Raw genomic sequence first — 57,671 nt, 5'->3', positions numbered from 1 at the left:
GGCCAAAGAGGTGCGCCAAATGCTTTGCGGTGTTGTTACCTCAGGCACCGGCCAACCTGCCGCCATTCCGGGCTACATCGTGGCCGGCAAGACCGGTACCGCTACCAAATATCGCCCCGGCGCCTACATCGGCTCTTTTATCGGCATGGTTCCCGCCGACCCAAATACCGTGCCTCGCGCCGTGATCCTGGTCATGGTGAACCAACCGACCACCGGCCGCTACTATGGAGCCGAGGTGGCCGCTCCGGCCTTTCACAACATCGCTGCGCGGCTGATGGCCCTCTGGCGTGTTCCACAAGATGACCCTCAAAATACACAAGCCATCGCTGCCGGACAGCTTCCAAAAGTCGCCCTACTGCCGTCGGCACTGCCGGTTAAAACGAGAAATTAGGCCCTACTCCACCCTATTGGCACGCGATGCGGCGAGCCGTATACCGAATAGAGACCGCGCGAAGAGGGGATAGCAGGAAACCGGTTCGGCGTTCTATACTAAATAAAGAAATACCTAGCAATTTGGGAAACAAGCCGATGTCTAAACCGTTGCACGATTTGATAGCAAGACTGCCGAAAGTCAATGTCTCTTCAACAAACAACCCACTCATTGCCGGACTTACCCATGATTCGCGATCGGTTGGCCCGGGATGGCTTTTCGTATGCCTCGTTGGTCAAAACTTCGACGGTCATCAGTTCGCTCCCCAAGCCGTTGAACAGGGGGCGGCCGCGGTGGTGGTACAGCAGAACGCTCTTGAAACGCTTGGCATTACGTTGCCCCCGCACATTCCCGTTGTTGAGGTGCCGGATACGCGCAAGGCGTTTCCTCTTCTCGCCTGCGCCTTTTACGACGATCCTTCGCATGCGTTGAAGGTGATCGGGGTTACGGGAACAAACGGCAAGACCACAACAACCCGCATGATCGCCAACATTTTACGTGCCGCCGGAGAACGCGTGGGCAACATTGGCACGCTCGGCGCCGAACTCGATGGCGCCGCCCTGCCCAGTGAGCATACCACTCCCGAAGCCGACCAACTGCAGGAACTTCTGGCCACCATGCGCGATCAAGGCGCCGATTCGGTGGTGATGGAGGTCTCCTCCCATGCATTGGCCCTCTATCGCACCGATGGCATCGCTTTTCGGGCGGGAGTGTTCACCAACTTAACCCAAGATCACCTCGACTTTCACAAAACCATGGAGGCCTACTTCAACGCGAAGGCACGCCTCTTTACAGAATATCCGGTTCTCTATCCACGTCCCGACAAAGCCGAGTTCATCTCCGTCATCAACGTCTCGCAATGGGAAGGCAGAGAGTTGGTGACTTTGGCACGGGGCGACATCATCACCTACTCGGTAGACGCGGCCGACCCTGCCGTACTTCGTCCCGAATCGATCACGCTCTCGGCAACCTCCACGCAGTTTGTCGCCTGCTACGATTCCGGCACCGAGCGGTTCGAGATGCCCATCACCGTGCCGCTCGGAGGCGCCTTCCAAGTAGGAAACGCTCTCGCCGCCATCGCCACTTGCCTTCGGCTCGGCGTAGATAGGCAAACCATTGTGCAGGGTTTAGCCTCATTGCCACCTGTGCCCGGACGCTTCGAGCCGGTGCCAACCGCCGATAGGGGCTTCAGCGTCATTGTAGACTATGCCCATACGCCAGACGGACTGCAGAACCTGCTGCAGTCCGCCCTTCGGCTTCAGCCTAAACGGCTTATCTGTGTCTTTGGATGTGGAGGCAATCGTGATAGAGGCAAACGGCCTATCATGGGCCATCTGGCCGCCACCATGAGCGATATCGCCATCATTACCTCAGATAACCCGCGCCATGAAGACCCCGACGCCATTATTCAAGAGATTCTGGCCGACATAAACCCAGAACAGGACCCCCATATCAAGGCACAGATCATCGTAGAGCCGGATAGACGCGCCGCCATCTATAAAGCCGTGGCGCTGGCGCAACCCGGCGATATGGTGCTTATTGCTGGCAAAGGTCATGAAGATTACCAGATCATAGGCGATACCAAGTTTCCCTTTGACGATCGCCAAGTAGCCAGAGAGGCGTTACAAGGAGGAACGCCCTAAATGCCGCTCTTTTCCGTTAAATGGGCATGCGAAGTGCTCGGTGCGCAACTTATCGGTAGCCCCGATACCGTCGTCGAGAGCGTGAGCATAGATACACGCACACTTCAGCCGGGTGCCCTCTTTTTTGCCCTTACCGGCGAGCATACGGATGGACATCGTTTTCTGCAACAGGCCGCCGACCGCGGTGCTGCGGCCGCCGTCGTCAAAACCCCTTCAGACGATCTCCCCATCCCACAGATCGTGGTGCCTGAGACGCTTCGTGCTCTGGGCGATCTGGCTGCCCACTATCGTCGCCGCTTTCCCATCCCTTTGGTCGGCATCACCGGCAGCGTGGGAAAAACATCTACCAAAGAGCTGACGGCAGCCTTACTTCGTGCGCGATACGCAACTCTCTCCAACCCTAAAAACCTCAACACGGAGATCGGTGTGCCGCTTACCCTCTTCCAACTTACCCCTCACCATGAGGTAGCCGTCTTAGAGATGGGAATGCGTGGGCTAGGCCAAATTGATCGACTCGCCGAGATCGCCTCTCCCACCGTCGGCGTCATCACCAGAATCGGCTACGCGCACATCGAACTACTAGGCTCTAGAGAAAAGATCGCCGAGGCAAAATCGGAACTGCTCACGCGGCTGCCCGCAAATGGCATTGCCGTTTTGCCGGCGGAATGCGATTTTCTCCCCTACCTTCGTAGCCGCGTTCCTTCCACCTGCCGCATTATCACCTTCTCCGGCACAGGCGCACCGGCCGATGTCTCGGTAAAACCGCTTGAAGTCGGTGAAAGTGGATGTCCACGCTTAGCCTTAGACGTGAATGGTCATCGCCACACGGTGCAGATGACGGCCTTGGGGGCCCACCAGGCACACAATGCCGCGGCGGCTTTGGCGGTGGCCTTCGCCTTGGAAGTTTCTCTCGAAGAGGCGCTAACGGCTCTATCGCGCTGGTCAGGAGCGGAGGGCCGCATGACCTCACGCCGCGCACAAAACGGGGCATGTATTCTCGACGACTGCTATAATGCCGGCGTGGAAAGTATGCTGGCCGCCCTGCAAACGCTCTCGACCCTCACAGGCTCGGAAAACCGCGTGGCCGTGTTAGGTGATATGAAGGAGTTGGGCGACTTTGCGCCGGAAGCCCATCGCATGGTGGGACAAGCCGTTGCAAAAATAGGCGTACGTCTTCTTATTACCGTTGGCGACCTCGCCCAACAGATCGCTGAAGAGGCAAGGAGGCATCTTCAAGCAGGCGCCACGCTCACCCACCAGCACTTCGCAACTTCCGAAGAGGCGGCGAAAGACATTTGCATGTATGTTCAGCCATCCGACACGGTGCTGATTAAAGGCTCCCGTGCCATGCAGATGGAGCAGATCGTGGGCGCCCTAACAGGAACGCCAATAGGAGAAACGCATGGCTAAGCTCATCTTTGGATTCATTGCAGCTTTTCTTCTCTCCGCTCTGCCTGGGCGAAGACTGATCGCACACCTGCGAGCTTTACAAATCGGGCAAAACATCAGCGAGGATGCCCCGTATACCCACACCAAAAAGCAGGGCACGCCCACCATGGGAGGCCTTCTCATCCATTTTGGGCTTACGCTTGTTATGTTGGCCTATATCGGCTTTTTCCAGTGGGACATGCACCGACACCTCATCGGCGATCTCAAGCTCCTTCCCCTTTTGCTCCTCACCCTGGCGTTTGGCGCCATTGGCTTTCTAGACGACTACCTTAGCCTCAAAAGGGGAAAGAACCTCGGCCTACGTGCACGCGAAAAATTCCTGGCGCAGTGCCTTGTCGCCGCTCTCTTCGTCCTTTGGTTGGCGCTCTCTTCGCCCCCCGGCATCACTCTGGTCAACATCGCTCCGGTGCAACTCGGTTCCTACAGCCCCATCGCCCTCTACGGTTTCTACTATCTGTTCTGCCTCCTGCTGATCGTGGGGTTTTCCAACGCAACCAATTTCGCAGATGGTCTCGATGGCCTCTCCGCAGGGCTAAACCTCATAACAGCGCTGGCGCTGGCCGTGCTGGTCTTCTCCACCGAGCCAAACGTCGCTTTCTTCTGCATTGCGCTGGCGGGTTCTCTGGCCGGTTTTCTCTGGTGGAATGCCCACCCTGCGCGCGTTTTTATGGGCGACACGGCCTCTTTAGCCATTGGGGCTGGCCTGGCCGGCGCGGCGATTATGGGGAAACAAGAGGTGGGGTTTTTAGTGGCCTCTCTAGTCTGCTGGGCCGAACTGGTCTCCGTTGTCATCCAGGTGCTCGTTTTCAAATATCGCCGCAGGCGCCGTGGGCTATACTACGCGAAAACCCATCGCGTGTTTCTTCGCACGCCGCTCCATCATCACTTTGAGGAGCTAGGTTGGCCCGAGACCCAGGTGGTGCTTCGCTTTTGGCTGGCAGGCCTCGTATGCGCAGCGCTCGCGCTGCTTTGGAGATACTAGGGATGCAACCTATTGGCGACTGGAAAGGGAAACAGATTACCGTGGTGGGTGCCGGCAGAAGCGGCCTTGCCGTCGCAGAGGTCCTGCACCAACTCGGCGCAGAGGTGCTGGTGGCCGACCAAAAGCAGCCCGAACAGCTGCCGGCAACAACGATAGCGAAATTAAGAGAGATGGGCGTTTCCCTACGCGCGCCGGCCACCCCAGAGAACGCTTTCCATCCGAATACGCAACTCGTCGTTACCAGCCCCGGCGTACCGAAGCAGAATTCCCTTCTTCAGTGCGCCCTCCAAAAGGGTATTCCCATCTGGTCGGAGATAGAGCTGGCCTATCGCCTTACCGACCTACCCATTGTGGCCATAACCGGCACGAACGGCAAAACCACCACCACCCTGCTCGTTGCCGCCATGCTAAAACAGAGCGATATCCCCGCCATCCCCTGCGGCAACATCAGCGCCGATGAGATCAAAAAAACGTTGGTGGAGGCGGCGAGGCAACAAGATGCCGCCACCCCGACAGTGCTCGTAGCGGAAGTATCGAGTTTTCAGCTTGAATGGACGCAGAGTTTTCGACCGAAAATAGGCGTGCTTACCAACATCACCGCCGACCACCTGGACAGGTACGCAAACCTAGAGGAGTACGCCCAGACAAAAGCGCGGCTCTTCGCCTATCAAACAGCCGAGGATTTCGCCGTTCTTAATGCCGATGACCCCGTCACGCAAACGCTGAATATCAGCGACTTTCCGGCAACACTCTGTTGGTTTAGCGCTTACAGAGAGCCGGAAGGCCCCATCGCCGCATGGCGCAAAGGGGATTGGCTTTTCTACCGCTCCCCTTCGACTGCAACCATCCGTCTCTTGGCTTTAGCTGATTTTCCAAAATCTCTGCCCGGCATTCACAGCATGGAGAACGTGCTGGCCGCCGCGATAACAGCTCTGCTTCTTGGGGCCAACCCGGAAGCCGTCGTGGAGGCCGTCCGTCGTTTCAAAGGGGTACCTCATCGTATGGAGCTTGTTGCCGAGAGCGAGGGAATCATCTATATCAACAACAGCATGTGCACCAACATCGCCGCCGCCGTACGCTCGTTGGAAGCGCTATCGCAGCCGGCCATCGTGATTGCCGGCGGAGCGGAGAAAAACTTGGACTTTGCGCCGCTCACGCCAGCGCTTTTGCGCCATGCGAAAGCCCTTGTGCTCATCGGTGAGGCGGCCGAACGTATGGAGCAGACCTTTAGAAAAGGAGGGTTTCAGGCCATCTATCGTGCGGCTTCGTTGGATGAAGCGGTCCACACGGCACACTCACTTGCGTCGCCCGGAGATATAGTCATGCTATCGCCTGCATGTGCAAGTTTCGACATGTTTGCCAATTTTGAAGCGCGTGGTGCCGCTTTCCGCTCCGCCGTTAAAACCCTTCTTGAGGGGCATGAACGATGAACACATCGCGCCAACCGGAGCTTGGGCTTTTCGTTACCGCCGTTGTTCTTACGGTGATTGGGCTTTGGATGGTTCTAGATACCAGTTATGCCCAAACCCTCTATAACGTGCACCTAGCTCACGATCCGTTCTTTTTTGTAAAACGGCAAGCGCTCGGCGCTTTCATCGGCTTCTGTGTGCTTGGCCTGCTTCTCTACACCGACTATCGTCGGTTGCGCGTCGCCGCCATCCCCGCGCTGCTTGTAGGGATTGGGCTGCTCATAGCGGTTCACCTTCCCCACATAGGCATTCGAATGAACGGTGCAGCTCGCTGGATACACCTTGGCCCACTCAGCTTTCAACCCTCCGAAGTTGCCAAGCTTTGCCTTATCCTCTATGTAGCTGCCCGCCTCTCGGTGCCCCGTATCGAAGGTTCAAAAGAGTTGCCACGTTCTCGCCGCACCAAAACGGTTGTTTCCATCGAGCATTTAGCACCTGTTTTGCTGGTGAGCCTCCTTTATCTCATGCTCATTGAGAGACAGCCCGACCTCGGCACCGCCTTTGTGTTGTTCCTTACCTTGCTTACCCAACTCTTTCTGGCCGGTGTGCGCAAACGACACCTTCTGCTTTTCGCCGGCATGATCGCCTTTTTGGTGCTTATCACAAGCCTTTTTGGGAGGGCCGGCGGAAACCGACAAGAGCGAATTCTCGCCTTTCTGCATCCCCAAAAAGACCTTCAGGGCATCGGCTATCAAATCTATCATGCACGTTTGGCCGTAGGCTCCGGGGAATGGACGGGGCTTGGGCTGGGCAACGGACGGGAGAAATACTACCTTCCACAAGCCGATTCGGATTTCGTTTTTGCAACCTATGCCGAAGAAACGGGACTGGTAGGGGTTTGCGTCTTATTGGTGCTTTTTGGCATTATCAGCTGGCGCGGCTTCGCCATCGCACGCTACACGCCCGACCGTTTTGGGGCGCTTCTTGCTGCCGGCTTAACGGCTCTCATCACCTGGCAGGCCATCGTGAATGTTGCCGTGGCTTCCGACTCGATTCCGGCAACGGGCGTTCCTCTACCCTTCATCAGCTATGGTTCGACATCTCTTGTTCTCATGCTGGCCGCTATCGGACTGCTTATGAACATCGCACACCAGGCCGTTCTTTCCAAACGGCCGGCCACAGAGAAGATCCCTTCATCTCCAACATGGGAGGGTTCGCCATGAGAATCGTGGTGACCGGAGGAGGAACCGGTGGTCATATCTTTCCCGCTCTGGCCGTAGCCGAAAGCCTTACCAAACTTCGTCCCGAAGCGGAGGTGCTTTATATCGGCAGCGCGAACGGCATGGAAGCCCAACTCGTTCCAGAATACGGCTGGCCTTTTCAGCCTATTACCGCACGCAAACTTCGCAAACTGCTTTCTCCTTCAACCTTGTTGGTTCTCTGGTCGCTTTGGAACGGCTACAAGGAGGCACGCACCTATCTTCGAAGGTTTCGGGCCGAAGTGGTGCTCGGCACAGGTGGCTATGTGGCCGCAGCGGCTGTGTTGGCGGCCGCTCGTGAGGGCATTCCATCCGTTATCTGTGCTCCCGATGTTGTGCCGGGGCGCACCAATCGGTTTCTTGCCAGATGGGCACAGCGCATCTGTATCGCTTTTCCCGCTTCTGCCGCCTACTTTCCGCCGGATCGCGTGGTACTTACGGGTTTGCCGCTGCGAAAAGGCATCATCGCTCCGAAACAGATCACGCCTCGAGAGGCAAGACAGCACTTTCCCGGTCTGTTCCCCAATCGCTTCACCCTACTGGTACTTGGTGGCAGTCAAGGTGCGCGTGCCATTAATCGGGTGGTTCTGGAAACGACGCCCGTTTTGCTGGAGGCCGGAGTGCAGGTGCTTCATCAGATAGGAAAGCGCGACTTCTCCGAGTTCTCAGCCCAGTTAGAAGGGTGTGGCCTGGCAAATAGAGAGGGCTACCATCCTTTTGCATTCCTAGAAACGGAACAGATGGCCTACGCCTATCGCGCTGCCGATCTCGTGCTGTGCCGTGGCGGTGTCTCTAGCCTTTCAGAGATTTTAGCCAATGGCCTCCCCTCCATTGTTGTACCCTTGCCGACAGCTTATGCCGACCACCAAACCCATAATGCCCGCGCTTTGGAGCAGGCCGGAGCCGCCCTGTTGCTCCCCCAAGCTTCGTTAACCCCTGAGCGGCTGGCACAACTTGTTTTGGGGCTGCAGGACGAAGAGACCCGCCGTGAACAGATGCATTATGCTGCCTTGGCTTTGGGCCGCCCCGACGCGGCCGAATCGGTCGCCAACGAAATTCTCTCCCTCGTCGAGGCCCAACAGGGTAAAATAGCTTCTTTAAAATAGGAATCAGGAATCTTCGCGCTATGCTCAAAGAGCTGCCAAAACATATTCATTTCATCGGCATTGCCGGTGTAGGGATGAGCGCCCTCGCCCAGTCGGCCTTGCGTAGAGGGGTAAAGGTAAGCGGTTCCGACCCTCATGCGCAGGCCGATTCCAACCCGGCCGTGGCCAGGCTTTTAAAGGAGGGTGCCGAGATATTCGATTTTCATGCGCGTGAAAACCTCGCGCCATCCGTTGAAATGGTGGTTGCCTCGGCTGCCGTTCCAGAAGACAATCCAGAGTTGCAAGAGGCCTATCGCAGAGGGCTGCCTGTCCTCTCGCGAGCGGCCTTTCTCGGTGCCCTCATGGACGAACACCCCGGCCCCACCCTGGCCGTAGCCGGCACACACGGCAAAACCACCACCACGGCGATGATCGGCGTTATGTTGCAACAGGCCGGCAAAAACCCTACCGTTTTCGTCGGCGCCGAAGTGCCTCAGCTCGGTGGGAACGCTCGTATCGGCGCGCCATCGGCTCCCTTCGTTACCGAAGCATGCGAAGCCTACGGCTCTTTTCTGCATCTTCATCCTCACTATGCCGTGATCACCAACATCGAGGCCGATCATTTGGACTACTATCAAACCCCAGAAAATGTGGTGAACGGCTTTCGCAATTTCGCTGCTCAAATCCGCTCTGCCGATGGGGCGCTGATCGTTTGCCGCGACGATCCGGGGGTGCAGCAGCTTCTCAAGACCTTCCACCCGCCCTGCGCCCTCTACACCTACAGCCTCAACGATGTTAAAATTCTAGAGGAGGGTCAACACACTCGCTTCCTTTGGAACTTTGGGGGGCGTGAGCTAACAATAACCCTTCCTCTTCCAGGCCGACATAATCTGCTCAACGCCCTTGCAGCCGCTATAACCGGACAGCTCTTCGGTCTTACCGAGACACAGATCGTGCAAGGACTGGCCGCATTTACCGGTGTGGAACGCCGACAGGAGCCGATCGGTACAGTGAGCCTGCCGAAGGGCACCATCCAGATTATAGATGACTATGCCCACCACCCAACGGAAATACATGCCACCTTTGCGGCCCAGCGTCAAGCCCACCCCTATTCTCGCCTTCTCGTGGTATTTCAACCCCATCTCTACAGTCGAACCCGAGACTTTCTCAACGAGTTCGCTGCAGCCCTCTCTGAAGCCGATGCGGTTATCGTTACCGATATCTACCCGGCACGTGAGCGCCCCATTCCCGGCGTGCGTGCAGCCGATATCGTGCATGGCGTCGTGCGTTTAAAACCCTCTATCCCGGCCATTTTCCTCCCCGATAAAACCGATGCTCCCAAAATGCTGCGCGCTTTAGCCCAGCCCGGCGATATCGTGCTGTTTCTTGGGGCCGGCGATATTCGGGAGGAAGCCATCACCTTCTTCCATCTTGTCCAGCAGGCAGGGCTTGCCGAATGAACCCGACCGATAGAAAATGCAAAGTACTCGTTTTAATGGGAGGCAACTCCTCCGAGCGAGCCGTCTCCCTGTCGAGCGGCAAAATGATTCTCGAAGCGCTCGATCCATCGCGCTACGAGGCCACCGGAGCCGACATGGACGCTCTGTTTCGCTTGGCCGTAGAGCATTTAGTGAGCCTGTCGGGAGCAGGAAAACCGCTGCCGGGCGCCGAATGGCTAGAAAAACAACTTCAGCGCTTTTTGCCTGCCCAAACCGTCGAGCGTCCCGATGTCGTTTTCATCGCCTTGCATGGGCGAAACGGGGAAGATGGCAGAGTTCAAGGCCTCCTCGATCTACTCGGCATACCCTACACGGGTTCAGGCGTTTTGGCCAGCGCTTTGGCAATGAACAAGCATATCTCCAAACAACTCTTTCGCGCTAACGGTCTACCGACCGTTCCCGACATCGCCGTGGCACGTGGAAAAATCCCACCGCTAACTTCGCTATTGGACAACATCGCGTCGCAATGGGGCGGCCTTCCTGTGTTCGTAAAGCCCAACGAAGAAGGCTCCAGCGTGGGGTGTACCCTTGTGGAACGTCCGGAACAGCTTGAGACCGCGATAGAAACCGCCCTCTACTACGATGCTTTGGCACTTATTGAACCGTATGTATCTGGCACCGAGATAACAGTAGGCGTTCTGGAACACCCGGAGTCCGGCGACTTGGAAGCGTTGCCGGTTGTGGAGATAGTTCCGAAATCGGTTTATTATGATTATAATAGCAAATACACTATTGGTGGTAGTGAGCATATCCTCCCGGCACGGCTTCCTTCGGAGGTGCTTGCAAAAGCCCAGCAGGTTGCACTACGCTGCCATGAGCTATTGGGATGCCGTGGAATGTCCCGAACCGACATGATCGTCAAGAACCAGGAACCGTTGGTTTTAGAAGTGAACACGATTCCGGGCATGACGCCTACAAGTCTCTTACCCGATGCGGCTGCCTTTGCCGGAATTTCGTTTACCGATCTGGTTGAGCGGCTCATCCGCTGTGCCCTCCGCCATGCGGCTATCCCAAAACAGGAGACGACCACGGCTTATGATGGCTGATCTCCCCCCAAAGAGTTATCGTCCGACAGCACAAAAACGTCGGCGCGTGGTGGGCACGCTGTCGCTCCTCTTTTTCATCGAGGTGACCTGTGCCCTCTTCACCTCGCCCTATTTGCGTGTACGCAACGTGACCCTCAAGGGGCTTTCCGGCCTATCGCCCCAAGAGATCGCACAAACCCAACAAACAGCCGCAAAGCTGTTGAGGCATAACTGGTTTTTAGCGCCCACAAGTTCGGTTCGCCGAGCACTGCACCATTTGCCATGGGTGCGTTCGGTGCATCTTGTTCGCCATTTCCCGCACACCTTGCAGCTGGTCATCGGCACACGTCAGCCCTTTTGCCGCCTCGTTGTCGGCTCCACAACCTACGAAATGGATGACGAAGGAGTGCCCATTCGATTAGCGCGCAGCTCTCTGCCTACCCTACCCACTATCCGTTTGCCGCAAGAGACCGTGGTTTGCGGCAAACCGCTCGATGACATAGAGATCGGCGCTTTACTTATCATTCTCAAACAGAGTCGAATAGAAAATCATCCTGCCATTGCAGGCGTGGAGGTTGATTCTGAGCGAAATATATGCTTAAATATGTCAGATGGTATGCGAGTGCTCTTCGGCCAGGCGGAGGAAATAGAACAGAAAATCGCTCTCTTGAATCGGATTTATGAACTACAACCTAACGTTGCACAACTACTTTCTGTTGTCAATCTTACGTGTCCATCGCATCCGGCGGGCATTCCGCGGCTCGCTTATCTGAAAGCGACCTCCCAACCGGAGGCGTCGAGCACAGCCCATTCCATGCCACTATCGCCAAGGAACGAACGGAGCAAAACGCAAGGATGAACATTTTTACCTCTAACATAAGTCACCGATCCTTTATTTGGCAGCTCACGGCGCTCTGCTTCATCTTAGGGCTTATTCTTTCGGCTACTTGGCGAGTTGTTACCCAGTTCTCTCGTGCCGGCACAGGCCCCCAACGCGAAGGGTTCGTCTACGGTAGCAGCATGGATACGGCCAAAAAACTTGAGGACTACCAAAGCGAAATTAAGCACCTTCGAGATGAAAACCAAAAACTCAACGACGAGCTTGCCCGTCGAAGGGGTGGCGCCGACACCATCAACCAAGAGCTAAAGGACGCCCGCAAATTCGCAGGGCTAACCGATCTTGTCGGCCCCGGTGTCGAGGTGATCCTCAACGACAACACAAAACAGTCGGTCTCCGCAAATGAACCTTACACCATGCAAAACCTCATTCATGACACGGATATTGAAGAGGTCGTTAACGAACTGCGCGCCTCCGGTGCCGAAGCCATTGCCGTGAACGGTCAGCGCATTGTAGCCACAAGCGCCATTCGCTGCGTGGGGCCTGTCATCCAGGTAAACGGTGTGCCTACCACACCTCCCTATGTCATCCAGGCCATTGGGGACCCCAATGCTCTTTGGGGTGGCTTAAATCTGCCGGGCGGTCTTTTGCAACAACTTCGCGAAGTTAGCCCCACCATGGTTAAGGTAGAACGAATTCAGAAACTCCATATTCCTGCCTACGCGGGCAGTACCCAAATGCGTTATGGTCGTGTGCCAGCATCTTCCGATGTAAACGAGACACCAAAATGAAATCTTGGCAAGTTCTTTTACCGGTAACCGGTCTCATTGCCGGTGCAGCGATGGGAACGGAGGCCTTCTCACTGTTCAAATGGCAAGTTCCGCCTCAATTGGCCCCCTATCTGTCGCTGGCCGCCCTCGCCGGTCTAGATACTGTGTTCGGAGGCATACGTGCCGGCATCGAAGGCCGTTTTCAAAACGATATCTTTACGAGCGGGTTCATCCTTAATACCTTGCTGGCCGCTCTGCTCGCCTGGATCGGCGATCATCTCGGCATTAACTTGGCCTTTGTGGCCGTTCTCGTCCTCGGAGCGCGGGTGTTCAACAACCTCTCTCTCATCCGGCGCTACTATCTGAACAACCTTGCGCTGGCCAGAAAACGCCAGCAGGAAGAAGCCGCCGCTCAGCAAGCCGGCTATAATCCCGCTCCGATCACCCCAAAATCGGAGATCGGTGAAGGAATCTAAATCTTATGACACGGAACGGATAGCGTGCCCAAAAAGCCAACAATTGCCGCACTCGATATAGGAACCACCAAAATATGTGCGCTTATCGCTGAGCTGCACGGTCCCCAAGAGATCGTGGTGACCGGTATAGGGTTGGAGCCGTCTCAGGGGATCAAGCGAGGGGTCGTTGTGGATTTAGAGGCCACCGCTCGCTCGGTAGAACAGGCGCTCTCGAAAGCTGTGCAACAGGCCGGTTACGATATTGAGGCTGCCTATGTAGGGGTCACAGGGGAACATATCGCCTCTTTAAACAGTGAGGGCAGCATTACCATCTCCCAACCCAATCATGAGATCACACCGGCGGATGTCGCCCATGCCGTTCAGGTGGCCCGCAACATCACGCTGCCGCCAGACAGACGCATCCTTCATACCATTCCGCGCGGCTTTACCGTAGATGGGCAATGCGGCATTCGCGACCCTATAGGCTTAAGTGGAAAGCAGCTCGAGGTAAGCCTGCATATCGTACATGGGGCCACAACTTTTCTGGAAAACGTCGAGAAGTGCGTGAGGCGGGCGGGAGTTGCCGTTATCGAGTCGGTTCTCGAACCGATCGCCACCGCAGAAGCCGTGCTGCTGGAAGCGGAGAAGGAACTTGGCGTCTGTTTGGTGGATATTGGAGGCGGTACATCGGATGTGGCGGTGTTTCAAAATGGAGCCATCTGTCACTCCTCTGTTGTTCCCATCGGGGGCAACCATGTGACAAACGATCTTGCCTACGGCTTAACCGTCGCCCCGGAAGAGGCTGAAAGGCTCAAAACCGAAAGCGGCAGCGCTTCGCCCAAACTCGTCATCGAGGATGAACTTGTGCAAGTCCACCAGTTGGGACGGGAAAAATCGAGACGACTTCCTCGTATGGAGCTGGTGCATATTATTGAGCCTCGCATGCAAGAGCTTTTCGAGATGGTGCGAGACGATCTAAAATCGGAGGGCCTGTTAGGCCAGGTGCCCGCAGGCCTCGTGCTAAGCGGTGGCGGAAGCCTTTTGGCCGGGTGTGAAGAGGTGGCTCACGATGTGCTGGCCTTGCCGGTGCGGCTGGGCACCCCGGCGCGACTTGGTGGACTGGGTGAGACTTTGACCCACCCCATGTATGCCACAGCCGTAGGGCTTCTGCGCTATGGCGCCGAACGCCAGTTGAAAGCACCGATGCAGGCTTCTTACCGCCGAGCGACAGGACTACTGCCAGGCCTGCTTAAATGGTTTCGTAGGCTTTTCGATGTATAGCTTATCTAACGGATAGGGGCGCAAACTAACACACGAAATATTAAAGGGGGATATACCTGCCGATGATAAATAATAACCTGATTGGAAGCAATCTGCCCGACCTCGGTTCCGCACGTATCAAAGTCGTTGGTGTTGGCGGTGGTGGCACCAACGCGGTGAACCGCATGATTGAGGCCGGCCTTACGGGCGTCGAGTTCATTGCAATGAATACCGACGTCCAGGTGCTTAACATCTCCAAAGCGAACCGCAAACTTCAGCTCGGGGAAAACTCCACGCGCGGCTTGGGAGCCGGCGGTGACCCGAACTTGGGGCGCACGGCCGCCGAAGAGAGCAAAAGCGAGATCAAAAAAGTGCTCGACGGGGCAGATATGGTCTTTATTACTGCCGGCATGGGCGGTGGAACCGGCACGGGCGCGGCGCCTATCATCGCCGAAATTGCACGGGAGATCGGCGCCCTTACCGTGGCCGTTGTCACAAAGCCTTTTAAGTTTGAAGGCCCTCTACGCGAACGCCTCGCCGAAGAGGGCATCGAGACCCTGAAAGCACGTGTGGATACCATCATCGTGGTGCCAAACCAACGCCTTCTCTCGATAAGCGATCGCCATATGACGCTGGTAGACGCCTTCAAAACCGCCGATGATGTTCTCCGCCAAGGCGTTCAAGGCATCTCCGACATCATCACCATCCCCGGTATGATCAACGTGGACTTCGCCGATGTGAAAGCCATCATGACCGGCGCCGGCCCGGCACTTATGGGCATCGGAATGGCCGAAGGCGACCACCGTGCCGTCGAAGCGGCCCAAATGGCCGTCTCCTCCCAACTGCTAGAAACCAGCATCAACGGGGCTACCCGCGTGCTTGTGAATGTGACATCGGGCAACGACCTTACCCTCTCCGAGTTCAATGAGGCTGCCGACCAGATCGCACAACTGTGCGACCAGCGCGATGCGAATATCATCTACGGATGGGTTCCAGACCCCAGCATGGAGGGCGCTGTGCGCATCACCGTGCTCGCCACCGGTTTTGGCAGTGTGGACAGTCGGCCGCAGCAGCCGACGGGGCAACAGCCTTCCTCCACTCAGAAACCGGCCCCGCCCCAGCCAACCAAACCGCAGGAGCCAGAACGGGTTACGCCCGAAGATATTGATATTCCCGCCTTTCTCCGACGGCGCTAGCGCCTGCATGGGAACAACTCTCTCCTCCGATGAGTAGAGTTATACCGGTATACCCGAAAGAGAGATTGAGGGCGTTATCGTTTAAGCGTCGCCGGAAAACCTGCTGTGGCAACGAACAAGATAATCTATCTGGATCATGCGGCTACCACCCCCGTCGAGCCGGAGGTGTTAGAGGCGATGTTGCCTTGGCTTCAAGAGAGCTTTGGCAACCCCTCTAGCATCCATCGGCTTGGACGTGAGGCGCGGGCCGCTCTCGATTCGGCGCGCGATTCGGTAGCTGCTCTTATCGGGGCCGACTACAGCGAAATCTACTTCACCTCAAGCGGCACCGAGGCCGACAACCTGGCCATTATCGGCACCATGTTAGCAGCCCCACCCTTCAAAAACCATCTTGTGGTCTCCGCTATAGAACACCATGCTGTGCTCCATTCCGCTCACTTTTTGGAGACGCTCGGCTATCGGGTGACGGTGGTTCCGGTAAATCCCGATGGGGTGGTAGAGCCTCAGGCCGTTGCCGAAGCCATTACCGACTCTACGACACTTGTCTCCATCATGCACGCCAACAACGAGATCGGAACGATACAGCCCATTGCCGAGATAGCCGCCATCGCACATGAGCGGGGAGCGCTTTTTCATACAGATGCCGTGCAAACAGCGGGTCTTCTCCCCATCCATGTACGCGAACTGAATTGCGACCTTCTTTCCCTTAGCGCTCATAAGCTCTACGGCCCTAAAGGGGCCGGTGCCCTCTATATTCGTCAGGGGCTGAAAGTATCCCCCATCCTCTATGGTGGGTCGCAGGAAAGGGAAAAACGAGCCGGTACCGAGAATGTGGCGGCCCTTGTTGGCTTTGGTAAAGCGGCAGAACTTGCGATGGCGCAGCGCCAAAACGATGCCGTAACCATCGCAGCACTTCGCGATAGGCTCCAACAGAAACTTCTAGAGGGATGCCCAGACCTCCGCATAAATGGCCATCGGCACAACCACCTTCCGGGCCTTCTTAACGTTTCCGTGGAAGGCATTGAGGGCGCGACCCTGCTGATGAATCTCGACCGTCTCGGCATTGCCGTCTCCAGCGGGGCCGCCTGCTCCTCCGGCTCCATCGAGCCTTCTCATGTTCTTTTAGCCCTCGGACTTCCGCGTTCTCTTGCAGCAAGCGGCATTCGCTTTAGCATTGGCCGTCACAACACCGTAGACGAGATAGATCACGCCGCCGAGGCCTATCTCTCCGTCGTTCATCGGCTTAGGCGGAATTGAACAACTATCCAACCATTTCTTTTTTGCGTTTATTATTAGTAGAAGTAATTTGTCAATAAAAAGCAGTTTTTTTCTTCACTTCGCCCGTGGATGCTTCTGCTTGTAGACCTCTTTCAGCCGAAGATTGCTGACGTGGGTGTAGATTTCGGTGGTGGTGATTTGGCGATGCCCCAAAAGCTCTTGAATGGTGCGCAGATCGGCCCCCTGCGACAATAGATGCGTGGCAAAAGAGTGGCGGATGACGTGAGGAGAAACCGGCTCATGAATCTCCGCTTTGGTAGCTCGCTCGCGCAATATCAGCCGCACCTGCACACGGGTTAACATTCCGCCGCGTTGGTTCGGAAATAGATAGGGGCTTGCCGCTTCCTTCAGCCCGATTCCGGTGGCGCGTGGTCGGCCCCGTTTACGCTCACGAGGAACAGGCTCTTGGCCGGTCTGCAATACCTGTCGTCTTTTTTCCAAGTAAAGCGCCAAATAATCGGCCGCTGTTTTCCCCATGGGCACCAGTCGCTCCTTGCGCCCCTTTCCGTAACAGCGGATCATCCCCGACTCCCAATCCACATCGTCAACGGTAAGTGCGCAAAGCTCGGATACCCTTAGGCCGGTAGCGTAAAGCAGTTCACAAAGCGCCTGATCGCGCAGGGAACGCGGGTCTTGAGGGTCTGGAATATGCAACAGCCGTTCCACACTGTCCATCGAAAGCGCACGTGGCAACCGTGCCGGGCGTTTTCGGCTAGGGATGTTGGCCATGAAATCGTCTTTGCGCGCACCGGCTACCACCAAATAGCGTGCGAAAGAGTGTAAAGCCCCAAGTTTTCGCGCAATGCTGTTTTCAGAAAACTTCTGTTCCTGCATCTGCGCAATCCAGGCCAGCACGTGCGTCTCGGTGAGGTCCACCACGGTGCGGGCACCGCGTTGCAGGGCTAAGAGGAGAAACTGCCCCAGGTCTGTACGATAGCCTGCCACCGTGTTTTGCGAAAAACCACGTTCTCGCGCAATATAGCTCAGAAAATCCTCCACATAGCTATGCAACTCACTTGGCATGGCTCTATCTCTCCAAACCGCTTGGTTTTTCTTCCTGCGTCTTATCGTTCACCACTGCCTGCTCATCATCCACCTCCTCGTTCTCCGCCTGAGGTGGTATTGGCAGCTCCATTTTCACTTTGGTAATGCGTCGCCCATCGGTAGCTTCCACACAGAAGCGAATCCCCTCGTAAACCACCTCTTCGCCTGCCTGGGCCTGCCGTCCCAAAAGAGCAAACACAAACCCGCCGATGGTATCGGCCTCCTCCTCAGGGAGATGAAGCTCGAACCGTTCGTTAATGTCTTCTAGGCTCATACGCCCGTCGAGAAGATAGGTGTGGCTATCAATCTCACTAACCATCGGCTCTTCCGTATCGTATTCATCCTGAATATCGCCCACAATCTCCTCAAGCAGGTCTTCGATGGTGACCAAGCCCGATGTGACCCCATATTCATCGCGCACGATGGCGATCTGCTGGCGGCTTCTGCGGAACTCCGATAGCAGCTCGCCGATCTTCTTGGTCTCTGGAATAAAGTAGGCCGGACGCATGATGCGCCGTATATCCCCCTCGCCTGCCTCCGTGCTTACGGTGAGACCGAGCAAATCCTTCGCATGCACAATGCCGATAATGTTATCCATATCGCCTTCATAGATCGGAATACGTGAATGCCCCGACTCCCCGATGAGGCGAACAAGTTCCGATAACGAACCTCCTATCTCAAAGGCCGTAATGTCAATGCGTGGGGTCATCACTTTACGCACAGGCGTATCGCCGAAATCGAGAATCGACTCGATCATCTCGGTCTCTTCAGCTTCCAGAACCCCCTGCTTTTCGCTGGCCTCCACCAACAGCTTGATCTCCTCTTCGTTGATCGCCGGCGGAGAGAAGCTGGCCGTCCCGCCAAAGGGCTTTAGCACAAGGTTAGACAGGGCGGTAAGTAACGAGACGGCAGGAACTAGCAAGGTTTGCAACCAACTGAGCGGATAGACCGCCACCAACGCAATGCGCTCCGCATACTGCAAGCCTAAACTTTTCGGCGCAACCTCCCCGACAACAAGCGTTAGCACCGCTACAGGTAAGGTAACAACCAGCAGGGCGATGGTGCCGGCATACAAGGCAAACACCGTAGGCAGGTGCGCTCGCAACCAGTCGGCTAAGGGTTCCACCGTGCTACTCGCGGCCAAGCCGGAGGAGAGTGTGGCGACCACAGTAACCCCGATCTGTATGGTGGCCATCAGCCGAGTGAGCTGTTCACCCGATGTCATCTTCAGCGCCAACTGGGCGCTGCGCAGCCCTTCGTCTGCAAGTTGATGTAACCGGGTTTTGCGCACCATAATAAGAGCGTATTCCGCCATGGCAAACAGACCGTTCACCAGAATGAGCAGAAACGCAATAAAAAGCGCAATGAGCATTTGAGAGGGTCTCGGCGTCGTTGTAGCCGGCAAAGAAGAGACCGTAAGACGATCATTTGGACGGGCAAGTAGCGCCTGAGTTGCCCCTACAAGTACCATTCCCACCACAACGCCCCATACCCAGCGCACGCCGGTTCGGGGCTGCGGACTCGGAACCTCCGTTTCGGATGGCCGTTTAGAACGATGTCTCTTTTTTCGGTTCATGGCAAGCATGGTTAATGACTCGAAGACGGGTCTAAAGCGCGCTCATTTATTTTATGCGGCGTCTGTGAAAGCTGGTCTGAGGGTCTACCCACGCTGTGCATCGCTGCAGCAGGCGATGTTACACGGTGCATTGTCCAGCTGCGAACGAGCGGCATGAGTCGAAAGACCAGGGAGGTAAGAAAAATGGCGATGACAGCACCAAGAATGACCTCTCTCACGGAATGAACTCCTGCCTCTACTCGGCTATGCGCGATAAGCACGGCCAACAACACGGCAAGCACGGCAATGTAAGAGTTGGCAGCGGTAAAGAAGATGGTCATGGCCAGAAGAAAGCCGAGAGCCGTGTGCCCGCTGATGATGCCGCCATGCCAGGGGGAGCCGGTGTTACTTAGCAGTTTGGAGATAATGACCAATAACGCGAGCGCCACAACCCCGATAACGACCACCTGAACGATGTCGGGGCCTGTGTTCTGACGCATCTGTTCCTGAATCTGCACCAGCTTCTTTTGGCCGAAGAAGATAAGAACTCCGGCGATGATAGCGTTCATAGCGGAGAGCAGCACCGCCCCAGCCGCGACATCCTTGGCCAACTTCGCGGCCGGGTTATAGTGCTCGGTCACCATATCCACGATGATCTCGACCGCGGTATTGAACATCTCCGACACAATAACCAGCGTAATGGCAAACAGCAGCACGAGCATGTCGCGGTTATCGAAATTAAGCAGCAGGCCTGAAAGTAGAACGGCCACGAGCACGATAAAGTGAATTCGCATGTTCCGCTGAGTACGGAAGCAGTGCAAAATGCCGTCTTGTGCGTTGCGGAAACCGACGAAGGCACCCGTACGCTGCGATAGAGGTCTATTATCGCTTTCGAAGTAGCTGCGAACTAATCGTAGAACCGATAGAGGCTCTTTTACCGGTTCAGCCTGGTCTGAACCATCCACACGTTTAGGCCGAGAGCGGCGCTTTGGCGCGGTAAGCTCCCGATCTATAGAGGGACCCGGAGGGGTCTCCATTTTTTCCTGGCTCATAACTTCTCCACGGGGTCTAAGGAAACCCCCAGTATCTCGCGCTCTTTCAGGCGCATGATCGCCGCACCTTGTTCCGTTTCGTCCTCATAGCCGAGAAGATGAAGCGTGCCGTGTACGGCTAAGAGAGCTAGTTCATCGGCAAGAGCCATACGATGCTGTTGCGCCTGACGAAAAGCCGTATCCACAGAGATAACGACGTCGCCTAGCAGCTGAGGAAGATTATCGGCAGATGTTATGGACGTCGGATCAGGCTCGGTGTGCTGGCCAAAAGAGAGCACATCGGTAGGAGAGTCTTTTCCTCGATACAAGAGGTTAAGTTGATGCACTTCTGCATCATTTGTCAGCAGAATGCTCACTTCGGCGCGGCTCTTTCCTTCGCTTTGAAGGAGTTGACGCACGGCGCGTCGAAGGGGGAGCGTCGGAACTCTCTTGGGATAGTTGCGACAAATCATGATGGGCATAGGTTTCTAGTTCGGCCTCCGCTGCTTCAGGGACGATCGAGGAGAGCACCGATGCTTCGGCATCGAGGTAGGGTTCAAGCAGCAACGAAGAGCTAACATCCTTTCTCTCGATCTCCCGTTCAATGGGAAGGTTTGCATCAAAGGTCACGAGTGCGTCTGGCTTTGCAGGGGCAGAGCCTTGATTGGGATAGGGTACGCGACGATGACAAATGGCCTGAAGGATTCTCAAAAAAGCATCGGAAATGAGGCGCATATCCCGAAATGTTAGGGGGCATTCGTCGAACTGCCCGTCTTCGGCTTTATGATGAAGTATCTCCTCCACAAGCCGATTCAGCTGTTCCGGATCGGGGTTTTCCAGACTACGCGCTGCGGCTTCCACCGAATCCGCCATCATAACAATGGCGGCCTCTCGTGTCTGTGGTTTAGGGCCTGGGTAACGGAATCGGTTTTCAAAACCGGGAGGCATCTCATCTCCTCCCCCATTGTCCATGAGAGCACGGTGATAAAAGTAGCTGATGAGCGTTGTACCGTGATGCTGTTCGATAATGTCGCATATCTCCTGCGGAAGCCTTGCCGCTTTAGCGATCTTCACCCCATCACGCACATGAGCAATAATGATAATTGCCGATAAAGAGGGACTTAAACGGCTATGAACGTTCTCACGCCGTTGGTTCTCCACGAAAAACTCGGGGTGATCCATCTTTCCGATATCGTGATAGTACCCCCCGATTCGACACAGCAGAGCGTCAGCCCCAATGGCTCTCGCTGCCGCCTCTGCCAACGTACCCACCATCATGCTGTGGGCATAGGTGCCTGGGGCCAACGTACAAAGTTTCTGTAATAGAGGATGATCGGTAGAGGAAAGCTCCATGAGCAGGGAAGGGGTTAACAGGCCAAAAGGTTTTTCAAGGGCCAATGTGCCTATCCAATAGAGGAAGGTGGCCACCGGTGCGGTTAAAATAACCGCCCACAACGTGCCCCGCAGCATATCCGCCGGCTCGTCGTCGAAGAGCATTCCCAACAGCCACACCATGGCCACATTCACAATGGCCAGTGTGAGCAGCAGCATGAGAAGCCGGTTTTTGCGTTTCGTCACCTGAACGCCCATAATTCCAACAAGGCCGCTTACCAACGTCATCACCGTGAAGCGTACCTCATGATTCATCAAAATACCCGTCAACGCTGCCATAACGGCCACCAATAGAACGGCTAAGTTCATATCAATAAGGGCACAGACCAGCATGCCCATTGCCGTTACACTGGCGATACTGAGATAGCCGGGCTGACCGTTCGACACGGTCATACCGAACAGCACGGCTCCCGCTTTTAGACCGAACACGGCCAGTACAACAATCGTCCATAGCAGCGCCATGCGCCTGCGATTCCTGTAGACCTGGGGCAGATTCACAGCGATATAGTAGTTAATGGCCAGAACCATGAGGACGGTCAGAACGGCAATGGCCACGTTCGTGGCCAACTCCTCTCGCGGATTCACCAAACCAAGCGCCGTGAGCTTATCCAACGCCTGTTGGGTAACGATCTCGCCCGGCGCCAAAATGCGATCGCCCATGAAGACACGGTCAATATAGGGGCGCACGGAGTGCATGGCGGCTTCACGCGCACGCTCTGTTTTGCGCGCATCGAAATGCAGATTGGGACGAAGAGCATGCTCGATGACCATGCGGGCTATCACGCGATCTTGGGCGTCTGGCAGCGCGTTGTCGAGCGCCTCACCGGTCTGCACAATGGCATCTTTTAAGTCGGGACCTTGGTCGCGTATCTCTCGCTCCATCGCGGCGCTTACAAGATGGCTCGTTACCTGTTGCAGTCGCTGAAACACAGGCTCTGGCAGTGTAAGCATCCGCCGCAAGGCATCGGAAGGCAGCAAGGAAGTGAATTGAGAAGAGACCACCGCATTATGAAGGTCTATGGCACGAATAGGGTTATGGGCTTGAAGAGCCGTACGTTCTGCCTGCATCCGTTCAAAGAGTTGCGCAACCGTGCGCAGCGCTTGCACATTGGCCTTGTCATCGGGGTCGAAAACGGGGCGAACGGCTTCCGCTGCCGCCTCTTGGAGACGACGAGTTTTGGTGGTATCCACATAAAACACACTGCGACCGGCGCGTATTTCTCGCGGGCTTACCTCGCCGACACGCAGGTAGATATGCCCTGCCCCCGGCTGGTAGGCCAGCAGGAGCGTCAAAAGGAGGATGGTGCCAACGATCAGGAGGGGCGAGAAGATACGGGTCAGGTGTCGTTCCTGATTCTCTTGGCGCTCACGAAACGCGAGAAACGGCCGTGAATGCAGCAGTTTTTTAAAAGGTTTTATCATAGGCAATCGGGCCTATACATTCAGACGCCCCTCTTAGAAGGCTAAGACGTGCACTTTCTACGTCTATTTTCGGTAGCCCTCGTCGCTCGATGCAGCAAACGGCACCTAGGCCCAGCCTGCAACATCGAATCGCACCTATCGTACATAAGGGCATTATACACCGCGCAACAAATTCCGTCAAGTGTGGCTCTGCGTGGGTGGGTGCATCGAGGTACAATGAAGAGTATGCAACGAGAAAAAAGGTTTTCACAGGAAGAGAACGAGGCTCTTCAGTTTGCGAGGGAGGCGCTGTATGTGGAGTCGGAAGCGGTGCGCTGCCTTGCCGACCGCATCGGAGAGGCCTTTGCTCAGGCGCTTTCCCTACTAGAGACCTGCAGCGGGAAGGTGATCACCATCGGTGTCGGTAAATCCGGCATTATCGCCCGCAAACTTGCCGCCACACTCACCTCCATCGGCCAGCCCGCCGTGTTTCTCCATCCCACCGAGGCTCTCCACGGCGATTTAGGGCTTGTAACCAACGAAGATGTGGTGATCGCATTCAGCAACAGCGGGGAAAGTGAAGAGTTGCTTACCCTCCTTCCGTTGCTGCGAGCACGTGATATACCTCTTATCGCCATCACGGGTAACCTTCATTCCACGCTGGCACGCCACGCACATGCCGTTCTCGATGCCTCGGTGGAGCGCGAGATATGTCCGCTGAACCTCGCACCCACCACAAGTGTCGTCGCTGCACTGGCCCTTAGCGATGCTCTGGCCATGGCGCTTCAACGCCGTCGCCATCTCAGCCCAGAGGAGTACGCTCGTAATCACCCAGGCGGCCGCCTCGGGCGTCGCTTAACCCTAAGGGTTCAAGATTTGCTGCCCCCCGATGGCAGCGCTTTGCCCCATGTGGCACCAAGCGCCTCGTTCCAAGAGGTTGTCTGCGAACTTACCGCCGGGCATATGGGAGCCGTGTGCGTGCTGGACGATACGAACCATCTGCTCGGGTTGATCGCCGAATCGGACTTCCGTCAAGCCTTTCTAAAACATCAACAAGAGAGCTTCAACCTAACGGCAGCGGATATGATGAACCCAAACCCCATTTTAACCCTTGCGCCCGATCAACTCGCCTATGAGGCCCTCCAAAAGATGACCCAGCGTCCGCGCCCCATCTCGGTAGCCCCTGTTCTTACTGCGGAAGGCATCTGCCTAGGGCTTTTACGGGTAAACGATCTCGTCAAAGCAGGGCTTTAGAGAGGTTCCTGGCGTTTTGCCTCTTCCCATAAAGCATCGAGTTCGTCGAGTTTCATCTCTTTCAGAGAGCAGCCCTTCTCTGCAGCACGTCGCTCCATATAACGAAAACGCGTCTCAAACCGTCGCAACATAGTTCGTAGTGCCTCTTCGGCATCGAGGTTCTGTTTACGCGCCACCTGCACCAAGGTAAATAGCAGATCGCCTAACTCAGCAGCTACCCGTGCCCGATCGGGTGAGTCAACGGCCAGCTCGCGCTTTAGCTCTTCCCACTCTTCCTCTACTTTGGCGAGCACTGCCTCAAGGCTCGGCCATTCAAACCCCACCTTTACCACTCGCTTGCTCAGCTCCATGGCGTACATCAAGGCAGGCAACCCTTTGGGAATTCCATCGAGAATAGAGTCGGGCTGCGGGACGTTCTCCCTTTTTTCCGCCCGCTTAATGCGCTCCCAATTCCGCAGCACCTCTGCGCTATCGGCAACCTCCGTCGTTCCAAAAACGTGTGGGTGGCGACGAACCAGCTTCTCTACAATATGCGCCGTAACGTCATCAATAGTGAATAGCCCCTCTTCACGGGCGAGTTGGGCATGAAAAACCGCCTGCAGCAGGGCGTCGCCCAGCTCTTCACAGAGGGCATTCGGATCGTTGGCATCTATCGCGTCAAGAACCTCATAGGTCTCTTCAATGAAATACCGCTTCAAGGTAGCATGCGTCTGCTCGCGGTCCCAAGGGCATCCGTCAGGCGCCCGCAATCGCGCCATCACTCCTACCAGCGCATAGAATTCCTTAGGGCGTAACTGCGGAGGAAGCGGCGGCACATAGACGGCCGTTAGGTGATCGAGGGGGAGGCGGTCGAGTTGATAAAGCGGTATGGCCTGAACGCTCTCCATGGCGGTTACTCCGGCATTGCGCACAAGCAATACCTGCCACTCGTCGGGATAGTAGCGCATAAGCGCCAATTTGGCGTGAGAGGCAGATGTCTTATCGAAGACCTGAAAAAGCAGCAACCCGCGCGAAGTGTCTATGCGTCCCCCTAGGGGATGGCCCTCACGGCTCACCGCGTCATCAAGTTGCAAGGATAGGGCATCGCGAACGTCGCATCCCTCCGCCAAAGGGAGATGCGCTGCCGCTAACACGGCCTCAATGAAGCTGCAGGATGAGACAATGCGATAGGCGATGTCTTCGGCCTCGAGTCGTTCAAGCAGCAGGCGCACGCTCTCCTCGCCAAGCAACGGATGCCCCGGAACGGCATAGGCCACCGAACGCCCAGCACGAGCGCGCTCTAATAGCCTGTTGACAATGACCTGGTAGACCTCTTCAAAGCTTGTAGCCGAATCGTAAACGTAGTCGAAGGTCTCAAATGCAAGCCCCCACTCCTTTAGAGTGGCCACGCACGGATGACGTCCGGTACGTAGATAGAGGGTGCCTTGTGCTGCAGACTCGCGCAGGGCACGTTCGGCCCCGCGCGAGATGAGATCGGGATCGCCCGGCCCTAAACCGATCAGCGTTACCATGCTCAGCTTTCCTAAGGACCGTTCTGGGGTGGAGCACTACTTCTCGGTGCCTGAGGTGTAGGAACCGACTGTGAAGGCACGGGCGCATTTGGCATAGATGGAGGCTGACTCAGAATTTGATTCAGCCGTACCAGAACGATGCCGGCATAACGCTGGTTGTAGATGATGATCTTATTTTGAGCCAGAAGCCCCTTCAGATAGTCCGTCAGAACCTGGTAAAAATGCAGCTGGTATTGTGGGAAGGCCTGTTGAAGGTACTGCTCCACCAGCAACGGGCGCACCTGCTCGTAACTCATGGGCTTGGCGGGCATTTTATGCGTAAGCTGCACCAGCACATAAAGGGGCGTTGGAGACCCAGGCTGTTTGAGAGGGATCGGCGCATCGGCGAACTGGCCGGGAGAGAGCTTTTCAAGAGCATTGTAAAGTTGAGGCTGTTGCTGTTGCACTTGTTGGGCGCTTAAAGTCACCTCTTCTCCGTCGAAGGGCGCAGCGTCGTGCTCTCGTTGAGCTTCCGCGGCGAAATTCCCGGTGGCTTTCAACCGATTCAGCGTTTCAATGCCGTCCTGCTCATTTTTTACCAACAGCATTCTGGCAACAAAGCGTTCTGGCAGATCGAGTTGACTCTTTTCTCGGTCATACATCTGCTTCAGTTTGGCCTCATCCACATGGTCGGTGTCGGCGCCGATAGCGAGAATCTCGTAAAAAAGCGTAAGTTGCTTTTTTAGCTGATTTTCTGGGATCAGGCCACGGCGAATGTTGTCGTCGAGATTGGGGTCTTTTTCGCGTTGATACTCCAAAATTCGGTCTATAAAATCGTCCGCCGGAACAAAGCCCTTTTGTTGGGCAAGCTGTTGAATAGCTGTTTCGCGAATGAGATACAACAGCGCCAAAGGCCCGGCCTGCAGGTCGGGCGCGTTGCTGAAATCGGCCTGGGTGAGGTTTTCAAGGGTATCGTAATAGCGCCCCACGTTGATGCTCTGGTTGCCCACCTGAGCGATAATGCTATCGCCTTGGCAGCCGGCCAACAGGGGTAGCAAAAGGATGCATAGAGTTCCGGCCACCTGCCGAAGAGAAAGACGCCGGCCACAACAAGCAAGGCCGAGGCCTTGCCGAAAGGAAACGGAAGCCAAAGGTAGAATGTCTCCTTAATAAAGGATTTTCAGAAAGAGATGGCCGTTCGGAGTGGTTTATCCGCGATGGGCAAGTTTCAGCCCCAATAACGTCTCTACCTCGCCTTCGGAGACGCCCACTTCACGGGCAATGGCAGCCGGTGGGACGCCCTTTTCCGCTAAGGCATAGATGGCCTCTTTTGGCGAGACGGTTTTAGAACGCTTTGGTACCGATTCGGTTGGAGCGATCTTGAGTTCGTTGCTCACCGATCCTTCTCTAGATTTGGGTTTGCCGCTCCGCTGCGACGGAGGAGCTGTTGGTTCCTCCAGCTCCTCATACCGCTTTATCTGACGCTCTAAAGCGGCTAATAGCTCACGGGCCTCTTCGCAGCTTCGCTCCAGGCGAACCGATGCCTCTAACGATGCCTCCTCAAGTTGCTCGATGAGCCGATTCACATTCCGTTGTAGGCCCTTTAGCTCTGAAAGCACAGGGGCCTCGATGGCACGAACGGAAAGCTCGGCGCGAGCCTTTTGAAACAGAACCCATCCTACAGTGAGCATGAGGATTTGCAGAGCAAAGCCTATGGCCTGCCACTCCATACGGCACATCCTTTCTCAATACGAATAATATGGCACAAAACGGCGTCGAAAAACATCTCTTTTGTAGCTGGCCACTAGGTGACGATGTCTATATGAGGAGTCTCGGAGAGAACAGAGGTCTCTTCTTGAACGGTTGCATCCGTCGCAGCGGCTGTTACCGCAAGCGCATCGGCACTCAGCTCCACCACGTCCTCCTCGGTTACAGCGTCCTCTTCCTGCTTCTTCGGCGGTTTCTCCCGATGCTGTTCAGGAGGAGGGTGTTGGCGCGGTTCCCGCCCCACCTCGCGAATGCTTTCTGTGTTTTCGATGCGGTGGATAGAAAGTAAATCGCTTTGATCCATGTGTTACCTCCTTCACCGACACCCGCCGTCAAGAACGGTGGCAGTCAGTGAAAAAGCTCCTTATCCCGCTGCAGATACCCCTGCAATCGAACGACCGCCTGGGTATGCAGCTGATAAACCCTGGATTCAGAGATCGAAAGGATACGCCCGATCTCCTTAAACGTCAATCCCTCATAGTAGTAGAGGGATATTACCAAGCGCTCTCGTTCCGGCAGACGATCTATCGCCTTGCCAAGCATGTGCTTGCGCTCCTGTAGCTCCGCCTCGGCGGAGGGCAGAAGGCGCTCATCTTGGATGACATCGGAGAGGTGAAGGTTCTCTCCATTTTCACTGCCAACGAGAACCTCTTCCAAAGAAAGCAACGAAGATCGACCGGCCTCGATGAGCAGCTTGTGAAACTCATCCATCTCCATATGCAGCTCCGCTGCCACCTCCTCTTCCGTGGCCGGGCGCCCGAGCCGTGCCTCCAAAAGGTTGTAAGTTCGTTCCAGCATCTTGATGCGCTCACGAGCCGAACGCGGCACCCAGTCGTCCTCGCGCAGCATTTCGAGAATAGCACCACGAATAAGAGCAATAGCGTAGGTTTCGAACTTCACTTGCCGCGAGGGATCGTACTGGTCTACAGCCTTAATAAGGCCTAAAGCGCCCGCGCTCACAAGGTCTTCTCGATCCAGGCTGGGCGGTAGGTTCGATATCACGCGCCCCGCTGTGATTTTAACCAAGTAGGCGAAATGCTGTATTAAACGCGCGCGCGCGTTTTCATCTTGAAACTCTTTGAAACGGTACCAATCTCTTTGAACATCCTCTGGTCTCATCGGGTTCACTCCTTCATTCCGAAGCCGCTTACATCGGAACTGCCGCGCACGGCACCCCGGCTTCACTTTTGTATCGGTTATTTAGAATTTCCTTCCCCCTGATTTTCCGCCTTCACCCCCAGCAAGTCCGCCACCGTCGTGCCGGGCACGATGACATCGAGCTTAGGCTCCGCCTCCTCCTTCCCTTCCTCGAGCAGAGCGGTTCCTAATATCCCATCTCGCGTCCCTTCGGTGAGCGCATAGCGCAGCACAAGGCCGAAACCGGCGAACACGAGAAACGCTGCCGCCGAACGAGCAAGGCAGGTTCCCGGCGATGTGCCATTTAGCAGACTTAAAAAAGAGACTAACATGGCGGAAAATGCGCCTAATATGGTCGGTAGTTGGGATGTCAACGACTTCACACGCCTTATCCCTGTAGATAAAATTTTAGAAATAGATACCCCCTCATTGGGTTGTATCTATGAATCTTTTCTTTGTAATCGTTCGGACTCCTGCTTACCCGGCGAGCTTAACGGCCAAGATGTCTACTGAAGAAACGCTGCATGCGATTCAGAAGTCCGCCCACCCCTTCCACTTCCTTTGGTGCCGGGGCAGAGTAGGTGAGCTGATGCGCTATCTTTCGCACGGCGCGTGCCGCCGGCGAGGAGGGATAGCTCAACAGAAACGGCTTGCCGTTTCGGACGGCTTGCCCCACGGCAGGATCGTGGGGAATGCTTCCAAGAGACACCACCTCTGTTCCCAGAAAACGGCGGGTGATGGTCACGAGGCGCTCCTGTGCGGAATGAGCTTCCGCTTCGTTCTGCGCCATATTGACTGCCAGCATAAGGCGCGACTGCGGGTTTTCGCGATAGACCGTTTTGATAATTGCGTAGGCGTCGGTCAGGGCTGTTGGCTCCGGCGTGGTAACCACCAGCACCTCTCCGGCCGCGCACAGGAAAGCGAGAACGTTTCGAGCCAAGCCGGCCCCTGTGTCTATAAGCACGATGTCTGCCAGCGCATCAAGCTCTACGAGGCTTTCAATAAGCGCTTCCCGACGAATGGCGTCGAGATCGGCGAGTTCGGCCAATCCGGAGGCGCCGGCCACAATCCGAATGCCGTTAGGGCCAGGGCAAAGCACCTCGCGCAACGACCGATCGCCATGCGTTACATGCTCTAAGTTATACTGTGGGTAGACGCCCAGAACTACATGAAGATTAGCCAAGCCGAGATCGGCATCCACAACGATCACGCGATTGCCGGTTTCGGCCAAAGCGAGCGAGAGATTGGAGGAAAAGTTCGTTTTGCCTACCCCTCCCTTACCGCTCGTCACCGCAATAACGCGCGCTTTGCGCGCACGCGCGGGAGGGGTGACGACGGCCTGCGCAAACGTCTCGGTGCTTTTCTCGGTAAGAGATGGCTCTCTAACCCCCGCTCTCTCATCCCGATTTTGACTTGCCAAAGCCCGAAGTCCATGCGCTTGGTCTAGCATAGGTGAGCGTCTCCTGCGAAGAATTTACCTGGTTCGAGTTTCTGTATAGGGTGCCGAACCCCATAGCGAGCACCTGTATAGGCGCTCGTTAAGAAGCTATAGTCTCCCCAAATTATCGGCATTATCGGCGCGGAAATGTAGGATCAAGAGAGCTTTTTTGAGAGCGCTATGCAGACGACTTCGCTTTGACTTGACAGAGCTAGCTAATACGAAACATAATGAGCACGGCTCAAGACCATACCTTTGGTTGCCGCTTTGGCCCCTAACAGAACTTGGCTCTCCTGGAGGAGTGTATGGCGGTTTCGCCAAGCAATCGTTCGCAACCTACAGAGACATCCACACGAAGTGCCCTTAGCTTGAAAGCGCTTCTCATCGGGCTGGTTTGCGTGGGTATTACCTGTGTGCTTGTTTGCTATGCCGAACTCGTCGTTGGGAAAATTCAGATCGGCTACCTGCAGCTCCCCCCTGTTGTGGTGGGCATGTTAGCCCTGATTTTAGGCCTACAAGCCGTCCTCCGCAAACTTTCAGAGCGCCTCGGCTTGGCCCAACACGAACTCTATACCATCTATGTCATGATGTTGCTGGCCTCCATGGTTTCCTCACGTGGCCTTATGGAAAAGCTTATCCCCCTGCTCGTCGTGCCGAACTACTTTGCTTCTCCCACAAACGGGTGGGAGGGCCTGTTTTTTAAATGGATTCCGAAATGGGCGGTGCCGTGGGATCCGAAAGGCCCTCCAAAACAGTTTGTCGCCGCCCGTTTTTTCGATGGCCTGCGACCAGGAGAACACATTCCTTGGGCGCTTTGGGCCGTTCCGCTGGTGGCCTGGGGCCTATTCGTAGGCCTGCTTTTCACCGCCTTTCTTTGTCTTGCAGCCCTCCTAAGGCGCCAATGGGCCGATAACGAGCGTCTCTCCTTTCCTCTCGCGCAACTTCCCCTAGAGATGATTCGTGGGGAAAATATCACGATAGGGGGCAGCACCCAACCGAGTTTCCTTAAAAACCGCCTTATGTGGCTGGGCTTCGCTATCCCAGCTTTCGTGTTCGGCCTAAAAGGCCTCCATCAATACGCCCCCGCCGTGCCCGATATCACCACCGATATCGATCTCAACAGCCTGCTCTTTTCTCAGCCACCCTACAACAGCGCCATCGGCTTTTTTCACGTCTACATCTCGTTTATGGCCATCGGCTTTTTCTACCTTTTGCCCTCCGACCTGCTCTTTTCCCTCTGGTTCTTTTTTCTGCTAACCCGCTTAGAGGACGTTCTCAGTGCCCGCTTCGGCTATCAGTTCCCCACCATGCCCATGTACGGATGCAAAACCTATCAGGGCTACCAGTTTATAGGATGTTATCTCACCCTAGTAGGCTACATGATCTATACGGCACGCCCCTATCTTCGAGCCATCTGGGGCGCTTTGTGGGCATGGAAGCGGCCCGCCCATCTGCCGGGCGAAGAAAACGAGCTGTTGCCCTACCGCTTGGCTACGTTCGGCCTGGTGGGCAGCGTGTTGCTGCTTGCACTCTGGCTGCACCTGCTGGGAATGAGCTATTGGCTCGCTCTTTTTGAGCTGGGGATAGGCATATTCGTTATCGCTCTCGTCATGGCACGTAGCACCTCTGAGGCCGGCATGCTGATGACCGAAACCTGCTTTCGGCCCACCGACATCTACCGTATGGTAGGCGACCTACGCAACTTAGGCCCGGCCAATCTCACCTCTTTAGCCTTCCTAGATGCCGTTATGCTGCGTGACCAACGCGGACTGATTCTTACCGGTTTTCTCGACTCGATGAAGCTTGCCGATGGTTTATCTGTGCGCCGCCGCACCCTTGTACCGGTTTTCGTGCTTGCATTCGTCACAGCGCTGCTCGTCTCCGGCTACTACAGCATCCATCTGCCCTATACCTACGGCGCGGTGCAGATGTATAGCTATGTATATCAGGGCAATCCGGTTTGGGCTTTCACCGATGCGGCCTCTACCATGAACCATACCAATCCCAACATTCAGTTCTTCGACATTCTCAACTTCGGGATAGGAATCCTGGTAACGGTGCTGATCGTAGCGCTGCGCAGTCGTCTACCTTGGTTTCCCTTTCATCCCCTTGGCTACGCGCTCTCCGGCAGTTGGACGATGATGGTGTTTTGGTTTCCATGCCTTGTGGCGTGGGTCTTGAAATCTCTTATTATTCGCTATGGAGGCATGAAGCTCTATGCACGCCTGCGCCCTCTTTTTCTAGGGGCTGTGTTGGGCGAGTTCATTATGGCCATCCTCTTCACCGCACCGGCCATCTTCAATCGCTTTACACCCACTCCCACATTCCCCTGGCCGTAGGGCATCAAATGGCCTCTTCGCCCCGCTCTTCGGTGCGAATACGTACCGCATCGTCGGCCGGCAGAATGAAAATTTTGCCATCTCCCGGCTCACCGGTTCTGGCGTGACGCAAGATGGTCTCCACAATGGCTTCGACCTCTTCATCACGGGCAACGATTTCTAACTTTACCTTGATGGGCAAAGGGATGGCGTATTCTGCGCCCCGATAGCTCTCACGGTGCCCCTGTTGCCGCCCACTCCCGCGCACATCCTGCACCGACATGCCTGTAACCCCAATCTCGCCTAAAGCGATCTTCACCGCATCCAGCCGACTAGGGCGAATAATAGCCTCTATTCTCTTCAATCCTCCTCCTCCAACCACACCCGCACGCTCGTCTCCATCTGATGATCGGCCGGCCCGTGATATACTCCGCGTATCGGTGAAACATCGTTATAGTCTCTACCATGATGCACCTTAATATAATGCCCGTTCACCACCAGGTTGTTGGTTGGGTCGAACCCATGCCAAGCCCCATCAGGCAGAAGGCACTCCACCCAGGCGTGCATCGCATCGCCTCCGATGAGATGTTTCTCTTCTGACCACCCGCTCTCTTTCGTTCCACTGCCGGTATAGACATAGCCGCTCACATAGCGAGAGGGAATGCGCTGCCGACGACATATGGCCAACATGAGATGTGTAAAATCTTGGCAGACGCCACGTTTCTGCTGCAGCACCTGTTGAATAGGGGTATCAATCCGTGTAGAGCCGGGCGCATACTCTAACACCCGATGCAACAGGCGGATGAGGGCGATAAGAAAGGTGGCCGTGGCTGGCCCGCCTGCCTGTCGTCTGGCAAGCTGTGCAATGCGATCGGTCTCCGCCGTCAAAGGAACCAATCGCGTTGGCGACAGATAGTCATAAAAACGCTGCCGTACCCCCTCGCGGGCATAGAATGCGCTGTCGTCCTCATGTATCTGCAGCCCCGCAAAAGGGTCTTGAATGTGGGTAGTAACCTGCGAATAGGCCTGAATGGTCAGCGCGTTATGGGGGGCACGGATGCTGAAATGGTGCACCGTGCCGCTTGGCAGCTCGTAGCTAAAAACGCGCGCTTTAGGCTCTATATCAAGCTCGAAGGTACGACAGGTCTGATTGTTATCGCTTACGGGCATCAATCGAAGCTCGTTATAGCTATCTCTCACCGCCGCCGGATAGGCGTAGCGAGTTATATGGCGTACACACAGTTGCATAGTGTTCTAAAAGGCTCTGATCAGGCGAATCTCTCGCCGTAAAGCCTGCTTCCCCTTCGATGTTTCATCTCAATTCTCATTAGGCTCTCCTTTCCCGTCCTAATACGCAAGATACTGCGCCGAAATTGCCTCGCCTATCTCGGCACATCGGCGCTGCACATCGTGCAAAAAGGAATGCAGCCCGGCTGCCACGATCTCTTCCGCGCGACTATAGGTGAGATCGGCAAGGAGACGCCCCACCCTCAGCTCGGCTTCATTGCGCGGCTCGGCCTGAGGGTTCCCACCAATGCGGCGCAAACAGCCCTCCACACGCGCGATGCCATGACGTACCGAGGCGGGGAAACGGATGTCGAAAACCAGAAAATCCACTACCCCTTCCGGTCGAATACCCTCTTGGTGCACCTTTCGATACATCTCAAAAGCGCTTACCGACTTCAACACGGCGATCCACTGATGGATATCGGGCGTTACTTCTTGCGTTGGTGAGCGATCTCCAAGCAGCTCCTTATACTTCACGTCCAAAAGCCGTGGTGTTTGGGAGGCACGTTCTAAAAAACGACCGGCATCAAGCCAATCGCGCGCCTCATCCATGAGCATCGTCCGGTTCAAAATGCCCTGAAAGAGATGCGAGGCATCCTTCACCATCTGGAAGAAGATGTGAGGCGAATCGGCCAGCAGTCTCTCCACATTCCACTCGCGCATTCTAAGATAGGCCGCATTAAGGCTTTCCCACATCTCTGAGGAGAGCTGCTCGCGTACCACGCGCGCATTACGGCGTGCTCGCTCCCAACAGGAAAGGATAGAGTTGGGGTTCTCTACATCGAAAGCGAAAAAGTGGAGCACATCGCGGTCGTTCTGCCCTGTATAGCGCGCTGCATAGGCCTCTGTGCTGCCGGCAATGGCCAACAGAGCCTCCCAATGCAGCGTCCCATCCTGTGCTGGCGAACTCATCTCCAGAGCCGTAGAATAGTGCACATCCACCATGCGTGCCGTGGCCTCGGCACGTTCCACATAGCGTCCTATCCAAAAGCAAGCATCTGCCTCTCGACACAACATAGTTACTGCGCCTCCCCAGCTTGTCTCGGCAAAGACCACGATCGCTGTTGCTGGCCTAACAATGCCGGCTTGCCTAAATCGCCTATGGATGGCCTATCTCCTCGATGTTCACCGGCCAATACCCACGTATCCTTGCTGCCGCCGCCTTGCGAGCTGTTGACCACGAATGAGCCTTTACGCAATGCCACCCGTGTAAGGCCTCCCGGAATTACGGTAACGCCTTTACGGCCCTGGAGAATATAAGGCCGCAAGTCCACATACCGCTCCTCAAAATGGTCTTCCACAAAGGTAGGCACACATGAAAAACGCACCAAAGGCTGGGCAATGTAGTTGCGAGGGTTCGCCTCTATCTTACGTGCAAACTCCTCTCGCTCCTGCGCGCTCGCCTGTGGGCCGATCAGCATGCCGTAGCCGCCCGACTCGTTGGCCGCTTTGACGACAAGCGTGTCTAAATGCGCCAGGATATGTTTCCGCTGCAGGTCTTCATAGGCCACATAGGTCTCGACGTTAGGCAGAATCGGGTCCTCCTGCAGATAGTAGCGAATGATGCGTGGCACGTAGGCATAGATCACCTTGTCGTCGGCAACACCGGTGCCTATCGAGTTTGCCAAAGCCACATTGCCCGCGCGATGCGCATTTACCAGTCCGGGGACGCCCAGCAACGAATCCGGTCGAAACACCAACGGGTCGAGAAAGTCGTCATCCACACGCCGATAGATCACATCCACCCGCTGTGGCCCCCGCGTGGTTTTCATAAACACACTGTTATCCTCCACAAAAAGGTCTCGCCCCTCCACCAGCGCGATCCCAAGCTGCTGTGCAAGGAAAGCATGTTCAAAGTAGGCGCTGTTGTAAGGGCCTGGAGTCAGAAGCACCACACAGGGGTTCTGCTTGCGTTCCTCAGGGGCAAGTTCCCTCAGGTTTTCAAGCAGCTGGGTTGTGTAGTGGTCTACCGAGCGCACGGCATAGTCCTGAAAAAGCTGGGGGAACACTCTGGTCAGCGTGGTTCGGTTCTGCAAAACGTAGGAGACCCCCGAAGGACAACGAAGATTGTCTTCTAGCACAAGATAGCGTCCGTCGGCATCGCGAAGGATATCCGTCCCACAGATATGCACGTAGATACCCCCTGGAGGGTTGGCTCCTAAAAACTCCCTGCGGAAAAAGGTGGCACTCAACACTAACTCCCAAGGCACCACGTGGTCATGCAGGATTTTCTGATCATGGTATATGTCTTGCAAAAAGAGGTTGAGGGCGATCATGCGCTGTGTCAGCCCTTTTTCAAGAAACGCCCATTCCTGAGAGGGGATAATTCGCGGGATGAGATCGAGCGGAAAAGGTCGTTCGCAGCCGCCCTCATCACCGTAGACAGCAAAGGTAATCCCCTGCTCCATAAAAATGCGCTCGGCCAGGCGACATCTGCGCCGATACTCCTCTAAAGACATCTGAGAAAGACGCAAAAAGAGCTGCCGATAGTGAGAGCGCGGATGTCCATCCGGCTCAAACATCTCATCATAGCCTTCTTCGATTGTGTAGGCATCAAAGAGCGACATAGGACCGAAAATCTCCTCAACATATGTCGGCCCGTCGTTGCGCCGCAAAGTTCCGGTGTACAGATGAGTGACGCACCCAAACCGTCTCTTTAACTACCAAGAGAGGGCAGAAACTAGACATCATTTTACCCTTTATCGAGACCTCGCTCTACAAAGCCTTCACGGGATGCTCTCCACGCCCACCAACGATGCTTTTCTTGCACAAGTCTCACATAATGAGGAAGCAATCTGTCTATGCGCAAAAAATTGTCTATAAATCGTTGACACCTCGCCATAACTGTGTTACAATGGAACAGCCGACGATGCTCCCATACGGCCTTTGTGCCGATGGAAGCAATCGGTCTTCTGTGTAAACCGGTTCCCAAATTAAACTCACATCAGGAGAGACTCTATGCGTTTTTTTCGCCAAAAGATGTTTGTACTGCTATGCACCGTAGTCTTCGCTAATTTTTTTGCAATAAACGCTTCTTCGCAAACGGTTGTGCCATCCAATGGACACGGATTCTCCTTCAGCCCTGAATGGCGCATCCGCAACGATGAAAGCAACAGCGCTATCGTCAGTACCGGAAACACCGCTTACAACCAAGAGTGGATCAGCCGCCTTCGCCTCGGCTTTGGGTGGAGCGACCCCTCCGGCCTTGCCCTCTTCCTTCAACCGCAATATAGTTGGGGCAACACAACAAATAGCGGCCATATCGCCGTTGTCAACGACTTCGATGTCTTTCAAGGCTACGCTCAGGGTGGCAAAGGTCGCTATCAATGGAGATTAGGACGCCAGGTGCTGGCCTTTGGCGATGGCCGACTCATCGCCTCCCCAGAATGGAATAACTACGGACGCACCTTCGACGCCGCTCGGTTCACCTTTAAAAGCGCACGCCAGACCACCGATCTCTTCTTCGGCAAAATCGGTTTTGCTAACGGCGTTACCACAGTGCCTACGCTCTACGGGGTCTATCGCGTGGAGAAGTTTCTGCCCAAACTTAGCTCCGATCTCTACGCTTTGCTTAAAAACGATCGCGTTTCGGGAGCGAACCTCAGCGTTTTTACTCTGGGTGCCCGACCGGTCATCGATCTTATTCCCCATACGCACATCACCATCGAGCCGGCATTTCAGTTCGGCCACTTTGGGGGCAAAGCCATTGGCGCGTGGGCCTACGCCGCCGTAGCCACTTACACCTTTCCCGGGCCTTCAGCCCTCCATTTCGTTGTAGAACACGACTTCGCCAGTGGCGGCAGTCCCACCGATCCGGCACATTACGAAACATTTGATCAACTCTTTCCTTCCACGCACGGCAAATCGGGCATCCTGGACTACATGGGTTGGCGTAACATGCGCCATTGGCATGTGGGCATGGGGTTTGCTGCCACGAAACGTCTTACCCTTTCGGTGGACGGCCACTTTCTCTCCCTTGCCGATGGTCGCGACTACTGGTACGGCGTGAACGGCGCCCCGGTAAAGGGCAGCAGTGGCAAACCGCTTTGGAGCCCCACCGGGGCTGCCGGCCGAGACATCGGTTCCGAAGTAGATGTCGTTGCCGACTATCGGGTAAGCGCTTACCTCGGTCTCTCTATCGGCTACAGCCACTTCTGGCCAGGGCACTACATCAAAACGCTCGATCCAGCTCAGGCGCATGAAGTCAACTGGTTCTATGTGCAGCCCACCTATCGCTTCTAACATCGAGAGCATTCAACCCTCCTTGGCTCCCAAAGGGGGCCAAGGGGGTCCCTCTTTCCGTGGTGCCGTACGTTTTGAAGTGGTACCGGCTCTATCTGGACGCCTCAGCGCCGTAAGCCGGTACGTACCGGCGCCATGGTCACCCACTGCCGAAGACCGGGCGGAGTGGCACAATCAGCGAACTGCGTAGTATACTAAAACCATCCTGTAGAATGATTGGGAGCGCAGGAGGGATTTTGACGATGTGGACTCGCGAGCAGATAGATGCCGTGTTGGAGGATATTTTACCGCTTGTCAGCAAACCCGGTCGCTACACCGGCGGAGAGTTAAACAGCATTGTAAAAGACCACAGCACCGTTGATGTAAAATTTGCCATCGCCTTCCCCGACGCCTACGAAATCGGCATGAGCAACCTCGCTTGCAGCATAATCTACCACCTCCTCAATAAACGAGAGGACTGTGTTTGCGAGCGCGTCTACGCTCCTTGGCCCGACATGGAGCGCGAAATGCGCGCGGCCGGACTGCCTCTTTACACTTTGGAGACCCGCACGCCCCTCTCCGACTACGACTTCATCGGGTTTGCCCTCTCCTATGAACTCTCTTACACCAACGTGCTTAACATGCTCGACCTCGGCGGCATTCCCGTGCGTTCTCGCGATAGAGATAGGCTCCAACCCAACGGCAAACCCTACCCCATTATCATCGCCGGCGGGCACTGCGCCTTCAACCCGGAGCCGATGGCCCCCTTTATAGACCTCTTTGTTATCGGAGAGGCAGAAGAGGTTCTTCATCAACTTGTAAACAGCTTTAAACGTTATCGCCACCTTTCAAGAGAGGAGCTTCTCGTGCAGCTAGCCCAGATTCCGGGCTGCTATGTGCCGCGCTTCTATGAACCCGAATACGAGAGCGAAGAGGCCAGACTGGCGCGCCTTGAAAGCAAAGGCCTCTCGGTCGAAGAGGCAGAGCGCCTTGGCGACACGATGCCCCATCTCTTAGCCACCCGACGCCTGCGCCCGGATGTGCCGGCAAAGATCGAACGAGTATGGGTGAAGGATGTAGATGCTCTTGAATATCCTACCAAACCCATCATCCCCTATATCGAGGTGGTGCACGACCGCATCTCTTTGGAGGTCATGCGAGGCTGCACCCGGGGGTGCCGATTCTGCCAAGCCGGCATGATCACCCGACCGGTGCGCGAAAAAAGCCCGGAAAAGCTGATGCAACTTGCTGAGGAGTTGGTGAAGAACACCGGTCACGAAGACATCTCCCTTGTCTCTCTCTCCACCGCCGACTACAGCCGCGTGGAAGAGGTCGTTCAGTCGCTGATAGACAAGTATGCCGGTAGCCGTGTGGGCGTCTCGCTACCCTCTCTTCGTGCCGACCGCGACTGTGTGAAGCTGGTACAAGAGATCAATAAGGTTCGCAAAACGGGGTTGACCTTCGCCCCAGAAGCCGGCTCACAACGGATGCGCGATGTGGTGAACAAAGGGGTTACCGAAAAAGACCTCTTCGCCGCCTGCGAGACGGCCTTCCAAAACGGTTGGCAGCGCATCAAGCTCTATTTCATGATCTCTCTGCCCACCGAAACCGATGAGGACGTTTTAGCCATCGGGGAGCTAGCCCATAAATGCGCCGAGATCGCCCGCAAAAACGGTGTGAAGAACCCGACCATCACGATCGGCGTGTCGGCCTTTGTGCCCAAACCCTTTACTCCATTCCAATGGCATGGGCAAGATTCGCTTGAGGAGATAGATAGAAAACAGCGCATGCTGAAGCGCTCTCTGAAAGACCGAGCCATCTCCTATCGTCCCAATGAGGCGGCAAGCGCACAGCTTGAGGCCGTGCTCTCCTTAGGAGACCGCCGTGTGGCCGATGCCATCGAACTGGCCTGGCGGCGCGGTCAGGTGTTCGATGCGTGGGATGAGTATCTCGACTATGAGCGATGGAAGCAGGCCTTCGCAGATGCCGGCATAGACCTGCGTTTCTACGCGAACCGGCACAAAGAGTATGAGGAGACCTTGCCGTGGGACCATATTGATTGTGGCGTCTCCAAGGCCTATCTACGCGCAGAGGATAAACGCGCGCGCTCGGCCCAACTAACTGCCGACTGCCATACGGCTCCCTGCACCTTCTGTGGTGCCTGCGACAGGTCTTACATCGAAAGCAGCAAGGCCAAGCGAGAGAATCGCGCGTTTGTGCCTAACGCCCTGCCCATCATTCCTCTAACAACGCGATAGCGGCACCCGCTCTCCAAGAGAACCACCCCAATGAGGAGAGCGGGTCTTCATTCCGCCAAAACAGGCCGCTTTACATTTTTTCGACATAGCGCTATAATCATAGGGGTTTCATCAACACTATCGAAACGTTCACGCGCTGAAGTCGTACTTACCTATGTCCGATAATTCATCGTAATTTCTTTTGCCTGTCCGAGCTGCCCAAAAGGAGAAGAGAGGCTCGCTATGGCGTTTTTGCAGAACGAACAAAAGCAGGTTCAAGCCCAAAAGCTCGATCCAAAAGTCTTTCTTACACAAAGACTTCTGCAGCTTAATGTGCAAGAGCGGCTGCTAAGCGTTGAGAACGAGCTGTTGGAAAACCCTGCACTCGAACTTACGGAATATCTCGAACCTACCGGCAGCGAAGAGGATAGGCCTTACACCGAGGAGGTTAACCGCCCTGACCCGAAAGAACGCGTAGACCCCTTTCTCTCGCTGCAAGATTCCGAAAACTCTCTCGCGAGCCATCAAGCCCCCATCGAACTACGCGACCATCTCACCAACCAGTTGCATCTGCTTCCGCTCTCTCCCAAAGAACAGGCCGTGGCCGACTATATTATCGGCAACATTGACGATAACGGCCTGCTGACCGAGCCGATAGAAAGCATTGCCCATGACCTAAAAGTCTCCAAAAGCACGGTTGAAAAGGTCTTAACCCAGCTCCAAACCCTAGACCCACCGGGCATTGCCGCACGAACCCTCCAAGAGTGCCTGCTCCTTCAGATAAAACATATTCTGCCCGACATTCCGCCCAATACACCCGCTTGGGAGACAACACAAACCGCCTATCGCATCCTCAGTGAATGCTTTGAAGAGTTCGTGAGTCACCATCATCAGCGCATCTGCCGCCGCCTGCTTCTTCCACGCAAAACGGTGCAAGCCGCTGTAGATTTCATTACCAACCGCCTTACTCCCTACCCCGCAGCCCGCTTTGGTACGCTTTGGAGCCGGCCTTTCGGTGAAGCGGTCATCCGACCGGATGTGCTCATCCATCGAACGGAAACCGGTTTTCAAATCGAGATCGCCGGCTACGCCCCAGAAAACCTTCGCATTAGCCCGGTCTGGCAAGAGGCGTATGAGAAGCATCAAGGAGAACGAATCGTATCGGAACCGATAAACCAGGTGCGTGAATACGTTCGAAGAGCCAACCTCTTTATAGAGAGCCTGCGCAACTGCCATAAAATCTTGCGTGCCATTACCCGAGAGCTTATCCTGTGCCAAACCGCTTTCATTGAGACCGGACAGGTTCAGTTTCTGCGCCCTCTCACCCGTAACACGATAGCTGAAAAACTGGGTGTGCATCCCTCTGTGGTCAGTCGCGCCACATTCAACAAGTACGTGCGTCTGCCTAATCTCGAAATCCATCCTTTTAATATCTTCTTCGACTACTCCCTCGTGGTTAAAACCGCCCTCCAACAACTCATCACCGAGGAAGACCCAAAAGCACCATTAACCGACCTCGAGCTAACCGAGAAGCTCTGCGCCATGGGCTTCGATGTGGCACGCCGAACCGTGGTAAAGTACCGAGAGCAGTGCCGCATCCTTCCCTCTCATCTGCGCCGGCGCTACAACTGACCTTTTTCCTCTCTCAAGCCGATAATTTGTACAGGCCACGGTTCGATACGTCTCTACAAGACGTTTGGCCTTCTCATCTCTTGGAGAGGAAGTTTCATGGAAGAAACAAACCCCTATCCCCGTGTGCTTGCCATTGTGCAAGCACGCATGGGAAGTTGCCGGTTGCCCGGCAAACCGCTACTATCCTTAGGTGACTCCACCCTTATTGAGCAGACCATACGGCGTATTCGTGCCTCAGAGATCGTCTCTGAAATCGTCGCTGCTATTCCGTCTCATCCAGAAAATCGTCCGCTACGTCAGCTCTGCCGAAAGCAAAACATTCCATGCTTCGCCCACGATGGGCCGGAAGAGGACGTGCTGTCGCGCCTGCTACAGGCCGCCAAGGTCTTCCAAGCCGATGTCGTGGTGCGCACGTTCGCCTGCGATCCCCTGCTCGAACCCAAAATGCTTTGGGCATCGGTTCGCTATCAACTCGACACCGATATGGATATCGTTACGGTGGGGCGTCTGCCGGAAGGCACCGCCTGCGAGGTGATGCCCCTTCGTACTCTCATCCATCTCGACAGCTTTTGTAGAAGCCGAGAGGATCGAGAGGAGGTTACCGCTTTCCTGTGGCGCCATCGCGAGCTGTTCGACTGCGCTATTCTGCCGGCTCCCCTCAGTTTGCGGCTGCCGGGAATCCGTTTGCGCATCCAAACCGAGGAGGACTACGAGCTGTTGCGTTGGATTTTCAACACGGTGGCACCGCGCCCAAACGGGCTTATTGCCGTGCGCGATGTGCTTGATCGGCTCCTGCATCATCCCGAACAGCTGCATAAAGCCATCGGGAACTACGCGGTTGTCCACGACCCGAAGGCGGCCTAACGAGGCGCTTTCATGTTAGGAGGAACCGTACGCACCACCCCCACACCACGCGCACGCTGAGGGCGCAGGCGCATCGGCTCCAAAACGGGCAATACAACTTCCAGTACAGGTTCCTCCGGCACCGTCTCCTCTTCAAAAACGAGGAGGATCATCCATCCGATAAGCGTTCCTACAAACGTCGCCGCCAGCAGGCGCCCCATCGAATCGCTTCCAACTCTGAGAGCGTCATTCAGACACCAGGCGGCCAGCAGTCCAGCCAGCCCCCCCGCATTGCGCGTAGCCCGTTGAGGAAAGTGCGGAATCCATCGGGCGCATTTCGCTCCGACCACCAGCCCTACCACCAACCAACCAAGGAAACGACTGAAGTTTTCCCAAAGCGGCGGCATTCCCAAACCTCCGCGCACGCCGCCCCACAACAACAGATGGAAGACCAGCTGCCCACAGCCTCCGGCCAGAAAGCCCCACCCGGCCATACGCCCCGCTCTTAATAGAAACTCTTTTGCCGTAAAACGAAACGGCACGCCATGCCGCCGATAGACCCACCACAAGCCACCAAGAAACGCCAACGCCATGAAACCCACAACAAACCCAACCCACAGAGCAACGATGAGGAACTCCTTCAGAAGAAAATTGGAGAGCGTCGTTAGTGGGGTCGTGGTGGCGGGCGTCACCGTAAAATCGGTTACCTCCACCGTTTGGTGGGGCCAAAGGCTTCCCTGGTACTGCTTTATGCTGCCATGCACCATCACCCGACAGTGAAAGACGGTTGGGTCGGGGTCACCATGGTTGGCATAGTAGTGCACGAAGACACGGTAAGTTCCTAAGGGAGCCTCTCCGTAGGGCCAAAAGATGTTTTCGACCGGAGTAGAGGTAAGATGTTCGATGCTCGCGTTGGCATCCACATCGAGCTGCCCACCCGTTGGGGAACGCCGATGCATAAACCATATTTTCACGCCGGACGGGTCTATGCACCAAAGGTCTAGATCGTTGCGATTGTTCCAAGCCAGCGATATCTGCACCTCACCGCTCTGCCCTCCGGCCTGCTCCACCCGGCGTGAAATATCGCTGCGATAGATAAGCAGCGGCCACATGTTGCCGGCAAGCAGGTCGGCAACCGGCCTGGTCTGCATCACCCCTTCAAGGAGCAAAGCGGTAAGCAAACAGACCGTCCCACCTATCAGGGCAAAAAGCACTCGAAATCGCCACATTTACCATCGTCCCGCCAAAAAACCGTTCCGTGCGGTCGGCACCGATTTCGTGATCTCCGGCTTTGCCGGTAGCGGTTCCGTCGCTTCTATCAGGTTTTCGAGCGCCTGCTGCAGTCTATTCGCCTCGCCTACGGCGGCAGCCCTTGCGGCCTGTCGTCGCTCACGCACCACATCCGGCAAGGTCGGCATACTTAAACTCAGGCGTCTCTGCTCCATGTCGGCCAACTCCGCCTTCAACTCCTGCAGGGTTTTCTCCATGCCCTCCAAGCTGTAGGCATGTTGCAGAAGCTCCTGAACGGCCGGGTCTTTAGCGCGCGCTTCCATCACCGCCCTTTGCCTATGCCTCAGCCAGGCGCGTCGCATCTGGTCTTCGACTTCCGACCAACCCTTTGTGCTTTTATAAAGCAAATAGGGGCCGCTGATGAGAAGCCCTATCAACATGTAGACCGGCAGAGGCATCTCATGGTCTTGATTAGAACGCATCTCTTGCACACGCTCTTCACGCAGTATCTGCTGATGATGCAACATGCGCAGCCCCATCCCTTCCGCCGTCACTTCGGCCAACCCCAACACCAAAGCCCCCATCAAGCAGAGAACGGCAATGGTGGTCTGCTCCCGTAAGCGCGGCACCTTCACGGCGGAATCGTTAGTCTCAAGGCTTCGGCTCAACATGCCCACCACCGCATGGTATATCTCTCCCATGAGATACACTATCACGAAACCCAGTGCGGCAGCCACTCCCAAACGCGGCAGCCCATCGGCCCTCAGCAGCGTATCCAAGTCCAGCAACCCCACCAACGTCCCCAAACAGAGGGCCAACAGAAGGCCGGCCACCAACGGCGCCAATATCTGCATAAACAGGTTGAGCAGAAGGGCAAAAAAGCCCTTCTGCTCTTCCGGCCTCACACCGTGCTCGCCCGCTATCTCGTCGAGGTCGGGTATCTCTTCAAGGGCTTCGATCACCTTGCGCGGTTCAACGGCCGCGCTAGGGCGCTGCTCCCCGTCCCGCGAGGCCACCTCCCGCTTCAGCAACCCGTCCGGCAGACGCAGGCCGGCCTGCCCCACGCTCTCGGCAAAACGGCGTCGCTCTTGGAGAAGCTCCATTTTTAGCTCTGTTTCCTGTTCACGCAGCAGCTCGATCTGCCTCTCCAGCCGCTCTTGCTCCTTGGTGTTTTCAGCCTTCAGCTGCTCCAGCAGCTCCTGCACCTCGTCCTCTACCGCAAGCTGCTCCTCGGTGGCCGCCACAGCGCGAGTCCAATAGTTCCAACGCAGCAGCCAAAACCTGCGGGGAAAATCGCGGAAGTGCCCCTCAAGCTGGTTCAGCAAGGCCTCTTGGCGCGCTCTCTCCTCTGCCGAGAGACCGATAGGCGGCACGTGCCAAACCATGTCACCGGCAAAACCGCTAGGCCAAAAGAGAGCACGCTTCGCCGCCTTCGATTCTCCCTTTGCCGCAACAGAGGAAGGCTCTTCAACACGCCCATTTACAACCGCACGTCCCTCTCTTTCTAGCCCCGAAACCACATCCGGATCGTCCATCGCTTTCCCTCACTATTTCTCCCCATTGGGGGACGCTATCAGTTGACGCAAGCGCTGTAAGCCCTCCGCAGCATCCTGGCGCCCGGTCACGATCAATCTATTGCCAAAGATCGGTACCAACCTTCTTTCAAGTTCAGAGCGAAAGCCGTTGCGCGAAGTTACCCCACAAAACCATACCGCCTTCAAAGAGCCTATCTGAGCCAGCTTTTTGGCCTCCTCAACGGTCGTGCTGGGGTTTTCGTCCTCACCATCGGTCAGCATTAAAATGGCGGTTGGCTCACCCTGCGCCTGATCGGCGCTCGCCTCGCGCTCCATCTCCTTAAACGCTACCGCCGGAAACGTGCCCCAACTCGTTGGGTGCAACGCCATCACCTCGTCCTCCGTCGGCCAGAGGTCTTCCGGCCGCACCGGCACAAGATCGGCAAACTTATGCGCATTCACATCAAACGACCATATCTCCACATGCGATCCCTGCGGCAGCACCTCGGCCACCGTTTCATCCAGCACACCGAACATCTGTTTGCGCGAATGCATGTGCACGCTGCCCGTCACATCGGCCCCTACCAGTAAGTCCACGCTCTTGCTCGAACGGGCATGAGAAAACATATAGGCGCCAGCTCCTACCAGCCCCATAATAAGCGCGAGCGCCGCCACGGCGGCGATCATTTCAGAAGGCTGGAACGACCCCAGCTTTCTCCCATTCTGACCTCCGCGTTCGCTCCATCGAGCCATAATGCCCTATCTCCTCCCCTTAGATGAAAACAGTGCCTCGATAGGAAAGTATACGGCTAAATAGCCTGCTCTATTCTCAAGACACAGAAGAGTTCTTGCCAGAAACCGGCAAATCCTCCTTCTATTAAAGACGTTTGCCGATAAGAACGGTTTCCACCAACTCCCTCCTTGACAGAATCGCCGATCTACGGGTAGATTTACAAATAGGTTGCGACTTCGTCTATTTGAGCGGTTTATCGTACGACTCTCCATCCATCCTTGCCCGATCAAATTGATGTGTAACTTTTCGCGTAGAATGAGCCATGAATCAGATCAAGCCCAACCGTCCTCTTGTTGCTATCGTTGGTCGCCCTAATGTGGGCAAATCGGCCCTCTTTAATCGGCTTGTGGGGCGTCGTGTTGCCATTGTGGAGGACACACCGGGCATTACCCGCGATCGGCTATACCAACCGGCCCAGTGGCGTGGGCACCACTTCACCGTCATTGATACCGGCGGAATTCTCTTTAGCGATCAAGACCCTCTCACCGTGCAGGTTCGCGCTCAAGCGCAGATCGCCATGGAGGAGGCGGCCCTCATCCTTTTTGTGGTAGATGCCGCCAGCGGCCTTACCCCTACCGACCAGGAGATCGCCGACGTGCTCCGGGCCTCTCTCCGCCCCGTTCTTCTCGTGGTGAATAAAACAGACAACCTTCGGCTAGAACAACACGCCGCCGAATTCTACACCTTAGGTTTTCCCGACGTGCATACCGTCTCCGCCATTCACGGGCATGGGGTGGCCGATCTGCTTGATCGCGTTGTCGAGCTTTTACAACAAGAGAGTGCGCTCGCTCCCAGCGACGAGGCAGAGGAGGAGCGAATTCGCCTCGCTATCGTCGGGCGCCCCAATGTGGGCAAGTCCTCGCTGCTGAACGCCATTCTCGGTGAAGAGCGGGCCATCGTAAGCCCCCTGCCCGGCACCACACGCGACGCGCTCGACACCTATTTCACTTGGAGCGAGCAACCGCTTACCCTTATAGATACCGCCGGCATTCGGCGCAGCGGAAAAGTGCAGGGCACCGTGGAGTACTATATGGTGCTTCGCGCCAGAACCGCCATGGAACGCAGCGATGTGGCTTTGGTGGTGCTCGACGCCGAGGCCGGCATTACCGACGGCGACAAACGGGTAGCCCACCTTGCTCAAGAGGCCGGGCGAGCTTGCGTTATTGTCGTCAACAAATGGGACCTCATAGACCCTCAAATTCTACGCTCAAAAGGGAAACTCTCTTCGGCCTCACGCAGCCGTATTCTCAAATTTACCGAGCAGTTCCGTCGTGAGTGCTCTTTTTTGGACTATGCCCCTCTCGTGTTCGTTTCGGCAAAAGAGCGATTCGGAGTGACCGATGCCATCGAAACCGCCATCGAGGCGGCCCAAAACCATGCCCATCGCATAGCTACCGGAGAGCTGAATCGCCTCATTCACGAGGCCACATCGAAACATCCTCTGCTCGATAAAGGGCGTGCATTCAAAGTCTACTATGCCACCATGGTAGGCGTGCGGCCTCCCACCATCGTGCTTTTCTGCAACGAACCGGAGATGTTTCACTTCTCCTATCGTAACTATCTGGAGAACCAGCTGCGCGCCGTCTATCCCCTAGAGGGCACCCCCATTCGCTTCCTCACCCGCAAGGCCGAAAACCGTCCCAAGGTGTAACCTGCCGGCGTGTTGGCCGCGCGATTAGTCTTACCGCACGCTATCCTCGCACAAAAAACGGACGGCGGTGGAACAGATACCACTCGAACCCTAGTGCGATCAGAGCCAACAGCGCCAGCCAGGGCAAGAAGGGGTGGAAAACCACAACCGGTCTACCGCGCTCGGCCTGCGGGTTTGGCGACTCAAACGGCAGCCTTTTCACCGGCGCAATGTTGGAGGCGTCGGCGTTGTTCAAGCTAATAGCAAACAACCCCCTATCGTTTCCGCTACGCCCTCCGGTGCCTACCGGATACCCCCCTATCACCGAATAGAACCCGCACTGGTCGGTGTCGTTAAAGAGCGCTCGGCCATCCGGGCCAAGGGGCACTTTTTTTACGGAGCCGTTGGGCAAACGCACCGAAACCGCCGAAACCCCTGGGGCCGCCGCCAACGTTACCGGCTGCCCGGCGCGCGAAGGCAAACCTTCCGTCTCCTCACCCGTCGCCAGCCAGCGAACGCTTTCCGAAACCAAAATGGGAAACGCCACCGACAAAGGAAGCCGAGACTGATCGGGGTCAAACGCAAAGAAGAGCGAGCGGGTGGGGCCATCCTCTCCGGCCACGATCAACGGCCCCGAATCGCCGGTTACCACTTCGCGTGCCCACGGTTTTGGTGTAGACAACAGCACATCGTCGAAGCGCTGATTGGTTAAATCCACATAGCGCATCACGGGGTCGGTATGTTGCCAATCCACCGTCTCCATGCTCGCCGTGGCGCCGGTAAGTTGTGCCGGACTGCGGTCGCCGGAGCAGTGAATGAACAGGTAGTGCCCCGGCGGAAGCGTTTTTGGCGCCGTGTTATAAAAAATAACCACATCGTATTTGCGTGCCGTGACATCGCCCGGATAGTTTGGCGCAACATCCACCTGAAGATCGGGGTCTACCTCCAAAGCGTTCTCTAAAAAGAGGTTCTCCGGCCCCGTCAACAAAACTCGAAATAGGCGTTTGGGTGCCAGCACCAGGTAGGCCGTATTGTCGGTGCTAAGGTCGTCCTTTACATCCAAACGAAACGTCAGCGAAAGCGGCCCCGCCGGCTCCGGCATGGCATAGGTTTCGGTATGCATAGCCCCCGGAGCAAGTGAAACTTCACGTGCATCTAGCAACTGTTTGCCCGCGTAAAGCTCCTCGATGAACTTGCGTGGTTGAGAGGCGAAGTTCTGAGTAGACGCCAGCACCTCTAGCCCATGCTGATAGCCCACAAGCCTACGATAGTCAAAAGCGACGATGCCCACATTATCGTCGCTTTTGCCCACGGTGTAGGCACGCAAGCCAACGTTGTTGCTTAGGTTGAGCGAGGCCGTATCCATGCGCGAAAAACAGCCATCGGTCACCAGCTCTATCAGCCCGCCATTCCCTGTTGTCTGCGCCAGCTCCGAAGCCAGTTGCAGCGCCGTATGCATGTCGGCGGGCGCCTCCGTTGCCTGCAGGTTGCCGATGGCCCGCCGCAACTCGGTGCGATTATCGGTAAAACCGGTAAGGGCTTGCGGGGAGCTACCGGCAGCGATGAGGATCATCCTATCTCCCGGATGCATCTGGCCTACAAGGCGATAGGCCACCCGTTTGGCCTCGTCAAGACGGGTGGGAGAGCCATCGGTTGCCCGCATCGTTACCCCGGTATCTACCACCAAAACAAGCGTGCGCCCTCCACGTGCAAGCAATCGAAGCACGGGTTGGGAGAGCGCCAAAACCAGCAGCAGAGCGATGAGCAGCTGCACCAACAACAACGGGTTGTAGCGAAGCTTTTGAAACGGCGCGTTGGCCTGCACATCGCGAATGACCTGCTGCCAAAGGTAGAGCGAGGAGACCTCTACATCCTTCCGACGCAGTTTCAAAATGTAGAGCAGAATAATGGCGCCCCAAATGGGAGGCAGCCAAAGCAGGCTCCAAGGGCTGAGCAGGTGCATGGCTAGAGGATCCGTTGATACTGAGGTTTTCCCTCTTCCTGAAGAGGAGCGGCTACACGTTGCGACTCAAGCGCTTGCACACGACGCTCCAGATTCTGCAGCGCGGTGTCGAAGCTGAGATCGCACTGCGTGGTCGTGTCGCGTAGCGCTTGCAACTCCTGACGCAGAGAGGCGATCTCGGCGAGCACCTCACTTTTCATCCGCTCGCGCGTCTCTAACTCTATTTTTTTAACCTTCCGCAGGTGCTCCGTCCAGATAGCCGATAACGGCACGCTAAACACAATAAGCACAATGAGAACACTTATCATCCTTCTTCTCCTCTCTGCAGAGCGTGCAGCCTTCCTAACATTGTAGACCAAAAGCGGCCTTTTTCGGTTTCGGGAAATCCGTCTTCATGGGAGATGATACTTGGCCATTTTCTCACGCAGGAACTGGGCCGACTGCTTTAAGTGCGCCATGCCCTGCTCGGCATCCTCCCCATCTTCGATGCTAACCCACCCTTGAAAGCCCACCGAAGCGAGCAACGCGAAAATCTTATCGTAGTCGTTCATGCCCTGCCCTATCACACCATGACGCAGGAAGGGCGCATAGCCCTGTTGAGGCGAGTAGGCCAGACGACGCAACTCCGTCAGAGAACCTCCTTCCAGATAGCGATCGCTGGCGTGCATGCTGATGACCCGATGTTTTACCTGTTCGAGGAGGGCTATGGGATCGTCGCCTGCTAAAAGGGCATTGGAGGGATCGTAGTTCACACCAAACCACGGCGAAGAGGGAATAAGCGACAGCAGTTCCAAAAAGCGCTCCTGTTGCCAGGCTAGTTCGGGGTACTGCCAGAACCCATCTTTGTAGTGGTTTTCCAAGGCCAGCTTCACCTGAAAACGCTCCGCTGTGGGAAAAAGCTCTTCTATGGCCTGCGCCGCAAGGCGCAAGCCCATCGGCACATCGAGGTCGGGGCGCGCCTGTCCGCTGAGCACACGGCAGGTCTCCGCCCCAAGAATCGCTGCCACCTCCACAGCCCATCTGGCCCTCTCGATCTCGGCCCTCCACGCCTCGCGCTCCGGTTGGGTAAAGTCGGGCGAGTAGCACAACATGGCGATCCGAAGCCCATGTCTTTCGGCTTGTCGGCGCAATGCCTCCAGGTGCCTTGGCGAATCGTGAGGCAGAAATCGCCAATAAAGCTCCAACCCGTCTATCTCCAAATGGGCCGCTGCCAGGTCAATCCACGCTTCGGGGGTCATGGTGCGGTCAATGCAAAGGGCCTTGAGAAAACATTTCGGAAACGCTGCTAATGGCATGTTGGCCTCCTTTAATAAGGGAAGATTCGTTATCTACCGCGCTCCCTCCTGCCATCCTCTCGGTTCGCCCGGCTCTGCAACACGCCCCACCGCACCTAGCATGGGGAGAGAAGAGGTATCCTAAATAGAGCAACTTGTTGAGGAAGGATGGACTTCAGAGCGCATATGACGACAGACACAACGCCCACACGCATCGGCATCATCGGCTGCGGCAACATCAGCGACATCTATTTCGAAGCGGGAAAACGTTTCCGCAACCTCGAAATTGTGGCCTGCGCCGATCTTCTCATGGAGCGTGCTAAAGAAAAGGCGGAAAAGCATGGTGTGCCCAAAGCGCTTTCGGTAGACCAACTGCTGAGCGACCCAGATGTTGAGATCGTTGTTAACCTTACCATTCCCAAAGCGCACGCCGAGGTGGCCTTGGCAGCGTTGGAGGCCGGCAAACATGTGTACGGCGAAAAGCCCTTAGCCGTCTCTCGCGAGCAAGGCCGTCGTATGGTGTCCCTCGCCAAACAGAAGGGACTGCGCATCGGTTGTGCACCCGACACCTTTCTGGGTGGGGGGCACCAAACTTGCCGCAAACTTATTGACGATGGCGTCATCGGCGAGCCTGTTGCGGCATCCGCCTTTATGCTGTGTCACGGCCACGAGTCGTGGCATCCCGATCCGGAGTTCTATTACGACAAAGAGGGCGGCGGCCCCCTGTTGGATATGGGGCCTTACTACCTTACCGCTCTCGTGAATATGATCGGCGGGATACGACGCGTGGCGGGGGCGGCGTGCATCACGTTCCCTGAGCGCACCATTACAAGCCAAAAGAAGTACGGCACCAAAATCGTGGTCGGCACGCCTACCCACATCGCTTCCACACTCGATTTCCACACGGGGGCCATCGCCACCCTGGTTACCAGCTTCGATGTGTGGGCACACCACATGCCCAACATTGAGGTCTACGGCACCGAAGGCTCTCTGCTTGTGCCCGACCCCAACGGCTTTGGCGGGCGCGTGTTGGTAAAGCGCCACGATGAACCCGAATGGCGTGAAGTGTCCCTCGTTTACGGATATACCGGCAACGCGCGAGGCCTGGGAGTGGCCGATATGGCCGCCGCCATCCGCTCGGGCCGCGCCCACCGCGCCTCAGGAGACCTTGCCTTCCATGTGCTCGATGTGATGCTGGGCATTTTAGAATCGTCCGAGCAAAACAAGCACTACTTTCCAGAAACCGCGGTAGACCGGCCAAAGGCGCTGCCGCTAGGCCTTCAGGACGGCGAGATAGACGCCTAGCCTAACGGGCGCTGGCGCACCGCCCTAGGCGGTTGTGGAAGGAGGCGATACGAATTGGAGCTGTTCAAGGAGTTTCAGATCGAGGCGGCGCATCGCCTTCCGCATGTGCCGGAGGGCCATAAATGCGCGCGTCTGCACGGACACTCTTTTCGTATCACCATCTACGTTAGTGGCTCTGTTGACCCCCATGTGGGTTGGGTTATGGATTTTGCCGACATCGCCGCGGCCTTTCGCCCGCTTCAAGAGATGCTTGACCATCGTTACCTCAACGAGATAGAGGGGCTAGAAAACCCGACGAGCGAGAACCTCGCCCGATGGATTTGGCAAAGGCTTAAACCTCGTCTGCCAGGGCTAAGTCGCATTGTGGTGCAAGAGACTTGCACCAGCGGTTGTGTTTATACAGGAGAACAAGACCATGGCAACCTCCATTTCTGAATCGTTTGTACCCGTAGCCGATCTGGAGCAACTGAAAGCCCAAGGCTGCCTTACCGCCGAAATCGAGGGGCGAACGGTGGCCCTCTTTTGGCATGACAACCAGGTTTATGCGGTGGATAACCGCTGCCCGCACATGGGTTTTCCGCTGCATCAAGGCAGCCTTCGTTGTGGCATCCTCACCTGCCATTGGCATCATGCCCGCTTTGACCTCGCGACAGGGGGCACTTTCGACCTTTGGGCTGACGACGTAACCGTTTTCCCCACGCGAATAAGCGATGGCAAAGTTTGGGTGGACATGCGCCCTGCCCGCGAAACCGACTTAGGCAAGCACCGCAAGCGCCTAGAACACGGCTTAAAGCACAACCTAAGGTTGGTCATTGCCAAAGCGGTGCTTGGGCTGGAGGGTTTTGGGGAGCTTGGGCACCGGCAGGCGCTGGAGGTAGGTGCCGATCTGGGCACACGCCATGCCCGCGACGGCTGGAACGCCGGCCTTACCATTTTCACGGCCATGGCCAATATTCTGCCGGCCTTAGAGGCAAGCGATCGGCCTTTGGCGCTCTACCACGGTCTTGGCCATGTTGCCCCCATGGTGGCGAACCAGCCCCCTCTTTTTCTTCCCGATCCCTTGCCGCAAGCGCATGTCGAGCCGGAGCGGCTTAAGGCCTGGTTTCGCGAGTTTATCGAGGTACGCGACAGCATCGGCGCCATGCGTGTTCTTCACACGGCTATTATGGCAGGCCACCCGCTTTCGCACCTTGCCGACATGATCTTTGCCGCAGCGACCGACCACCTCTACCTTAGCGGTGGCCACGCGCTCGATTTCGCCAACAAGGCTTTCGAGCTGTTGCAGCAGGTAGATGCCCGCTTTACGCCGCAAATTCTTCTCAGCGTGGTGCCTGTCCTGGCCAACGGGCAGCGAAGCGAAGAGTCGGCCAGTTGGCGCCATCCCATAGACCTGGCCAATCTGCTAACTGCCGCCTTCTCGGAGCTACCGAAGACTCTACAGAAGGCTCGCCCCGCCCCATGGCGGTGTACCCCAGCCTTTCTAGAGCTGCTGCTGGGCGAAGACCCTGTTGCCATTGTGGAAAACCTGCAAGCCGCCCTGCTTCAGGGGGCCACCTTCGAGCAACTTGCCGGTGCCGTTGCTTTGGCCGCAGCCCATCGCATCGCCTATTTCCGAACCTCCAACGAATTCGGCGACTGGATAACAGTTCTGCACTCGTTTACCTATGCCAACGCGGTTCACCAGGCCATGCGTCGCGCCCCCTCTTTAGAGCTTCTACGCGGCGTTTTCGACGGTGCTCTCAGCGTCTATCTCGCCAGGTTCCTTAACACCCCACCCGCCCCTCTACCGCGCCCGCTTAACACCATTCAAGAGCCTTTAACCGCCCTGCTCGACAAACTTAACAGCCAAAACCAGGTGGAGGCGGTGGCTCAGCAGGTAATGACCTGGCTGGCTCACGGCGGTTCGGAATCGGAGCTGCTGGCCACTTTGGGGCATGCGCTGTTGCGAGAGGATGCCGAGTTCCATACCTATCAGATGGTCGAGGCCGGCTTTCGCCAATATCGCGACTACGGCAATACACCCGAAGGTCGTGTTTTGCTTGTGGCGATAGCCCGCTATTTGGCCGCTCACTGTCCTACTTCTCGGGCCAATCTGCAGACCTACCAGGTGGCCTTGCGGCTTCATCGAGGGGAAAATCTTTATGCGCCGGAGGACAACGATTCTCCCTAGCATGGAGGTTGGTTCGCTTCCATGCTCTACGGAGGGTTGTGTTTTCTGCCTAGCTTTTTTCGTAAAGAGGAGGTTTTATGCTGAAGGAAGGCGATCTCGCCCCCGACTTTACGTTGCCCGATCAGGAGGGCAACCCGACAACGCTTTCGCATCTGCGCGGCAGAACGGTGGTGCTGTTTTTCTATCCGCGGGCCGACACGCCTGGCTGCACGGCGGAGGCCTGTGGGTTTCGCGACATGGCCGAGCGATTTCGAGAGCGCGGCGTGGAACTTTTAGGCATCAGCACCGATCCGCCGAGGGCGCAGGCCAAATTCGCCGAAAAGTACGGGTTGCCCATGCGCCTCCTTGCCGACACCGAACACAAGGTGGCCGAGCTATATGGGGTATGGGTTGAGAAAAAGCGCTATGGCCGCAGCTACATGGGGGTTGAGCGACAAACGTTTGTTATTGGCCCAGACGGTCGCCTTGTAAAGGTTTTTCATAAGGTCAAACCCGAAGGCCATGCTGCGGAGGTTCTCTCCGCGCTCAGTTAGGGTGAAGCCTCTTTGCAAAAGGGCGATAGCCAACAGTCAGCAGCGCTTTCTTTGAGACTAGGGCGGCCCAGCGGGTCGCCCTTCTCGGTATGGAGTGGGCGATTGGAGGGCAAGTTTACCGTCGGGGCAAGCCGGTTTTCTGTCGTCCGCCTCTGTTTTCTCAAGCTGGCAAGGGAGCGTTTATGCGGAGGGCGCCAGCGTTTTACCGGCAAGTCGTTCCAGCACGGCCACCGGTGCCCATTCTGGGTGCTGCATGGCGCTACGCGGCACGATGCAGGTCTGTTCCAGGGCATACTGGCCGGAGGTTACGGCATGGGCGATTTGGTCGGTGAAGCATATCCAGCTGGAGCCTGGTGGAAAGTGGAAGGTAAAGAGGCGCTCATTTTTTTGAAAGTTCTCGTTGGCTTTAAGGAAGTGATGGAATCCCATCATAAACTGATCGTAGGGGGAAGGGACATCGGCGCGAACGCCCACCAGGCGCGTGACGTAGGCTCCGGTTCGTTGAAGCGTTGCCGTTAGGCCGGTTACTTTACCCAGTCCGGCCTCTTTGGCATAGCGTTGTGCGAGCTGATCAAAGGGGCCTGCGGTTACCCAAACGCGGTCGCGGTCGGGGCTAATGTTGGTAAAGAGTCGCAGAATACGCCCCCCATGGGTGGGGCGTGTAGGGAAAGCATCCACATGCATCAGGTCATTTCTACGGCTCAGGGGCAGGTCTCGGCCTTGTTCCTCGAAGGGTCGAAAGCTTGCGTAGTCCACCTTCCAGGCTTTGGCGTAGGCGGGCAGGAGGTTGGCGAGGAACTGAAGGGCTCCATGCGCATAGGCTTTCATAATCCGTTTAAGGCGTTCGGCATCTTCTGGGGTTTCGTTTTGAGCACCGGTCAATTTATCGAGGGGTGTTTTGTAGGCGATATTTTTATGGATTTTTGTTTCGGCCTGATGTTGACCACGGAGAAAGGCAGCATCGTCCTCTGTTGGGGCGAATGGGGTTTGACGGAGGAGAAGGATGTTCCCTTTTTCGAGGTGTTCATAAAGCTCGGCAGCGTAGTCGGTTTGGCCTATTCGTTCGGGCTGGATAGGTACAAGCTCCATAGCTTCTATCCTTTCATTCTCGTGGCATTTGGGGTTGGGTTTTAGGCAGTTACGCCCTTTTATTTGCTGGGGATATTATAGCCCATTTTCACTTACGAGGTGGTTGTTGTTCACATCTTCATTCTTTTTCTCGTTCAATTCTCACGGAGGGGGAGGAGCGCCCTGCCCCAGCGTTGGCCTTGAGGGGGAGTGGGGGTAGGGGCCTTGAGATGTCGGTGCCACAACGTAGGGGCAGATTGCAAACCTGCCCCTATCAGGGGGTTTCGATCCTCACTGAGGGGAAGGGCGTCGGCCTTGAGGGCGATGGCGTGTGCCTTGAGGGGAAGGACGTCGGCCTTGAGGGGAAGGGCGCCCTACCCCAGAAAATCTTGCGATTTTCTGGGGCTCCCTGTATCGGCCTTGAGGGAAGTGAGGGTGGGGAGCCTTGAAGAGCCGGTGATACGAGTGTCGCCTTCGGATCGAAGGCGACGGTCACTTTGAGCCGAAGTGAGATAGACAACTGTCATTTCGAGCCGATGATACAACTGTCATTTCGAGCCGAAGGCGAGGTGTTCACCGCCAGGTTCCCCTCCCCCTCTGTAGAGCGAGGACATCAGAGTCCCCTGTGTTTCAATCCCCACCAGCTCCGAAGAGCCGGTGACACATCGAGCGGTACGACTGGGACAACGAACAGATCATGTTTCAATCCCCACCAGCTCCGAAGAGCCGGTGACACGTCAGCATCTTCGGACAGCAAAGCCCTTATACCGTTGTTTCAATCCCCACCAGCTCCGAAGAGCCGGTGACACGCGTCTTTGCGGTCGGTCTTGTTCGTTTGTCTGGCGTTTCAATCCCCACCAGCTCCGAAGAGCCGGTGACACTTGATCCCGAAACGTGCCCCAAGATTTTTATTAGAAGTTTCAATCCCCACCAGCTCCGAAGAGCCGGTGACACCAAAGCCGTTCAACACCGGCATATCGCACCGAAAACCGGTTTCAATCCCCACTAGCTCCGAAGAGCCGGTGACACGTAGATACGGCCGCACAGTATCTCGATGGACTCTTCGGTTTCAATCCCCACCAGCTCCGAAGAGCCGGTGACACGAACAGGGAACAATTTTTATCGTCTCTATGCTCGTGTTTCAATCCCCACCAGCTCCGAAGAGCCGGTGACACTAGAGTTGGCGTCCATGCTAGAGGTAAAAGTAGAAGTTTCAATCCCCACCAGCTCCGAAGAGCCGGTGACACGCTCAGCCTGTGGTTGGTCATCTCCCATAGTGAGAGTTTCAATCCCCACCAGCTCCGAAGAGCCGGTGACACCAGGACGGCAGTGCTCAGAGGAGGCAACGGTCAGGTTTCAATCCCCACCAGCTCCGAAGAGCCGGTGACACGAAATAGGAGGAAACAAATGAAAAAACTGAAAGTGGTTTCAATCCCCACCAGCTCCGAAGAGCCGGTGACACGTGCCATCAGCACGCTAAGCCCTACGATAGCTACGTTTCAATCCCCACCAGCTCCGAAGAGCCGGTGACACGCGGCCACGAGGAGTGTGTCCGGATAGTCCAAG

Annotated in this window: 49 protein-coding genes and 1 CRISPR repeat array (1 of these 50 running past the window's edge); of the genes, 26 read left to right on the top strand and 23 right to left on the bottom strand. The window is 56.1% G+C overall.

Annotated features, from left to right (window positions below):
- The 15 genes from VKV18_RS08760 to VKV18_RS08690 form a co-directional block, all read left to right on the top strand.
- Positions 1–391 carry the final stretch of a penicillin-binding protein 2 gene (locus VKV18_RS08760; protein WP_324203826.1) on the top strand. Its footprint begins 1,478 nt before the window's first position, so only the last 391 of its 1,869 coding nucleotides appear in the window; the start codon falls outside the window, past its left edge; its stop codon occupies positions 389–391.
- A 137-nt stretch (positions 392–528) separates the two neighbouring features.
- Complete coding sequence (locus tag VKV18_RS08755) at positions 529–2,073, top strand: UDP-N-acetylmuramoyl-L-alanyl-D-glutamate--2,6-diaminopimelate ligase (RefSeq protein WP_324203825.1); 1,545 nt, start codon at positions 529–531, stop codon at positions 2,071–2,073.
- Positions 2,074–3,483 carry a UDP-N-acetylmuramoyl-tripeptide--D-alanyl-D-alanine ligase gene (locus VKV18_RS08750; protein ID WP_324203824.1) on the top strand — a complete coding sequence of 470 codons (1,410 nt, stop codon included), beginning with the start codon at positions 2,074–2,076 and terminating at the stop codon, positions 3,481–3,483. It begins immediately after the preceding gene.
- Positions 3,476–4,504, top strand: a complete 1,029-nt coding sequence (gene mraY / locus VKV18_RS08745; protein ID WP_324203823.1) for a phospho-N-acetylmuramoyl-pentapeptide-transferase — start codon at positions 3,476–3,478, stop codon at positions 4,502–4,504. Before VKV18_RS08750 ends, mraY begins: the two co-directional genes overlap by 8 nt.
- Before the next feature lie 2 nt (positions 4,505–4,506).
- Positions 4,507–5,934: a UDP-N-acetylmuramoyl-L-alanine--D-glutamate ligase gene (murD, locus tag VKV18_RS08740; protein WP_324203822.1), complete on the top strand. Its 1,428-nt coding sequence runs from the start codon at positions 4,507–4,509 to the stop codon at positions 5,932–5,934.
- Positions 5,931–7,136, top strand: coding sequence for a putative peptidoglycan glycosyltransferase FtsW (locus VKV18_RS08735; protein WP_324203821.1), 1,206 nt, complete (start codon positions 5,931–5,933; stop codon positions 7,134–7,136). The genes murD and VKV18_RS08735 overlap by 4 nt, the downstream gene beginning before the upstream one ends.
- Entirely contained in the window at positions 7,133–8,278 is a 1,146-nt protein-coding gene (murG, locus tag VKV18_RS08730; protein WP_324203820.1) for an undecaprenyldiphospho-muramoylpentapeptide beta-N-acetylglucosaminyltransferase, read from the top strand. Before VKV18_RS08735 ends, murG begins: the two co-directional genes overlap by 4 nt.
- A 20-nt stretch (positions 8,279–8,298) precedes the next feature.
- On the top strand, positions 8,299–9,717 hold the full coding sequence (murC, locus tag VKV18_RS08725; RefSeq protein WP_324203819.1) for a UDP-N-acetylmuramate--L-alanine ligase: 1,419 nt from the start codon (positions 8,299–8,301) through the stop codon (positions 9,715–9,717).
- A complete protein-coding gene (locus tag VKV18_RS08720; protein ID WP_324203818.1) occupies positions 9,714–10,802 on the top strand; it encodes a D-alanine--D-alanine ligase in 1,089 nt (362 codons plus the stop codon). Before murC ends, VKV18_RS08720 begins: the two co-directional genes overlap by 4 nt.
- Complete coding sequence (locus tag VKV18_RS08715; protein ID WP_324203817.1) at positions 10,792–11,640, top strand: cell division protein FtsQ/DivIB; 849 nt, start codon at positions 10,792–10,794, stop codon at positions 11,638–11,640. The genes VKV18_RS08720 and VKV18_RS08715 overlap by 11 nt, the downstream gene beginning before the upstream one ends.
- Complete coding sequence (locus tag VKV18_RS08710; protein WP_324203816.1) at positions 11,637–12,410, top strand: DUF881 domain-containing protein; 774 nt, start codon at positions 11,637–11,639, stop codon at positions 12,408–12,410. Before VKV18_RS08715 ends, VKV18_RS08710 begins: the two co-directional genes overlap by 4 nt.
- Positions 12,407–12,865 carry a small basic family protein gene (locus VKV18_RS08705; protein WP_324201685.1) on the top strand — a complete coding sequence of 153 codons (459 nt, stop codon included), beginning with the start codon at positions 12,407–12,409 and terminating at the stop codon, positions 12,863–12,865. Before VKV18_RS08710 ends, VKV18_RS08705 begins: the two co-directional genes overlap by 4 nt.
- Positions 12,866–12,889: 24 nt before the next feature.
- Complete coding sequence (gene ftsA / locus VKV18_RS08700; protein WP_324203815.1) at positions 12,890–14,125, top strand: cell division protein FtsA; 1,236 nt, start codon at positions 12,890–12,892, stop codon at positions 14,123–14,125.
- Between the two features lie 62 nt (positions 14,126–14,187).
- Positions 14,188–15,300 (top strand): cell division protein FtsZ, encoded by a 1,113-nt coding sequence (ftsZ, locus tag VKV18_RS08695; protein ID WP_324203814.1) that lies wholly within the window; start codon positions 14,188–14,190, stop codon positions 15,298–15,300.
- 105 nt (positions 15,301–15,405) lie between these two features.
- Positions 15,406–16,557, top strand: a complete 1,152-nt coding sequence (locus VKV18_RS08690) for an IscS subfamily cysteine desulfurase (protein WP_324203813.1) — start codon at positions 15,406–15,408, stop codon at positions 16,555–16,557.
- 75 nt (positions 16,558–16,632) lie between these two features.
- Here VKV18_RS08690 and VKV18_RS08685 read toward each other — a convergent pair whose 3' ends face one another.
- From VKV18_RS08685 to VKV18_RS08665, 5 genes are read right to left on the bottom strand one after another with little or no spacing between them, the layout of a single operon-like run.
- Complete coding sequence (locus VKV18_RS08685) at positions 16,633–17,601, bottom strand: tyrosine recombinase (protein ID WP_324203812.1); 969 nt, start codon at positions 17,599–17,601, stop codon at positions 16,633–16,635.
- Between the two features lie 4 nt (positions 17,602–17,605).
- Positions 17,606–19,198: a hemolysin family protein gene (locus VKV18_RS08680; protein ID WP_324203811.1), complete on the bottom strand. Its 1,593-nt coding sequence runs from the start codon at positions 19,196–19,198 to the stop codon at positions 17,606–17,608.
- An 11-nt stretch (positions 19,199–19,209) separates the two neighbouring features.
- Positions 19,210–20,229 (bottom strand): diacylglycerol kinase, encoded by a 1,020-nt coding sequence (locus VKV18_RS08675; RefSeq protein WP_324203810.1) that lies wholly within the window; start codon positions 20,227–20,229, stop codon positions 19,210–19,212.
- On the bottom strand, positions 20,226–20,681 hold the full coding sequence (gene ybeY, locus VKV18_RS08670; RefSeq protein ID WP_324203809.1) for an rRNA maturation RNase YbeY: 456 nt from the start codon (positions 20,679–20,681) through the stop codon (positions 20,226–20,228). The genes VKV18_RS08675 and ybeY overlap by 4 nt, the downstream gene beginning before the upstream one ends.
- The gene (locus tag VKV18_RS08665; RefSeq protein WP_324203808.1) at positions 20,563–23,022 is read right to left on the bottom strand and encodes an HDIG domain-containing metalloprotein; all 2,460 of its coding nucleotides are present in this window, start codon (positions 23,020–23,022) and stop codon (positions 20,563–20,565) included. The genes ybeY and VKV18_RS08665 overlap by 119 nt, the downstream gene beginning before the upstream one ends.
- Before the next feature lie 225 nt (positions 23,023–23,247).
- On the opposite strand from VKV18_RS08665, the gene VKV18_RS08660 reads away from it, so the two are divergent.
- Entirely contained in the window at positions 23,248–24,255 is a 1,008-nt protein-coding gene (locus VKV18_RS08660) for a KpsF/GutQ family sugar-phosphate isomerase (RefSeq protein ID WP_324203807.1), read from the top strand.
- On the opposite strand, the gene mazG is transcribed toward VKV18_RS08660, so the two are convergent.
- The 7 genes from mazG to VKV18_RS08625 form a co-directional block, all read right to left on the bottom strand.
- Positions 24,252–25,766, bottom strand: a complete 1,515-nt coding sequence (mazG, locus tag VKV18_RS08655) for a nucleoside triphosphate pyrophosphohydrolase (protein WP_324203806.1) — start codon at positions 25,764–25,766, stop codon at positions 24,252–24,254. The two genes, VKV18_RS08660 and mazG, sit on opposite strands and share 4 nt — an antisense overlap.
- Before the next feature lie 11 nt (positions 25,767–25,777).
- Positions 25,778–26,896 carry a peptidylprolyl isomerase gene (locus tag VKV18_RS08650; protein WP_324203805.1) on the bottom strand — a complete coding sequence of 373 codons (1,119 nt, stop codon included), beginning with the start codon at positions 26,894–26,896 and terminating at the stop codon, positions 25,778–25,780.
- Positions 26,897–26,953: 57 nt separating this feature from the next.
- Positions 26,954–27,475, bottom strand: coding sequence for a hypothetical protein (locus tag VKV18_RS08645; RefSeq protein ID WP_324203804.1), 522 nt, complete (start codon positions 27,473–27,475; stop codon positions 26,954–26,956).
- Positions 27,476–27,549: 74 nt separating this feature from the next.
- Entirely contained in the window at positions 27,550–27,816 is a 267-nt protein-coding gene (locus tag VKV18_RS08640; RefSeq protein WP_324203803.1) for a hypothetical protein, read from the bottom strand.
- A gap of 44 nt (positions 27,817–27,860) precedes the next feature.
- Positions 27,861–28,631, bottom strand: a complete 771-nt coding sequence (locus VKV18_RS08635; RefSeq protein ID WP_324203802.1) for a FliA/WhiG family RNA polymerase sigma factor — start codon at positions 28,629–28,631, stop codon at positions 27,861–27,863.
- A 77-nt stretch (positions 28,632–28,708) separates the two neighbouring features.
- On the bottom strand, positions 28,709–28,981 hold the full coding sequence (locus VKV18_RS08630) for a hypothetical protein (protein ID WP_324203801.1): 273 nt from the start codon (positions 28,979–28,981) through the stop codon (positions 28,709–28,711).
- Positions 28,982–29,139: 158 nt separating this feature from the next.
- Positions 29,140–30,099 carry a P-loop NTPase gene (locus tag VKV18_RS08625; RefSeq protein WP_324203800.1) on the bottom strand — a complete coding sequence of 320 codons (960 nt, stop codon included), beginning with the start codon at positions 30,097–30,099 and terminating at the stop codon, positions 29,140–29,142.
- 293 nt (positions 30,100–30,392) lie between these two features.
- Between VKV18_RS08625 and VKV18_RS08620 the strand changes: the two genes are divergently transcribed.
- Positions 30,393–32,426 carry a DUF6785 family protein gene (locus VKV18_RS08620; protein WP_324203799.1) on the top strand — a complete coding sequence of 678 codons (2,034 nt, stop codon included), beginning with the start codon at positions 30,393–30,395 and terminating at the stop codon, positions 32,424–32,426.
- Between the two features lie 4 nt (positions 32,427–32,430).
- Here the strand turns inward: VKV18_RS08620 and VKV18_RS08615 are convergent, their stop codons facing one another.
- The 4 genes from VKV18_RS08615 to VKV18_RS08600 all read right to left on the bottom strand — a co-directional run bounded on the left by VKV18_RS08615 (position 32,431) and on the right by VKV18_RS08600 (position 36,259).
- Positions 32,431–32,769, bottom strand: coding sequence for a P-II family nitrogen regulator (locus tag VKV18_RS08615; RefSeq protein ID WP_016482367.1), 339 nt, complete (start codon positions 32,767–32,769; stop codon positions 32,431–32,433).
- A complete protein-coding gene (locus VKV18_RS08610; RefSeq protein WP_324203798.1) occupies positions 32,766–33,653 on the bottom strand; it encodes a transglutaminase family protein in 888 nt (295 codons plus the stop codon). Before VKV18_RS08610 ends, VKV18_RS08615 begins: the two co-directional genes overlap by 4 nt.
- A 99-nt stretch (positions 33,654–33,752) precedes the next feature.
- On the bottom strand, positions 33,753–34,709 hold the full coding sequence (locus tag VKV18_RS08605) for an alpha-E domain-containing protein (RefSeq protein WP_324203797.1): 957 nt from the start codon (positions 34,707–34,709) through the stop codon (positions 33,753–33,755).
- A gap of 2 nt (positions 34,710–34,711) precedes the next feature.
- A complete protein-coding gene (locus VKV18_RS08600) occupies positions 34,712–36,259 on the bottom strand; it encodes a circularly permuted type 2 ATP-grasp protein (RefSeq protein WP_324203796.1) in 1,548 nt (515 codons plus the stop codon).
- Positions 36,260–36,650: 391 nt separating this feature from the next.
- Here VKV18_RS08600 and VKV18_RS08595 point away from each other — a divergent pair, with 391 nt between their 5' ends.
- The 4 genes from VKV18_RS08595 (at position 36,651) to VKV18_RS08580 (ending at position 42,646) form a co-directional block, all read left to right on the top strand.
- Positions 36,651–37,934: an alginate export family protein gene (locus VKV18_RS08595; RefSeq protein WP_324203795.1), complete on the top strand. Its 1,284-nt coding sequence runs from the start codon at positions 36,651–36,653 to the stop codon at positions 37,932–37,934.
- Between the two features lie 242 nt (positions 37,935–38,176).
- Positions 38,177–40,171: a TIGR03960 family B12-binding radical SAM protein gene (locus VKV18_RS08590; protein WP_324203841.1), complete on the top strand. Its 1,995-nt coding sequence runs from the start codon at positions 38,177–38,179 to the stop codon at positions 40,169–40,171.
- A gap of 222 nt (positions 40,172–40,393) precedes the next feature.
- Positions 40,394–41,782: an RNA polymerase factor sigma-54 gene (gene rpoN / locus VKV18_RS08585; protein WP_324203794.1), complete on the top strand. Its 1,389-nt coding sequence runs from the start codon at positions 40,394–40,396 to the stop codon at positions 41,780–41,782.
- 96 nt (positions 41,783–41,878) lie between these two features.
- Positions 41,879–42,646 (top strand): cytidylyltransferase domain-containing protein, encoded by a 768-nt coding sequence (locus VKV18_RS08580; protein ID WP_324203793.1) that lies wholly within the window; start codon positions 41,879–41,881, stop codon positions 42,644–42,646.
- Here VKV18_RS08580 and VKV18_RS08575 read toward each other — a convergent pair.
- From VKV18_RS08575 to VKV18_RS08565, 3 genes are read right to left on the bottom strand one after another with little or no spacing between them, the layout of a single operon-like run.
- The gene (locus tag VKV18_RS08575) at positions 42,643–43,854 is read right to left on the bottom strand and encodes a hypothetical protein (protein WP_324203792.1); all 1,212 of its coding nucleotides are present in this window, start codon (positions 43,852–43,854) and stop codon (positions 42,643–42,645) included. The genes VKV18_RS08580 and VKV18_RS08575 overlap by 4 nt on opposite strands.
- A complete protein-coding gene (locus VKV18_RS08570) occupies positions 43,855–45,390 on the bottom strand; it encodes a hypothetical protein (protein ID WP_324203791.1) in 1,536 nt (511 codons plus the stop codon).
- A 12-nt stretch (positions 45,391–45,402) separates the two neighbouring features.
- Positions 45,403–46,122, bottom strand: coding sequence for a hypothetical protein (locus VKV18_RS08565; RefSeq protein WP_324203790.1), 720 nt, complete (start codon positions 46,120–46,122; stop codon positions 45,403–45,405).
- A gap of 302 nt (positions 46,123–46,424) precedes the next feature.
- On the opposite strand from VKV18_RS08565, the gene der reads away from it, so the two are divergent.
- On the top strand, positions 46,425–47,813 hold the full coding sequence (gene der, locus VKV18_RS08560) for a ribosome biogenesis GTPase Der (protein WP_324203789.1): 1,389 nt from the start codon (positions 46,425–46,427) through the stop codon (positions 47,811–47,813).
- 40 nt (positions 47,814–47,853) lie between these two features.
- Here der and VKV18_RS08555 read toward each other — a convergent pair whose 3' ends face one another.
- The 3 genes from VKV18_RS08555 to VKV18_RS08545 all read right to left on the bottom strand — a co-directional run bounded on the left by VKV18_RS08555 (position 47,854) and on the right by VKV18_RS08545 (position 51,050).
- Positions 47,854–49,755 carry a VWA domain-containing protein gene (locus tag VKV18_RS08555; RefSeq protein WP_324203788.1) on the bottom strand — a complete coding sequence of 634 codons (1,902 nt, stop codon included), beginning with the start codon at positions 49,753–49,755 and terminating at the stop codon, positions 47,854–47,856.
- 2 nt (positions 49,756–49,757) lie between these two features.
- Positions 49,758–50,063, bottom strand: a complete 306-nt coding sequence (locus VKV18_RS08550; protein ID WP_324203787.1) for a hypothetical protein — start codon at positions 50,061–50,063, stop codon at positions 49,758–49,760.
- 84 nt (positions 50,064–50,147) lie between these two features.
- On the bottom strand, positions 50,148–51,050 hold the full coding sequence (locus VKV18_RS08545) for a sugar phosphate isomerase/epimerase family protein (RefSeq protein ID WP_324203786.1): 903 nt from the start codon (positions 51,048–51,050) through the stop codon (positions 50,148–50,150).
- A gap of 165 nt (positions 51,051–51,215) precedes the next feature.
- Here VKV18_RS08545 and VKV18_RS08540 point away from each other — a divergent pair, with 165 nt between their 5' ends.
- The 4 genes from VKV18_RS08540 (at position 51,216) to bcp (ending at position 55,037) form a co-directional block, all read left to right on the top strand.
- Positions 51,216–52,334, top strand: a complete 1,119-nt coding sequence (locus VKV18_RS08540; RefSeq protein WP_324203785.1) for a Gfo/Idh/MocA family oxidoreductase — start codon at positions 51,216–51,218, stop codon at positions 52,332–52,334.
- A 54-nt stretch (positions 52,335–52,388) separates the two neighbouring features.
- Positions 52,389–52,769: a 6-carboxytetrahydropterin synthase QueD gene (queD, locus tag VKV18_RS08535; protein WP_324203784.1), complete on the top strand. Its 381-nt coding sequence runs from the start codon at positions 52,389–52,391 to the stop codon at positions 52,767–52,769.
- Positions 52,750–54,504 carry a Rieske (2Fe-2S) protein gene (locus tag VKV18_RS08530; protein ID WP_324203783.1) on the top strand — a complete coding sequence of 585 codons (1,755 nt, stop codon included), beginning with the start codon at positions 52,750–52,752 and terminating at the stop codon, positions 54,502–54,504. Before queD ends, VKV18_RS08530 begins: the two co-directional genes overlap by 20 nt.
- Positions 54,505–54,581: 77 nt before the next feature.
- Positions 54,582–55,037 carry a thioredoxin-dependent thiol peroxidase gene (gene bcp, locus VKV18_RS08525; RefSeq protein ID WP_324203782.1) on the top strand — a complete coding sequence of 152 codons (456 nt, stop codon included), beginning with the start codon at positions 54,582–54,584 and terminating at the stop codon, positions 55,035–55,037.
- Between the two features lie 180 nt (positions 55,038–55,217).
- On the opposite strand, the gene VKV18_RS08520 is transcribed toward bcp, so the two are convergent.
- On the bottom strand, positions 55,218–56,126 hold the full coding sequence (locus VKV18_RS08520; protein WP_324203781.1) for a Kdo hydroxylase family protein: 909 nt from the start codon (positions 56,124–56,126) through the stop codon (positions 55,218–55,220).
- Positions 56,127–56,732: 606 nt separating this feature from the next.
- Positions 56,733–57,638: a CRISPR direct-repeat array (repeat unit 37 nt; unit sequence GTTTCAATCCCCACCAGCTCCGAAGAGCCGGTGACAC).
- Positions 57,639–57,671: the final 33 nt, after the last annotated feature.

The sequence above is a fragment of the Chthonomonas sp. genome (assembly GCF_035294505.1).
Classification (GTDB): Bacteria; Armatimonadota; Chthonomonadetes; order Chthonomonadales; family Chthonomonadaceae; genus Chthonomonas.
The sequence above is the reverse complement of the archived record's forward strand: the minus strand, read 5'-3'. Positions and strand labels throughout refer to the sequence as shown.

Excerpts from the sequence above, each read along its gene's own strand:
- VKV18_RS08755 (WP_324203825.1), top strand. The coding sequence starts at position 529 with ATGTCTAAACCGTTGCACGATTTGATAGCAAGACTGCCGAAAGTCAAT.
- VKV18_RS08750 (WP_324203824.1), top strand. The coding sequence starts at position 2,074 with ATGCCGCTCTTTTCCGTTAAATGGGCATGCGAAGTGCTCGGTGCGCAA.
- mraY (WP_324203823.1), top strand. The coding sequence starts at position 3,476 with ATGGCTAAGCTCATCTTTGGATTCATTGCAGCTTTTCTTCTCTCCGCT.
- murD (WP_324203822.1), top strand. The coding sequence starts at position 4,507 with ATGCAACCTATTGGCGACTGGAAAGGGAAACAGATTACCGTGGTGGGT.
- VKV18_RS08735 (WP_324203821.1), top strand. The coding sequence starts at position 5,931 with ATGAACACATCGCGCCAACCGGAGCTTGGGCTTTTCGTTACCGCCGTT.
- murG (WP_324203820.1), top strand. The coding sequence starts at position 7,133 with ATGAGAATCGTGGTGACCGGAGGAGGAACCGGTGGTCATATCTTTCCC.
- murC (WP_324203819.1), top strand. The coding sequence starts at position 8,299 with ATGCTCAAAGAGCTGCCAAAACATATTCATTTCATCGGCATTGCCGGT.
- VKV18_RS08720 (WP_324203818.1), top strand. The coding sequence starts at position 9,714 with ATGAACCCGACCGATAGAAAATGCAAAGTACTCGTTTTAATGGGAGGC.
- VKV18_RS08715 (WP_324203817.1), top strand. The coding sequence starts at position 10,792 with ATGATGGCTGATCTCCCCCCAAAGAGTTATCGTCCGACAGCACAAAAA.
- VKV18_RS08710 (WP_324203816.1), top strand. The coding sequence starts at position 11,637 with ATGAACATTTTTACCTCTAACATAAGTCACCGATCCTTTATTTGGCAG.
- VKV18_RS08705 (WP_324201685.1), top strand. The coding sequence starts at position 12,407 with ATGAAATCTTGGCAAGTTCTTTTACCGGTAACCGGTCTCATTGCCGGT.
- ftsZ (WP_324203814.1), top strand. The coding sequence starts at position 14,188 with ATGATAAATAATAACCTGATTGGAAGCAATCTGCCCGACCTCGGTTCC.
- VKV18_RS08685 (WP_324203812.1), bottom strand. The coding sequence starts at position 17,601 with ATGCCAAGTGAGTTGCATAGCTATGTGGAGGATTTTCTGAGCTATATT.
- VKV18_RS08680 (WP_324203811.1), bottom strand. The coding sequence starts at position 19,198 with ATGAACCGAAAAAAGAGACATCGTTCTAAACGGCCATCCGAAACGGAG.
- VKV18_RS08675 (WP_324203810.1), bottom strand. The coding sequence starts at position 20,229 with ATGAGCCAGGAAAAAATGGAGACCCCTCCGGGTCCCTCTATAGATCGG.
- ybeY (WP_324203809.1), bottom strand. The coding sequence starts at position 20,681 with ATGATTTGTCGCAACTATCCCAAGAGAGTTCCGACGCTCCCCCTTCGA.
- VKV18_RS08665 (WP_324203808.1), bottom strand. The coding sequence starts at position 23,022 with ATGATAAAACCTTTTAAAAAACTGCTGCATTCACGGCCGTTTCTCGCG.
- VKV18_RS08660 (WP_324203807.1), top strand. The coding sequence starts at position 23,248 with ATGCAACGAGAAAAAAGGTTTTCACAGGAAGAGAACGAGGCTCTTCAG.
- mazG (WP_324203806.1), bottom strand. The coding sequence starts at position 25,766 with ATGGTAACGCTGATCGGTTTAGGGCCGGGCGATCCCGATCTCATCTCG.
- VKV18_RS08645 (WP_324203804.1), bottom strand. The coding sequence starts at position 27,475 with ATGGAGTGGCAGGCCATAGGCTTTGCTCTGCAAATCCTCATGCTCACT.
- VKV18_RS08640 (WP_324203803.1), bottom strand. The coding sequence starts at position 27,816 with ATGGATCAAAGCGATTTACTTTCTATCCACCGCATCGAAAACACAGAA.
- VKV18_RS08635 (WP_324203802.1), bottom strand. The coding sequence starts at position 28,631 with ATGAGACCAGAGGATGTTCAAAGAGATTGGTACCGTTTCAAAGAGTTT.
- VKV18_RS08630 (WP_324203801.1), bottom strand. The coding sequence starts at position 28,981 with ATGTTAGTCTCTTTTTTAAGTCTGCTAAATGGCACATCGCCGGGAACC.
- VKV18_RS08625 (WP_324203800.1), bottom strand. The coding sequence starts at position 30,099 with ATGCTAGACCAAGCGCATGGACTTCGGGCTTTGGCAAGTCAAAATCGG.
- VKV18_RS08620 (WP_324203799.1), top strand. The coding sequence starts at position 30,393 with ATGGCGGTTTCGCCAAGCAATCGTTCGCAACCTACAGAGACATCCACA.
- VKV18_RS08610 (WP_324203798.1), bottom strand. The coding sequence starts at position 33,653 with ATGCAACTGTGTGTACGCCATATAACTCGCTACGCCTATCCGGCGGCG.
- VKV18_RS08605 (WP_324203797.1), bottom strand. The coding sequence starts at position 34,709 with ATGTTGTGTCGAGAGGCAGATGCTTGCTTTTGGATAGGACGCTATGTG.
- VKV18_RS08600 (WP_324203796.1), bottom strand. The coding sequence starts at position 36,259 with ATGTCGCTCTTTGATGCCTACACAATCGAAGAAGGCTATGATGAGATG.
- VKV18_RS08595 (WP_324203795.1), top strand. The coding sequence starts at position 36,651 with ATGCGTTTTTTTCGCCAAAAGATGTTTGTACTGCTATGCACCGTAGTC.
- VKV18_RS08590 (WP_324203841.1), top strand. The coding sequence starts at position 38,177 with ATGTGGACTCGCGAGCAGATAGATGCCGTGTTGGAGGATATTTTACCG.
- rpoN (WP_324203794.1), top strand. The coding sequence starts at position 40,394 with ATGGCGTTTTTGCAGAACGAACAAAAGCAGGTTCAAGCCCAAAAGCTC.
- VKV18_RS08580 (WP_324203793.1), top strand. The coding sequence starts at position 41,879 with ATGGAAGAAACAAACCCCTATCCCCGTGTGCTTGCCATTGTGCAAGCA.
- VKV18_RS08575 (WP_324203792.1), bottom strand. The coding sequence starts at position 43,854 with ATGTGGCGATTTCGAGTGCTTTTTGCCCTGATAGGTGGGACGGTCTGT.
- VKV18_RS08570 (WP_324203791.1), bottom strand. The coding sequence starts at position 45,390 with ATGGACGATCCGGATGTGGTTTCGGGGCTAGAAAGAGAGGGACGTGCG.
- VKV18_RS08565 (WP_324203790.1), bottom strand. The coding sequence starts at position 46,122 with ATGGCTCGATGGAGCGAACGCGGAGGTCAGAATGGGAGAAAGCTGGGG.
- der (WP_324203789.1), top strand. The coding sequence starts at position 46,425 with ATGAATCAGATCAAGCCCAACCGTCCTCTTGTTGCTATCGTTGGTCGC.
- VKV18_RS08555 (WP_324203788.1), bottom strand. The coding sequence starts at position 49,755 with ATGCACCTGCTCAGCCCTTGGAGCCTGCTTTGGCTGCCTCCCATTTGG.
- VKV18_RS08550 (WP_324203787.1), bottom strand. The coding sequence starts at position 50,063 with ATGATAAGTGTTCTCATTGTGCTTATTGTGTTTAGCGTGCCGTTATCG.
- VKV18_RS08545 (WP_324203786.1), bottom strand. The coding sequence starts at position 51,050 with ATGCCATTAGCAGCGTTTCCGAAATGTTTTCTCAAGGCCCTTTGCATT.
- VKV18_RS08540 (WP_324203785.1), top strand. The coding sequence starts at position 51,216 with ATGACGACAGACACAACGCCCACACGCATCGGCATCATCGGCTGCGGC.
- VKV18_RS08530 (WP_324203783.1), top strand. The coding sequence starts at position 52,750 with ATGGCAACCTCCATTTCTGAATCGTTTGTACCCGTAGCCGATCTGGAG.
- bcp (WP_324203782.1), top strand. The coding sequence starts at position 54,582 with ATGCTGAAGGAAGGCGATCTCGCCCCCGACTTTACGTTGCCCGATCAG.
- VKV18_RS08520 (WP_324203781.1), bottom strand. The coding sequence starts at position 56,126 with ATGGAGCTTGTACCTATCCAGCCCGAACGAATAGGCCAAACCGACTAC.